A 57671-nucleotide genomic window follows, 5' to 3' on the forward strand; every position below is an offset into this window, starting at 1 on the left:
AGTGATAAGGACATCCCCGAATAGTTTTTATTTATTGGATCGTGCTGCAGGGGACATAAGAACCATAACCTATAAATTTAAATATAGCCTAGAGGGAACTCCACCAGAAGGAAGCGAAGGAACAACAAATCTGGCATTTAAATTGAATGATGGGTTTGGAGAGGAAGTTACCTATCAAATCCCTTTGAATGTAGCTGCTCCTGATAACCCTAAAGTTACTGGCTTTCCACAAAATTTTAGTTATATAGAAGATGCAACACCATTTCCTCTCGACCCTATTACCATCGAATCACAAGATGAGAGCAAAGAATTTAAAGTTAGGATTGATCTAGGAGGAGAACGGTTTGGCTCTCTCATTTCAAACAGTTTTGATTTATTAAACTCATTGCACTCTGGTGTTTATGAAATTAAGGGTAATGCGGCAGAGTTGAATGAAATTCTGAGCACCATTAATTATCAACCAGGTTTAAACAATGACTTAAACTCTTCTATTGATTTTAATTTCATCCAAATTGGAGGGAACCTGTCATCTGATTTTAAGATTCCTTTAAGCGTTACTGGGGTAAACGATGCTCCCCAAATTAGAGGTCTCTCAGATACGGTAGCCTTTGTGGGCGATAGCCTCAACATATTACTCGATATCTTTGATATTGAAGATGGGAAAGATGTTAGTTTAACGAATATTGTTAAGCCTGACTGGCTGAAAATACAGAAGGCCGAAATACAAAGCGAAATCATTGCAGGAACACTGGGTACAAAAGGATTAAAACTTGGGAATGCCCAATCCTCAATTCTTACACAGCCTCAATATGTTGCTGAAGATGGCCAGAAGAATTTATACATTTCAGATAGAGGTCTGAATTCCATTTTCAAATTAGATCAGAATGGACAGCTTACACTTTATGCAGGCTCACTCCGGTCAGGTAATGTCGATGGGCCTCGTGATAAAGCTCAGTTTTATAACCCCTCAGGTTTGGCGGTTGATTCGGATGGGATAATGTATGTTGCCGATACTTATAATAATTTAATAAAGAAGATTTCGTCTGATGGAGAAGTCTCTACGATTGCAGGCTCAGGTAGAAAAGAAACATGGGATGGAGTAGCTCAATATGCCGCATTTAACAACCCTACAAAGTTAGCATTGTCAGAAGAGAAAGGGCTCTTGTATATAGGAGAAGGAAGGAGTATTAGGGTTTTAGATTTGCAGTCTAAGGTGGTTTCTACTTTACCTATTCAATTGGAGGAAGATGCACTTCGTTCATTGAGCTTGGCTAAAAATGGAGATATCCTCATTGGTAGCTTTAATTATGTTGCTCGATATACTTTTGACGGTCAATTGATTTATATAATTGGTAGTGGAAATTATGGTAATCAGGATGGAGATCATACCATAGCCTCGTTTTCTTATGTTCAAGGCATAGTTGAGGATGATAAAGGAAATATCTTTATCGCTGATCAACTTGGAACAGTCTTGAGAAAAATTTCAAAAGACCTAAATGTTTCAACGCTTAGGGGAATAGACAATTCACTAATTTTTAATACGCAAGGGAATTTACTAGTAAGAGGCAATGAATTGATTTTTGCAGAATCATATCCTAGCGTAATCAAAAGAGTCAAGCTCGATCAATACTTTATTTCTGGCAGGCCTTCGATTTCCGATATTGGTGAGAATATTATTCAAGCAACCATCAAGGATACTGAGGACTTGGAGACAAACTTTGACTTTAAAATACTTGTAAAAGCAAATGACAGGCCTAACGTTCTGGGGCAAGACACTCTCCTTCTATTTGGGGAAAAGGATGGCGCAGTAGAGTTGCCAAAGTATGAGATTGTCGATTCCAATGATAATTCCTTTGAAGTATTTATTTCTGCTATGAATTCGTCTTCAATTTCAATTGGCACTACTTCAACAGAATTGATTCCTTTCGATAATGAAAAGAAAGGATGGGTATTACAGGGGCAGGCTGCTGACTTGAACAGTCAACTCGGTATGCTCAATGCTTTTTCTGATTCGTTTGAAGACGAAACTTTGAAGTTTAAGTTTAGCAAAATAGGTGGAGAGCTGTATATGGTTAAAACGGTAATTCTTGTTCCGAAACCTGTAAATGACCTCCCAGTGTTGACGACTCAAAAGGTAATTGAAGTAGTGGCTGGAGAAGAGTTCAATCTGAATTTTGAGGGGGCTGATCCTGATAAGGATGTACTGACCTATACTTCGTCAACCTGGCCTACATGGGTACAAGCCGATTCGGTAAGGATGTTACAGTCGTTTATTGATTTGGCTTATTCTAAAAACCTACCTGATTCTATTAAAAATAAAGTCAGTATCTCTGCAATGGCAATAAATCAAAGTGGTGATATTTATACTGTTAGCTCTTCTAGAAATAAAGTGCATAAACTTTTATCGAATGGTGAGTTTGAACTCTATGCCGGAAAAGGGAACAATGGCTATAAAGACGGTAACAGACTGGAAGCTGAATTTTATAGGCCTCGTTCGATACTTTTTGATAAAGATGATAACCTTATCGTTGGTGATTTATATAACACTGCACTTAGGAAAATAACCTCAGATGGAATAGTTTCTACATTGGTAGGTGGAGACCGATTAATTAATACAATTAATTTCGTGGGAAGAAATGGCTATAAGGATGTGGCAAAACCTTTCTGGATTGGACGTTTAGCCCAGGATGAAGTTGGCAATATTTATACTAGTGAATACTATTCTGTAGGTAAGTATGATGTTTCTGGCTATTACAAAACTATAGCGGGTAAACCTGGCAGTAACTATGGGGGCTACTGGGATGGGAATGCTTTAGATGCTGGAATCCATTATGCAACCTCTATTGTCCCTCTTAAAGAAGATTCTTTATTGATTTTTGATCATTATGCTGGTACGGTACGAAGACTCTCTAATGGGTACGTTGAAACCATTTCAGGAGTTGATGGCTTTGGTTACCATGATGGAAATATTGAAAACGCTAGGTATGGTGGGTTTTCGGCCTCTATCTTATTAAATTCAGGTAAAATCCTGGTAATGGATAATGATAATTATGCATTGAGGGTACTAGATTTTAAAGAAGATAAAGTATCTACGATTGCTGGAAAGGGATATTTTGGTAATGATTTCGGTATTGCTAAGGAGGCTGCCTTAGGTGATGTTTTGGATTTACTTGAATTAGAAAACGGTGATATTTTACTGAGTGAATCAAGCAAAATCAAACGCCTTGCTTACTCCACTCCAAAAATCTCAGGAACACCTCAACTGTCAGATGTTGGAGAGCACAAGTTCACTCTTCGTATTTCTGATGGTAAGAATGGAATTATAGAAGAGGAGATTACGATTAAAGTAATTGCACCAAACACACTACCTACAGTAACTACCATACCAAATGTTGAAGAAACCTTTGCGGTAGGTAAAACCAAGGATATTGCTTTGTTCGATTACTTCTCTGATGCGGAAAATTCAGATTCAGAGCTGACTTATGAAGTGGTTACTAACTCGGATAATTCTGTTGTAACTACTTCAGTTATCAATTCAGCAGATGGCCTTCTTAAACTATCTGTGGTTAATGCAGGAACTACCACTTTAACTTTAAAAGCAACGGACACAAGAGGAGGGACGGTTACTACAAGTTTCGAGGTGAATATCGCCAAGGCAGAAGCAACCATCGAGTTCGGAACATTGAGTTTCATTAACACCGGAGAAGCAAAACCTGTCACGGTTACTACAGTGCCATCAGGTCTTAATTTTGCGCTTACCTATGCGGGACAAACGAGTGCGCCATCTGCCGTAGGAACTTATGCTTTAGAGGCTACCATCGATGAGCGTAACTATGCCAAAGTAGCTACTGCTGAACTGGCCATTATAAATATTGCTCCAGAGGCAATGGCGCTTTCCGCCAATACAGTTTTTGAAAATTCAGCCGAAGCTACTTTGATTGGTGAGCTATCAGTAACCGACCAAAACCCAACGGATACACATCAGTATAGTTTGCCAACAGGCACCACAGACAATGATTCGTTTACCATTACAGATGCTAAACTATATGCCAGCAGTAGCTTCAACTTTGAGGAAAAGGCCAGCTATACGGTTACTGTACTTGTTACTGATAACTATAATGCGACCTATCAAAAGGAGTTTATGGTTACTGTAACAGATGTAAACGAAGCGCCAACAATTGATGATTATGCTGAAATACAGGTGGTGAAAAACTTGGGAAGCCTGACTATTACCCTCACAGGCTTGAGCGCAGGGGGGGACGCAAATCAAACCATCTCCATTACATCTGCAAAGTCTGGTGTAATCAAGTCAAATAGCGTGACTTTAAGTGCTGATAAAACCACAGCTCTATTGACTTTTGAAACAGAGACAGATCAGGAGGGTTTTGGAGCAATTCAGGTAACGGTTAAAGATGACGGAGGTACAGCCAATGGAGGAGTAGATACCAAAACGATTGACATTCCAATCAAGGTGTTGGCGCCAAATGTTACTGTCACTAGTGGAAGTAATTGTGGGCCTGGTTCTGTGAGCGTATCAGCAACAGGAGCCGATAGTTATAAATGGTATGTCGCACCACTGGGTGGAAGTTCTCTTTCTAGCGAAGCAACTTATACAGTTGATCTTCAAACATCATCAATGTTTTATGTAGCAGGAGTGGTTAGCGGGACAGAATCGAAACTCAGAGTGCCAGTCAGTGCAACGGTATTTGATGCCTTGACTGCGCCAGTAATTACAAACACAGACAATGTACTTTCTGTAACCGCTGTTACTGGGCTTAGCTACCAATGGATGAAAGATGGGGTGAGTATTGATGGAGCAACTGCCAATAGCTTTAGCCCGACAGAATCGGGTAACTATAGCGTTGTCATAAACAATACGAACAACTGTTCAGCCACCTCAGTAGCAGAAGAGGTGATCATTACAGGCATCGAAGACAAATTGTACACTTTGGCGGTGAATGTTTATCCAGTTCCAAGTTCAGACTACGTCTATTTAGAATTTGACGAAACCTTGAGAAAAGGAACAAAAGTTCAAATGGTAGATAATTCTGGAAAACAACTGGTATCACAAGTTTTGACAGAAGCTACAAATAAACTAACAATTGATGTGCGAAAAATGCCAGAAGGTGTGCATACCATCGTTGTTCAGGATGGAGCCAAACTTGCCCGCAAGAAAATCCTGATTCAACGATAAGTTGAATAGAAATCAAAAAGTCAATCCCCAGTCTAGCAATAGGCTGGGGATTTTTTGTGTTAATGGGGAACAATGATTATTTAGGTGTTGCTTTATTGGCCAGAGCCCTTAGAGCAAAATAAATAAGCAAAGACAAAGTGTAGATCATCAATCCGTAAGTAGGTGTGATAAATGTGATTTTTAAACCTGCAGCCAATAAGCTAGGAGAAATATCTCCTGCTGCTTCAATAGCCTGAAGTGCACCCATCAAGTCCAAGGCGCTGGCCAATAACCCGATGATAAAGGCAAACAGGCCTACCTCTTTTATTAGGCTTATCTTTCGTTGTGAATTCTCATTCACCTGATTGGCTAAAACAGCTTTAGCACTAAAAACCGACAAAACGATCATGATTACGGCAATGATAGTTTGAATGCCCATGAACAACTTACTTCCTAAAAAAAATAACTCTAGCATAATTTGAATATTTAAGGGTTAGAACTTGCTTTCAAAGCTATTAAGGAAGCTTTGCAATGTGTAAGTCATATCCATCTGTATACCTGTCGTTAGTCGATATTCGGGTTAAAATAGTAAGAAAGGAGCGGAATTAGTTAACGTTTTACTTAATCTTGAATAATGATCAAGCATTCTCGTCAAGTCATATTTTGGGCAATAGTCTTCATTTTTTTAAACCTGTTATTCGGTTTGAAATGGAGTAATTATCTCGATTCTTTTTACTTTGCCTCCATGCTTATGCCCGTGGCGGTGGCCACTTCATACTTCTTCAATCTTTTTCTGGTTCCACAATATCTAGAAGCAAAAAGACACTTCTGGTTTGTGCTTTATACTTTTTACACCGTGGTGGTTTCGGTTTTTTTATCTGGGCTAATCGCCATGGCAGCATTTGTTTTTCTCACCGACTTCAATTGGAATCGGATGAGCCCTGTGGCTGGCGATATACTGCAATTAGGGGTCATCATCTATTTTGTAGCGATTTTATTCTCTTTCATTCGGGTATACCGATCGAACCTTGAACGAGATGCTAGGATTGCTGCTTTGGAGGAAGCAAATCAGAAAAACCTATTACAAACTATCACAGTAAGGTCTAATCGTGAGGCCGTTTCAATTTCAGTTGATGATATTCTTTATATAGAAAGCCTTGCTGATTATGTAAAAATCAACACGCTTACTGGGGTCGTCATTACCAAAGAAAAAATAAGTGGTTTAGAGAAAATGCTTCCAGAATGGTTTATTCGTATTCATCGGTCTTACCTAGTGAACAAAAATAAAGTGGAAGCCTTCGGACATGATTATGTTAAAGTTCAAGCCCAACAACTTCCTGTGGGTAGAAAGTATAAAAAGGAGGCTTTGGAAAGAATAAATAATAACAAGGAATTGACGTCTTAAACGTTTCAGGTTTTCAAAACCATACACGTTTTTTAGCAGTACTAAAGTTTACTCTTCAACTTTCACTCCTCTCCAAAAAGCTACATAGTTTTTGATGCCTTTGGCCATTTCTTTGGTTTCGGGGTAGAACCAAGCGGCATCTGGGTTTTCGCTACCGTTTACTTCAATGGTATAATAACTGGCTACGCCTTTCCATGGGCAGGTGGTGTGCGTGTCTGTTTTTGTGAAGTATTCTTTTTTGATCGAATCGTGAGGGAAATAGTGGTTTCCTTCAATCACAATAGTGTCGTTACTTTCTGCAATTACTTCTTCGTTCCAAATGGCTTTCATGGCTTAAAATTAAAATTGAGGTAAGCTATTCCTGTTTTAGGAAGCTTACCTCAATTTAACCGAGCATACTGCCTGCTGGTTCAAAGTTTATTTATCAAATGTCGGGGAGTGAACAATTGGATAATTAGACTACATAAATTTAGCCTTTCAGTTTGGCCTCTTCTCTTTCTATTTCTGCTTCTAATTCTCTTTCATGATATACCGCTTGTTCTACTGCATTAGCTACAATGTCAGCCAAAGAGGTATCTAATGCCGAAGGAATCACCTGATCTTTGGTAGGGTGCTCAACGCTCTTTGCAATAGCAAAGGCAGCGGCTAGTTTCATTTCCGTACTGATGGTTTTTGCACGGGCTTTCAGAGCACCTTTGAAAATACCAGGGAAGGCCAAAACATTATTGATCTGATTAGGGTAATCGCTTCTACCAGTGCCTACAATCGCAGCTCCTCCTTCAAAAGCTTCTTCTGGGTGAATTTCAGGCTCTGGGTTGGCCATTGCAAAAATGATAGGGTCTTTGGCCATATTCTGAATATCTGCCTTGGTAAGTACATCTCCCTTGCTCACACCAATAAACACATCGGCTCCTTTGATGATCTCATGAATATCGCCTTCTACATCTTGGAAGTTTGAGTACTTTAAAAGCTCAGTTTTAGCTGAGTTCAAGTCGTATCTTCTTCTATGAATAGCGCCTTGGCTATCGGCAACGATCAATTGTTTAATTGAAACACAAAGTTCAGATTCTACATTGTAGCAACGCAAAAGCTTGGCAATGGCAATTCCAGCAGCACCAGCCCCATTGATTACTACTTTCATGTCTTCTACTTTTTTGCCTACTACTTTGGCTGCATTAATCAAAGCCGCAAGGGTTACAATGGCGGTTCCGTGTTGATCATCATGAAAAACAGGAATACCAAGGTCTTGTAGCTTTTCTTCGATAATAAAGCTTTCAGGCGCCTTAATATCTTCAAGGTTAATACCTCCAAAAACTGGAGCAATTCTTCTAATAGTATCTATGATATCGTCAGTATCATCGCAATCCAAACAAATAGGAAAGGCATTAACCCCTGCAAATTTTTTAAAGAGCATGGCTTTTCCTTCCATTACGGGTAGAGATGCTAAAGCCCCAATATTGCCTAAACCTAAAACGGCTGTTCCATTTGTAATCACGGCAATAGTATTGCCCTTAATGGTCATGTCGTAAGCCAGCTCTGGATTTTTCTCTATTTCTAAACAAGGTTGGGCAACCCCCGGAGAATACAGCAAAGAAAGGTCTTCCTTGCTGTTTACATCCATTTTATTGGTGATTTCGATTTTCCCTTTAAGGTTGTTATGTAGGTCGATAGACTTTTTATATACTTCTTTCATATTCGTAGTTCCGCTTTTCAATTCTTTACCCCCATTGGGTAAACGGTCGTAAAGTTAGGGATATCATCGCTATTAGCAGCCAAATATTCTTTCTCAAATAACTAAATGTTGGCGATTGACGATTGTCTGGGTGTCTATTCTAGCCAATATATTTGGAGGACTAAACTTTCTTTTTAAAGCTGGTAGCTTAAAAAACATGACGTACATCATTAAAATTATCTAACCATTTTCGGTAATTCATGGTTGAAAATATGAAATCACTAAAAAGCTAAAACCATGAAAACCATCCTCGTACCCATAGATTTTTCTGAGCAGTCTAAATATGCTTTGAATTTTGCTGCTCAATTGGCCGAAAAAGGCAAACTTCAAATTCAAGCTATTCATATTATTGAAGGCCCCCAAAACCATACTTTCAATACTATGGGTGATGGTATTGCCAATGAATCGGAGGACTATTTTTTCTTAAAGCAACTGCTTGAGAAGACCAAAGAAAACATGCGCAACCTTGTGGAAAGTAAGGCTTATGCAGGAATTAATATTACAGGTTCTGTAGAGATAGGGAATCCGTATCAGAGTATCTCAAAGGCCATTGCCGATCATCAGGCTGATTTGGTTGTGATGGGTTCTAAAGGTGTAAGTGGGATTGATGAAGTGTTAATTGGCTCGAATACTGAAAAAGTTGTGCGTCATGCCAAATGTCCTGTAATTACTATCAAGTCAGAAGTAAAATTGAATACCATTCAGAATATAGTGTTGGCCACCAATTTACGTGAAGAACAATCGAGACTTTTTGTAGAGCTTAAAAAATTACAAGCATTAACTGGAGCTAAATTGCATTTGGTGAAAATTAATACCACCAACGATTTCCATACCCAGCGTCAAATGCAAGATGAGTTTGTAAGGTATATCAACGACCATCAATTGGCCAATGTGCATACTGCAATTTATAATGAGACTTCTGAGGAAGAAGGAATTTTGGCTTATGCCGAAGATGTTAATGCAGATATGATTGCCATTGGAACACACGGTCGAACCGGCTTGCTGCATTTATTGAGTGGAAGTATTGCTGAAGATTTGGTGAATCATTCTCAAATTCCAGTTTGGACACTCTCTAGGAAGAAATAAGGATCGATAGATCCAAAATCAGAATTTTAATACAGAAAGCCCGAAATTGCTCGGGCTTTCTTATTTTTGAAAATGGTCAAGAAAAGTAATCGAGATAAGGGACGTTCTGGTGTGGTTTATTCTACCAGCGATGATTTTCAATACAAATATGAAAACGATTTCACCCAAGAAACGCTAGTGCCTAGTGCTCAAAAGTTGAAGGTGATGTTGGATAAAAAAAGCCGTGGAGGTAAGCAAGTAACCCTTGTGGAAGGTTTTGTCGGAACGGATGACGATTTGAAAGAATTGGGTAAACTACTCAAGCAGAAATGTGGTGTAGGTGGGTCGGCTAAAGACGGAGAGATTCTAATTCAAGGTGATTTTAGAGATAAAATACTTCAGTTGCTCCAATCGGAAGGTTACAATGTCAAAAGGGTAGGAGGTTAGCTGAGAACTGTATTATTAATTGACCAAGGAACTCCTAGCTTAAATATTATTCAGGAAGTTTGCGCTCACCGTTTTTCATCCTGAGGAACGAAGGATATAGAAACGAGAAGTTTTTAATCAACATTAGAACTTATGAGAACCCTACTTTTACTCACCATTTGTTCCGTATTGCTTGGTTGCCAGTTCAGTGAAAAGGAAATTCCGACCACCTCAGGTTTTCTAGAAATCAACGGTTCTCAAGTGTATTATAAAACCATGGGGCAGGGCGATCCTCTGGTGATTGTCCATGGCGGCCCTGTGATGGAGCATTCCTATTTTCTCCCTCATTTTGACGAACTCGCCAAAGACTACCAGCTTATCTTTTACGATCAAAGGGCTTGCGGACAATCTTCCGTAGAGGTACAAGTCGAGACCATGAACTTAGCAGGTTTCGTAGACGACATAGAGCAAATCAGACAAACACTGAAGCTAGAGAAGATTAATTTGTTCGGTCATTCTTGGGGTGGATTGCTGGCCATGAAATACGGAATCAAGTATCCTGAAAATTTAAATCACCTCATACTTTCCAACTCCATTGCACCAAGTGTAGCCGATTGGCAATTAGAAGGAGGTCGTGTGTCAGAAAGGGCTACGAATAAAGATCGCGAAGACCGCCAAGCCATTATGGAGTCTGGGGCATTGCAAACTTTAAACCCCTCTAAAGCAATTGAAAAACTACTGCGCATATCATTCCGACCTCAAATGTACGATACCACGAACTTGAGTAAGCTCAAGCTCTTTGTGCCACAAGATTATATGCAGCGCAGTCAGGTTTTTGGCTTATTGGGACCCGATTTAGCGGATTTCGACCTTTATTCTGACTTGAAGAAAATCACCTGCCCTACGTTGATTATCTATGGCAGTGAAGAACCTGCCGCAAGCCTTCATGCCGAAAGAATGACGGATAGCTTCCCTAACGGTCAACTGTCCATCATTCAAAAATCTGGTCACTTTCCTTTTGTAGAAAATGAAAAGCAGTTTTTCGCAACCATTCAATCCTTTTTAGAAAAATAATATCAAGCGGCCCTCCAAAAGTTGGTAGTTCTATTTTATTTCGAACCCAAACTGTTGATTTTCTTTAGCGCAAAACTGGGGGCTATTCTGAAAAGCGCATAAAGAATTTTCACTCCTGCTACCTTAATTTCAGTTTGACCTTTTCTCAATCCTTTGAGCATTCCTTCTACCGCTTTTTCTACCGTAATGGCAATTTTAGGTGGATTTCCTTTGTGCCATGGCGTATTTACTACTGGCAATAATATTTCAATTATTTCAAGGTTTCGTTTCGAAGACTGAATTCTGAGCACTTGAGTAAATGAATGTAAAGCAGCTTTAGTCGCACCATAAAACGGGTAAACAGCTCGGGGCGAATAGATCAAACCAGATGTAATGTTAATCACTGCGGGATTTGGATTTTGTTCTAACAGCGGAGAGAAAAGTTTTGTCAGTGCAATTGGAGCCATTAGATTGACCTGAATTTCCTTTTTCGCTACTTCTAGAATATCGGGCGTATCATGAAAATTGAGGGTATGAGTAATGGCTGCATTGTTCACCAAAACATTACAGGTAGGGTGTTTTTCCTTGACCCAATCAAAGAGTTTTGTAGGGCCTTCTTCTTCAGATAAATCGCAAGCCAAATAATCGATAGAAGGCATTTGAGCTTTTGTGCGCTTTAATTTTTCTAGTGAGCTGCCACAGATCAATACTTTATTGTTGAGTTGGATTAACCTTTGGGCAAGTTCCAGTCCAACGCCTGAACTTCCTCCGGTAATTAATACGGTGTTGTTTTCAAGTTTCATTTTTTTTGACAAAACTAGACTCCGTGAAAACTCAAAACATTGACCTAGGTTAAGATGGCTCTTTTTTTCTTACGCGGCTTAAAGATTCTGGGGCTATTCCTAAATAGGATGCAATCATATGCTGCTTCAATCTGTGTTCTAGATTTGGGAAACGCTCTAGAAAAATTTGGTAACGGCTTTCTGCATCCAAGAACAAAAATTCCCGTTCGCGAGCTTCTTTCATAATGAATGCCTTTTCCAATACTTTAATCAATAACTCATTCCAGCAGGGGTGGCTTTCTTTCAATCGGAGCCAGCTTACATAACTGATGGTCAGTACTTCCGAATCTTCCAGTGCCTCGATAGAAAAGTACGAAGCTTGGTTCAATACCATGGCCGAATAAGCACTTACAAAGCTATGTTCGGGCACAAAAACTTTGGTGTATTCTTTTCCCTCTTGGTCGGTATAAAGAAAACGGAACAGGCCTTTTGTAACAAAGCCAAAAATCTTGGGTGTTTCTCCGGCTTCAATATAACGATCGCCTTTCTTCAATTGAACCAGTTTTGTCAAAGCTAAGAATCGCTGAGTTTCAGAAGATGGCACTCCACTAAACCATGGACTTTGGATTACTTTTTCTGTAGCGGGGTTAATAGTCATTGGCTTATACTGGTATTTAAGAAGGAGTACAAGGGTCTAATTTACTCTTTTCAAGAGAAAAATACTGAATCAGAGGAACCATCTAGGCATGAAAACTCTTCCTTAACTCTGGTTCTGAAAAATAATGTTGAAATTTTTCAACAACGCGGGAACTAATCAATCGTTATACTGATTGAACGTTCATTCAGTTTAAGTAAATCCATTATGGAACCCATAGCAGAAAAGAAAAAACTCATTTTAGAAAGTGCCTTAGCGCTTATTAAAGATCATGGTTTTCATGGTTGCCCAATGAGCATGATGGCGAAAAATGCAGGAGTGGCAGCAGGCACCATTTATACCTATTTCGATAGCAAAGATGACTTGATTGGTGAGCTATTCTTTTACGCAAAGAGTATAATTTTTAACCATGTAAGCGGAAGCGATGATCCTTCGTTGGATTTTAAAACACGATTTTTTAACTACTGGAATAACTTAAGTGAGCTCTATTTAGACCGCCCAGAAATACAGAGCTTCTTTGAACAATTTATGATTTCACCTTTCAATACCCGTGAAATTCAGAATGCAGATTCTCCATGGCATGATTGGAATAGTAACTTCTTTCAAGAAGGAATTGACAAGGGGATTTTAAGAAATCTTTCGCCCGACATTCTCTTTATCATGGTGATCGGAAGTGTCAATTCCATGTCGAAAGTCAGGCAGAATTTTAGTGAAAAAGTTGCAGAAAGAGGAATCGATCTTAATCAACTCGCAGAAATGACCTGGGACGCGATTAGGAAACAGTAAGATTTTCCCCACAAAAGAATAAACATAAACCTTTAAAACAGATAGATTATTATGAGAGGAATTAAGCAATTCTTGCTTTATGGCCTATTGGTTTTTCTAGTGCCCAAACTAACAATTGGACAAGAAAATCAACCAATGAATACCAAACTCAGCTTAGACCAGATTTTGGATTACGCCTTAGAAAATAGCCCCATGATTCAGCAATCGTTGCTGGATGAAGAAATTGGGGAACATGAAATTAAATCAAGTTTATCGGGTTGGTTGCCTCAAGTGACAGCCGATTTTGGTGCTTCGCATAATATTAAGCGCCAAACTCAGGTCATTGGAGATCAGCTAATCACTTTTGGGCAGAATTATAATTCAAACCTGCTTTTTCAGGTAAATCAGACATTATTTAATCGCGACCAGTTTTTTGCTTTACAAACAAAAGACTTGGTGCGTTCGCAACTCGATCAGAGCACTGAAGGAAATAAGGTGAATACGGTGGTGATGGTAAGCAAAGCATACTACGATATTCTGTTGACCTACGAGCAACTCGAAATTTTAGATGAAAACCTGAACCGTTTGCAAAAACAGTATCAGGATGCCAAAAGCCGTTACGAATCTGGCTTGGTAGATAAAACGGACTATCAAAGGGCTGGTATATCACTTTCTAATCTTAAAAGCGATAGAAACCGAGTAGCTACTTCTTTGGATGCTAAGTTTGCTTATTTAAAACAGTTAATGGGTTTTCCATTGCCCAATGATTTGAATCTAGATTTTGATTATGCGGCCATGGAAAAGGAAACCGTGATGGATACTACTGAGGAATTAATGGTGCAAAACCGAATTGAGCATCAACAAATGGAAACGCAACTCTCCTTATTTGGATTGCAAACCAAGTATCAAAAGTGGTCATTCATCCCTAAGGTTTCCGCCTATTATAATTATAATATGTTGTTTTTTAATAATGAATTTTCCGATCTGTACCGAAAAAATTACCCTACTTCTGTAGTGGGTGTTTCTGTGGGCATACCAATCTTTCAAGGTGGAAAAAGAACTCAACAGATTAAGATTGCCGAACTCAATGAAGAGCGTCTTCAGTTAAGCAAAATCAATTTAGAAGGCCAAATCAATACCGAATACGAAACGGCTTTGGCTGCTTACAAAAGCAATCTATATGAGTGGGAGTCGGTAAAGGAAAACATGGAATTGGCTGAAGAGGTGTACAACATTATCAAGTTACAATATGATGAAGGTATCAAAGCCTACGTGGATCTTATTGTGGCAGAAACCGAACTAAGAACTTCACAACTCAACCACTACAATGCACTTTATAAGGTTTTAGCCAGCAAGCTCGACCTGAAAAAGGCTTTAGGGAACATAGAAATCAATTGATCAAGCAAATAACTATTTCAAAATAATGAGAACACAAGCTACAATATTGACCTTGGCTGTAATGCTATTTGGCATTTCATCATGCAGCAAATCAGAGGCCACTGTACAACAAGCTGCACCTCCGGCTGTGGCGGTAAAAGCTATTACGGTAGAACAAAAACAGGTAACTGCGATAGATGAATACCCTTCTACAGTAGTACCTAAAAACGAGGTAGAATTAAGACCTCAAATTAGTGGTACAATTACCAATATTTTTATTCAGGATGGGCAAACTGTTAAGAAGGGGCAGAAGCTCTATGAGATCGATCGAAGTAAATATGAAGCAGCAAAACAGCAAGCAGAAGCGGCTGTTGCTATTGCGGAATCTAATTTGGCTCGAATCACAAAAGATGTAGAGCGTTATGAACGATTGATTGAAAAAGATGCTATTGCAAAGCAGCAAGTAGATTATGCTAAAGCGGATTTGCTTACAGCACAGTCGCAGCTTACTGCGGCCAAAGCACAATTAGAAAGCTCAAAAACCGATTTGAGCTACACTTTAGTAACAGCTCCGTTCGATGGTACCATCGGTATTTCGCAAGTACGTTTAGGGGCTCAAGTTTCACCGGGTCAGCCATTGCTGAACACCTTGTCGTCAGACAACCCAATTTTGGTGAACTTCTCGATCAGTGAGCGCGAAATTCCTAGGTTCAATCGCTTGATGAAAGGAAACGATAATCCAGATTCACTTTTCACTATCTCTTTTCACGATGGATCAGTTTACCCGTTTGTGGGTGAATTAGTAACAATAGATCGCGCTGTTGGAAGACAAACAGGAACGATCAGTTTGAGAGTGAAATTCGACAATCCTAATCGTGATCTTATTTCTGGAATGACGGTTTCTATGCGCGTAATCAACCAAGATTATGGTCAGCAAGTAATCATACCTTACAAAGCCGTAACCGAGCAAATGGGAGAATATTTTGTCTATGTAATCGACAATGAAAATACGGTGAGTCAGCGCAAGCTAGAATTGGGGAGTTTACTAGGCGCAAACATAGCGGTGCGCAGTGGTTTAAAGCCAGGGGAGAAAATTGTTTTTGAAGGAATTCAGAAACTTAGACAGGGCGCGAAAGTAGCACCTGAAATGCTTCCTTCTCAATTGTAATATCAATTCCATCTTCAAAAATTAAAAAGAATGATATCACAAACTTTTATAAAACGGCCAGTCATGGCAATGGTAATTTCCATTGTGATTGTGCTGGTAGGGGCTTTGGCAGCACTCAATTTGCCGGTTACCCAATATCCAGATATTACACCACCAGTGGTTTCTGTTTCGGCCAATTATACTGGCGCAGATGCTAAAACGGTGGAGCAAACGGTAGCTACACCTATCGAAACGCAGATTAACGGTACTCCGGGCATGGCTTACATTAGCTCGAACAACACAAGCACTGGCCAGATGCAAATGAACGTAACCTTTGAAGTAGGTACCGACATTAATATAGCCACTTTGGACGTGCAAAACCGTGTGAGTATTGCTGAACCTACTTTGCCAGAGGCTGTTCAGCGTTTGGGTGTAACAGTAAGAAAACGTAACCCAAGTATCATGATGGTAATTGGCTTGTATTCGCCAGAAGGTTCTCACGATACTAAGTTTCTTTCCAATTACGCCAACATTTATGTACGCGATGCGCTATTGAGGGTAAAAGGGGTAGGAGACATTGTTTCCATAGGTCAAGATTTCAGTATGAGGGTTTGGTTGAAACCAGACAAACTTGCTCAGTATGGAATTTCTTCTGCAGAAGTAACGGCTGCCATTAGAGAGCAAAACTTACAAGTAGCTGCCGGAACTGTGGGCGGAATGCCTCAGTATCAATCACAGGCTTTTGAATACCCAATTACCGTGAATGGTAGATTGGAAAATGAGGCTGAGTTCGAAGACATTGTTCTGAGAACTGATGTTGATGGTTCTTTAGTGTATTTGAAAGATGTAGCCAGGGTAGAATTGGGTCAGTTCAGTTATGGTCGTCAGTCGATTATCAACCAGAAAGACGCTACTATATTGTTGGTGTACCAAGCACCGGGCAGTAACGCTATAGATACTGCCGAAGGAATTTATGAGGCGATGGATGAGCTGAAAGCGGCTTTTCCTGCCGATATGGATTATATCGTGCCGTTCGAGGCGGTTTCAGTGGTGCAGGTTTCCATCAATGAAGTACTGACCACTTTTGCTGAAGCATTGCTTTTGGTAATTATCGTTGTGTTCCTCTTCCTGCAAAGTTGGAGGGCTACTTTAGTACCAATTTTGGCGATTCCAGTTTCTATTATTGGAACCTTTATTTTCTTTGTGCCGCTTGGTTTTACCATCAACACATTAACCATGTTTGGTTTCGTATTGGCCATTGGTATTGTGGTAGATGATGCCATTGTGGTGGTAGAAGCTGCTCAGCATTACATCGATCGCTATAAGCTTTCAGCCAAAGAGGCAACCATGCGGGCTATGAAAGACATTACAGCTCCAGTAATTGCTATCGCTTTAATTTTGGCTGCGGTATTTATACCAGTTGGTTTTATTCCGGGTATTGTAGGTAGAATGTACCAGCAATTTGCCATCACTATTGCTATTTCAGTATTGATTTCGGCCTTTGTGGCTTTAACACTTACTCCGGCATTGTGTAGCTTATTGTTGCGTCCGTCTAAAGTGAATGAAAATGGAAAAGGCATTAATAAGTTCTTCTTCAAATTCAATAATTGGTTCGAAAGAGTAACTTCTTCTTACTCAAATGGAGTGAAAAGAAGTATTAAAGGAGCTCCACTGGTATTGATTCTATTGGCCTGTATTTTCGCAGGAACTATCGGTTTATTCCAGTCAAAACCAACAGGTTTTATTCCTACTGAAGACGAAGGTCGTTTGTTCATTTCATTAGAGTTGCCAGAAGGTGCGTCTAGCGCCAGAACAAGAGCGGTAATGGATGAAATGGCGCAAATCATAAATGACACAGAAGGAATAAACAATGCCACAGGTATTGGTGGATTGAATGCGATTAACTTCTCGTTTAAGCCAAACTCAGGTACTTTCTTCCTTCAAATGGATCCTTGGGAACAAAGAAAAGAACCTTCACAGCAGTTATTTGGCCTTATCGGTCAGTTAACTCAGAAATTTGGAGTGATTAAAGAAGCCAATATTGTGGTAATTCCACCGCCAGCCATTCCTGGTTTAGGTCAAACAGGTGGATTTAGTTTTATGCTAGAACAAAAAGCTGGTGGCGACATCAAAGAATTGGAACAAGTGATGGGACAATTCTTAATGGCAGCCAATCAGAGGCCTGAAATTGCCATGGCCTATAGTTTCTTTACCGTAAAAACTCCAGGCTATAATGTTGAAGTAGATCGTGAAAAAGCGAAGAAACTTGGGGTGAATATTTCGGATGTATTTGCCACCATGTCGAATTACATGGGAAGTAGCTACATCAACGATTTCACCCGCTACGGAAGAAACTTTAGGGTAGTAGCCCAAGCAGATACTTCGTATCGAACTAGAATTGAGGATTTAAATCAGTTTTATGTGCAAAGCCGACAAGGTGGAGCGGTACCGTTGAGTGCTTTAATCAGTTACAAAGTGGTAGAAAACGCACCAGTGATTTCTCACTACAACCTTTTCCGTTCTTTAGAAATTAATGGTAATGCTGCCCCAGGCTATAGTTCTGGTCAAGCTTTAGCAGCTTTAGAAGAAGTGGCTGCGGAAGTACTACCTGCAGGCTATGGTTACGATTTCTCCGGCTTGAGTAAGGAAGAATTGGCCTCAGGCAATAGCACCATTATGATTTTCGCTTTGGCGATTGTCTTGGTGTCATTGTTATTGGCTGCTCTTTACGAAAGCTGGTCGGTTCCTTTTTCTGTGCTTTTGGCTTTGCCATTGGGAGCTTTTGGAGCTATTGTAGCCCTTACTTTCTTGCCAAAATTGGATAATAACGTTTATGCTCAAATTGGTTTGATTACCCTGATTGGTTTGGCCGCCAAAAACGCCATTCTAATTGTGGAATTTGCCAAAGAGCGTGTGGATAGAGGAGTGCCATTAGTGGCGGCTACTTTAGATGCAGTGAAGCTGAGATTGCGTCCAATTATAATGACATCGCTGGCCTTTATTTTGGGTGTTGTGCCTTTGGCTATGGCGCATGGTGCAGGAGCGGTAGCGCGTCAAACCATTGGCTGGACAGTAATTGGAGGTATGCTTGCTGCTACATTCTTGGCCATTTTCTTTGTGCCAGTATTGTATGTAGTGATCACAAGAATTGCGTACGGTAAAAAAGAATTGGCAGCATTAGAAGCCAGTTATGTTCCTGAAGAGGAATAGAAAATAGTTGTAAGTTGTTGATGTATGGAAACCGGCTTGATTTATTTCGAGTCGGTTTTTTTATGGGAAGTTGAATTATTTCAAATGAAATTAGTTCTTGGAATTCGTAGTAAGAGGTATGTCTTTCGGAGCTATTTCAATTACTTTTCCGTTGCGAGAAACGATTAAAGGACTATTGTTCCTTTTCTTGAACTCAACCATTTTTCTGTAAGCCTCCTTAAGTCCCAAGCTTACTTTTTGCTCTAATTCTTTTAATTCGTCTTTAATGTCCATTATACTTTCTGTTTAAATCAGACCAAATTTTTTCATTTTTTATAACCACTTCAGAACCCGATCCTTGAGCAATAAACTCAAAATTTTCAGACGAGTTGTCCACCAAAATCCATTTATCCACAATGGATTTATAGATTTTAAAGAAGTTTACTAAACCGTTAAAGTATCTTCTTTCAATTGTTGTAACTGGAATGTTATGCCCTCCTTCTTTAACTCTTGTATCAACTCTATGAATTGCCAAGTCAACGGAGTCAAGTGCTAAGAAAAGCAGTATAACTTCGTAACCACGTACTCTTGTCATTTTAACAAACCCTTGATAAGACTTTGTTGATAACGTTGTTTCAAACGCAAATGATTCTTCATTGTTTACCAGTTCTTTGATCCTTAGAAGCATTAATCTGCCAGCTCTGATGCCAGCTTTCTCTGGGTTTAAAGGAGAAATCCCTTTCGCTATTTCATCTGCGTTTACGAATTCGTCACAGTCAAATATTTCTGGAAGAATTGTGTAGGAAAGAGTTGTTTTTCCAGCTCCATTCGGCCCTGCTATGATGTACATTTTCTTCACATCACAAATATAGGATTTCTTATCCTAGTTATTGTAGAAGCCCTTTCAACAAGTTAAGCCTTCCATTTAGTGACTTTCTTTAATTATGATTTAAGCTTACTTCAAAACACTAATCGAGTAAATCTTAACCTTCTCTACTAGGTATTGATTTTTGTCTTCTCGTTGCTGAATTTTCTTCACGATATCCATGCCTTTGGTCACCTTACCGAAGGTGGCGAAACCTTGCCCATCAGGGTTTCTCTTTCCTCCGAAATCTAAAGAGGGTTGGTCTCCGATACAGATGAAAAATTCAGCAGTAGCCGTGCCCGGCCCAACCCGCGCCATAGATAAAACACCGTCTTTGTGTAAAATTCCAGTTTTCTCGGTGGTTTCATGTTCAATAGGCGGATAAGAAGTCACCGAACGGTTATAGGAAATGCCACCTTGAATCACTTCAATCTTCACATCGTTATTCGGCTGATTGTCCATTCTTACTGTACGGTAAAAACTGGCGCTATCAAACTTATGGTTCTCAATGTACTTAATGAAATTTGCTACAGTAATAGGCGCCTCATCTGGGTAAAGTTCGGCCATAATGGAACCCAATTCGGTTTTTATTTCAATATTTACCACTTGGGCTTTAAGGCCGAAAAATGAAGTCAGCAGCAGCAATGTGAAGAGGAATGTTCTTTTCATAGCAAATCGTTTGATAGTATGAAAGATATGTTTTTTAATAATTAACCTGCCTAAGAATTTGGTCAACTACTCACTCGGCCATTTGAATGGCGAAGAAACTTAAATACAACCCGCCAAAACATCAGCAGCCTTTGGGTTCAACCTAAACCAAAGTTCTGGTTCAATCATTTCTAACTCGATAATGGCCAGTTCATCATTGTTATCGCGAATAATATCTACTCGAGCCAAAGAAGGACTTGGGCTGCAAACCGACACTGCTTTTTCAGCGAAATCCATTTCTGCTTGAGTAGGTTGATAGTCGTGGACGCTTCCACCAAAATCATCCTGCACACGGAAATCACCCGGTTTGGCCACTTTTAACACCGCATGAGTAAATTGGCCTCCCATCACCATTAAGGAAATTTCACCTTTAAAAATATTCTTCTGAAAAGGCTGAAGCATAAAGGCTTCGTTCTGAATTAATTTTTGAAAAATGGCCTCGTGTGCTTCAATATTATCTGCATTTAACTTGTAAGTGTGGCGCGATGCCCCCGATACGCAAGGCTTTAAAATGGTTTCTTCCCAACCTGTTAGTGTATGTAGTTCTTTCAAAGAAGTGGTAGTGCCTTTTTCTATATAATGGGTTTCGGGAATGTTAATGCCGCGCTTTTCTAGATCACCCAAATAATGCTTGTCCATATTCCAGCGCACCAAGTCTATGGCGTTAATCAGGGTGCTTTTCTCTGAAACCAAATCTAGCCACAACTGCCATTCTTCAAAGCGCTCAAAGTAATCCCAAGTAGTTCTGATTAGTACTTTATCTGTGCTACTCCAATCAAAATCAGGGTCTGACCATGATTTACGAACTGCTTTAAGCCCTTTCTTTTCCAAAGCAGAAAGTATGATTTGATCTTCTGTGAGAACATTCTGCACATAAGGAGTGATCTTTTCTGGAGCTACATACTTATCGCAGGTTGCGATTACTATATCGAATTGAACCATAGTGACTATTTGAGGCAAATATAATTTCATTCCTTACACACAAAAGTTTTTTCTACTGTAAATTGTAGACCTATGTTGCCAGAAAAAGTACGCCTTCCATTTCATTTTGATAAATCCTTATTGGTTAATGATCTTAACAAAATATATGGAGATTGGACCGAACATTTTGTGAAGGATAACTATTCTGGAGATTGGAGTGTGATTCCACTCAGAGGGCCAAAAGGAGCAACTCATCCTATCCTCATGATTTTTTCTGCTCCTGGTGTTACAGAATTTGAAGACACACCTTTTTTAGCGAACTGTGAGTATTTTAGACAAGTAATTGGAACATTTAAAACCAAAATAACAAGTGTTAGACTAATGAAGCTTGGTGCAGGCTCGGAAATTAAGGAGCATCGGGATTATGATTTGGATGAAGAAAATGGAATTGTAAGGCTCCATGTTCCTGTAGTGACGAATGACAACGTAGAGTTCTATCTAAACAAAAAACGAGTAATTATGAAGGCAGGTGAATGTTGGTATTGTCGACTCTCTGACCCTCATTCGGTTCATAATCGTGGCACTGAAGATCGCGTTCATATGGTGTTGGATATGGAGCTGAATGACTGGCTTAAAAACCTGTTATTGCCAGAGGCTATTTCTGAATAATGTAGTTTTCAATGGCTAAAACATCTAATGCGGATTCGTTGAAAAGCTCGATGGCCTGCTGAGGCGTTTCAACTATGGGCTGGCCTTTTTTATTAAAAGAGGTGTTAAGCACCATTCCATGTCCACTTATGTTTTTTAACTCTAGTAGTAGTTTATAGAAAGGTTTGTTCCAACTACCATCTACGGTTTGTACTCTGGCGGAACCGTTAACATGGGAAACGGCTTTTAATTTATTGATCCATTCTTCTTTAACTTCATCAACTAAAATCATGTAGGGGCTTTCAAAACCGTGTTTGAAATAAAGGTGAACATCTTTTGCAAGCACAGCAGGAGCAAAAGGTCTAAAGTCTTCACGAAATTTGATGTTTTGATTGATATGGAGCTGCATTCTTTCATTAAATGGACTGGCCAATATTGATCTACTTCCCAATGCCCTAGGGCCAAACTCACATCTATCCTGAAACCAACCAATTGTTTTTCCTTCAGAAATAAGTTTTGCTGTAGAGCTTAGAAACTCACTACGGTTTTGATAATGCGTTACGTTTAAGTTTGGGAATGAATCTTTTAGTGTTTGAGCTACATCTTGGTCGGAATAAGAAATACCAAAGCAAGTGCTTCCGTTGTGCTGCTTTCTTTTTTCTTTTAATAATTCTAACCAACCGTAGTAAGCACAACCCAAAGCCAGTCCATTATCTGCTGCTGCAGGTTCAATGTAAAGTTGGTTAACAAGTCCCTTTTGAATCATTTTGGCATTTGCTACAGCATTTAAAGCTACGCCTCCAGAGTAACTTAAAGGCTGGTTACCGTTTAATACAGTTCTACTTTCGACTATATAAATGATGGCTTTTTCCACTTCCTTTTGTGCCCAAAAAGCAACATCTGCATAATATTGAAAACTCTTCTGGAAAGTAGGGTAATCTAAGGCTGGGGTTTTTAGGCTTGTTTTCCATTCTTCACGAACAAACACTCTTCCATTTTCAAAACTAAAAGCTTCTTGCGTATACACGTTCTTATTTCCGAAAGGAGCCAAGCCCATCAATTTACCAGCATCGCTCATGTTTCCGAAGCAATATTGGCTTATGTAAGCATAAAATCCACCAATTGAATGTTTGGTAGTGGGCATCTGAACTGCATTCCCTTTTGGAATGTCCATTTCGCTAAAATCCTTGAACAGAACTTTGAGGTTTTCACCATCATAATGGTAGAAGCTATCTTTTTCACATATGAGGCCACTAAGTCCGTTTTCAGAAAACCCCAATTCTTCCAGTGAAGGGTGTAAATCTTCGGTACATTGTTGATAGGGACTGCCACAACCATCAATCACCAAGATATTGAATGCCGAAAAAGGGCTTGTGCCAATAGTGCTGTACGCATGTGCCAAATGGTGAGAAATAGAGTGAAGGGGTGTTTTGGGATAACTTTTGAATATTCTTTCTCCCTGAAATCGGTTGCGTTCTGGAACTACAAAATTCTCACATTGTACAGTAAGTGCAATGTCATCCATTGTAATTCTGAGTGCATCTAGGCAATATTGAATAGCAAGGTTATCATTGCCTCCATCATGTTTGATTCGGCTTAGCCTTTCCTTTTCTATGGCAATGGCTACTTCACCATTTTTTAGAATTACAGCAGAACCATCATGCGATAAGCCAGTACCCAAAACGTAAATGTCTTTAAGCATAGTCCATTATTGCCTTAGCCAGTATTTCATTTTTGGAAAACTATCTGAATCCGTTAGCCCCATCCATTCCAATAGGGGAAGGCCTATGTATTGACCGTTTTCAAAGTTTTCGATCAACCATTCTGAATCGTTTTTGTAGCCTTCAGGATGAAACACAATTTGAGGGGCTAGATTTAAATGCTTTAGTGCAGCATACGACCATAAAATAGCCGCCATTTCATCACTTTCTCCCTCGGGTTTGTGCTCCTCAATATTACCAGAAATACTAGCTCGTTCTTTAGGCGTCATTACGGCAATATGACCCGCCTCGTGAAGTAAGTCACCAGGGTATTTCAGCTTACCTTGGTCAATAAAAAGCACTCCTTTATCTATATTAATACCAGGTAAAAAAGTTGATTCCTTAATAGATGTGTACTGAATAGGAATACCAATTTGTTCTAAAAATTTGGTAATCGTGTTAATTAGATGAGTATTGTCAAGCATAATGTTTTTTTGCTTGGCAAAATATAAGAATTATAGGAGTTTTGTTGACGCTTTTAAAGCTTATTCTTCCTTGTCGGGGTTTACGAAAGTAAAACCTCTTGCATCTGCTCCTTCATAAAAATCGACTTCTAAGCCCAATAAATACATGGTTTGCCGCTTTTCAACGTGCACATTTACTCCGTCTACTTGATAAGTGATGTCGCCTTCTTTGGGTTTGTCGAAACCCAGTAAGTAGCCCATTCCACCGCAGCCAGAACCACCTTTTACGCCAATTCTTAAACCATATCCTTCAGGAATACTTTTGTTGGACATAATGCTTTTCACCTCTTCCAAGGCTTTTGGTGTAATGGTTACTGGTTCTAACACTTGCGACATATCACTACTTTGTTTGAGTTGTAAACTTAGTCAGAATTGAGAATGTTCCATTCCTTCCGCTTAAGTTGTTGAATATCTTTTAAACTTATGGCTTCTCTATTGATTGGGTTCGGAATATGTGAATATTAATGCTTTTGCCCCTTTATTTCGGTAATTTCAAATTTCTTGAATTCGGCACTTATAAAACCCGCTGAAAATTAACATGCATTCTATGAACTCAAATAGTTCTGGCGCATCGCCATTGGTGTCCATTATTATGGCCGCAAAAGATACTGCACCTTATTTGCACGAATGCATAGATTCTATTATTGCTCAGTCTTACCCCCACTGGGAATTGATTGCCGTGAATGACCATTCTACAGATGAGACCCCTGAGATTTTGAAGGCCTATACTCAAAAAGATAAACGCATTAAGCTGTATCATAGCGAACGCAATTTCCTGATTCCTACTTTAAAACATGGTTATGCTTATGCCCAAGGTGAATTAATCAATAGAATGGATTCGGATGATATAATGCCGCCAGATAAACTACAAGTGCTGGTGGAGGAATGGCAGAAGTATGGAAAGGGAACGGTAGTGGCAGGAGGCACAGCCCATTTTGTAGATGAAGGCGAAGTGGGTGAAGGTTTTTTACGTTACGACCGCTGGCTAAACGAAATAGCCACCGATGATAATCACTATGAAGAAATTTATAAAGAGTGTTCTATTCCTTCTCAGTGCTGGTTAATGCACAAAGACGATTTTGATGCTGTTGGGGCTTTCAACCCTGAGGTTTATCCAGAAGATTACGATCTCTGTTTTCGGGTTTATAAGCATGGGTTAAAAATCGTGGGCTTAAATAAAGTGCTTAATCATTGGCGCGATAGGCCAGATAGGATTTCAAGAACGCTTAAAGTGTATAAAGACAATCGCTACTTCGATTTGAAATTGGGCTATTTTTTCGAGCTCGATCGTGATGAATCAAGACCTTTGGTGCTTTGGGGAGCTGGCACTAATGGAAAGGAAATGGCCAAACTTCTTCAGGAAAGAAGTCAGTCGTTTTACTGGGTTTGTAACAATCAAAAGAAAATTGGTTTAGAAGTGTACAATGTGCTAATGAGGCATGTAAGCTTTATACAAGAATTGGAAAACCCACAAATTATGGTGGTTGTGGCATCGCCAAAGGGGAAAGAGCAGATAAGAAAGCGATTAGCAGACTATAAAAAGCAGCCAGTAATCGACTTCTGGTTTTTTCTATGACATGATTGACCTTCTTTTCAAACAATGAAAAAATGAAAATCTAGTTAGATCAATGGCTTTGGCCAATAATCTCATTATTTTCACTCACAATTTCCGATAGTCTAGCAGAATGTCGTATTAAAAATGAACATGGAATACCTTACCGATTTAATTCAAATTTTAATTCCAGCGGGGCTAGTGCTTTATGCTGTGTATTTAGTTGTCAGAAATTTTTTGCAAAAGCAGTTCGATGCTCAATTGATTGGGCTCAAAATGAAAACTACTGACACTGTTTTGCCCATTCGACTTCAAGCCTACGAGCGCACCTGTTTGTTGCTGGAGCGCATTTCGCCCAATAATATGCTGCTTCGGTTGAGTAACCCTAGTATAAACGCTTTCGAATTTCAACACTTGTTATTGAACGAAATTGGTGAAGAACTAAACCATAACCTTTCGCAGCAGGTTTATATGAGCGATGAGGCATGGCAGCGAGTTCGAGATACGGTGAACATAATTATTGCCGTTATTCAAGATGCCTCTCAAGAAATGAAGGCCGAAAATAATGCTATAGATTTATCTCAGACAATTTTTGATAAGATGATGAAGCTCGAGAGTGACCCCATTGGTGATACGCTCTCTTTTGTAAAAAATGAAATTAGACAAGTTTTTTAATCGTGTATGAGTAAGGAGAAGGATTTAAACGAAAGAGAAGAGCGATTTTTTGGCAAAATGAAAGCCAAGGCGGGTAAAATTGTGAATGACCGCGTAAAGCTCAAAGAGCTATTGGCCGATACACAAAAAAAGATGGAAGCCAGTAGTAGTGATGACTCTCTTAAAGCAAAAATCGTTGAGTTTCTATCCTTGATTATGCGCATGATTTCAAGTTATTTGAAAGGTGTTTATACTGAAACGCCTTGGCAAACCATTATCATGTTTGTGGCAGGCTTAATCTATTTTGTTACTCCAATCGATGCCATTCCTGACTTTATTCCCGTTGCCGGACTTATAGATGATGCTACCGTTCTGGTTTGGTTGGGAAAAAGCTTCAGAAGCGATGTGGATCGCTTCAAAAAATGGGAAGAATCGAACGATTCTGAATAGCCTTTGGTTTCCATATTGTCATCCAAAAATCATGACTTATGGAAGCTGTTATTACCAAAGAATTACTTGAAAACGCTATGAGCTATGAGCAATATTTAAGCTTGCTTAGTGGCTTATTAATGGAGGAAAAAACGACTGGAGAGAATCAGTCGGAGGCCATGCTTAATTATGCGCGAATGAACGACAAGCGCATGAAAAAGTGGACTAAAATTGGAAAGTTAACTCCCGAAACTCAAGAGCGTTTACTCAACATTACATCTCCGCTCACATTATTAGTAATAACCGAAGGCTGGTGTGGTGATGCCGCTCAAAACCTGCCCTTCATTTATAAAATGACGCAGCTGAATCCGCTTTTAGAAATGAAAATGATTTTGCGCGATGAACACCCAGAAGTGATCGATCAATTTCTAACCAATGGCGGACGTTCTATTCCAAAAATTATTGGCCTAGATCCTGAAAGTTTAACTGTTTTAGGCGATTGGGGGCCAAGGCCTACCGAAATTCAAAACGAGTTTTTAGAAAATAAAAAGACGCAAGAGCGCACCGCAACCGAGTTTGCAGTGTATTTACACTTGTGGTACGCTCAAGATAAAGGCATAACTCTACAGAATGAATTTTTGGCTAAATTAGAGTTATGGAACAAAAAACAGCAATCGTTGCCGGTGCAAGCGGACTGATTGGCCGGTCACTCACTCAAAATTTATTGAACAGCAACCAGTATGCTAAGGTCATAGCACTGGTTAGAAAACCCTTGGGTATTTCGCATCAGAAATATGCCGAACTCAACATTGATTTCGATCAGCTAGAAAGTATGAAAGATTTCCCAAAAGCAGATGATATTTTCTGCTGCTTGGGAACAACTATTAAAAAGGCAGGGTCGAAGGAAGCATTTTATAAAGTGGATTTTACCTACTGCTACAATTTGGCAGAAAGGGCTTTGAGTTCTGGAGCCGAAAGGTATTTCTTGGTGTCAGCCATGGGCTCAGATAAAAACTCAAGGTATTTTTATAACAGGGTGAAAGGGGAGCTGGAAGATAAAATCTCTTTTCTGGCTTACCGAACCATTTATATTTTCAAACCGAGTTTGTTGCGTGGCAACCGTAGTGAGAGTCGGCCCGGTGAAAAGTTTGCGCAAATCATTACCCGTATTATTCCGTTTATTGGTCCATTGAAAAAGTACCGACCTATCCATGCCGATAAAGTGGCAGACGCCATGATGAAAGTAGCCAAGCAAGACGATAAAGGTTGCTATTATTACCAGTCAGAAATTATGCAGAAGATGTGAAATGAAGGATTTACTTAAATCGAAACTCTGGCTTTCTGAATTGCTTTGGTTGTTGCTGAGCGCAATTTTCTCATTATTGCTTGTTTTTACTTTCTTTAAAGTAACATCGGTGTTTGGTGATACCTCTTTCGGAATTGGCGACACTTATTTTATTGCAGAAACCTCAGTCTTCTTTTTTCTGGTTTATGCGGCCATTGGCAGTTGGACTTTTATTATGCGTGCATTTGTCAGTAAATTCAAAAATGCAGTCCAAGTTATTTTCCTTGCACTCTTTATCGGACTTTCAATTTATTTGCTTCATCAAGCTTTACCAGCTGACGGAGTGAATAAAGGTTTTGAGAATGACGGAGAATGGATTCTTTACGCCCCTTTTTCGAGTCTGAGTTTTCAAGATAAACTGGGTGTTTTGGGTGATATGTTCCTTCAAGGGGTTTGGACGGTTTGGCTTTATTTCGGACTGATTATGAGCTTCATTGGACTTTTGGGGAGACTGTTTTGGCTTTCTCGTAGGGATATGGAGTGAGAACAGGTCGCCCCTCTGGGGCTTTGTATATCTTTTCACTATTGTCTACAAACAGGACACCCCTCTGGGGTTTGTCGGATTGAATCTCGTTATAATCATGAGTTTGAAAGCTGTCTTGAGTCTAACTACATCTGCAAGAGTCCCAGCGGGACGACCTGTTTGTAGAAAGATTTAAATATTAGTTTTAGAGCTCCGTAGGAGCGGCCTGTGTTTGGTCGTAAATATGGTGTAAAGACATTCGCCCCGCTGGGGCTTATGTTTTTAATCCTCTGTTTGCCTACCAACAGGGCACGCCTCTGGGGTTATTGGGTTGAGCTATTGAATAGTAAACTTAAGTGCCGTATTGATTTCTACTGTATTGCGAGAAGTCCCATCGGGACGCCCTGTTTGTAGACTAATAAATTTAAATATTAGTTTTTGAGCTCCGTAGGAGCGGCCTGATTAAAACGATAGCCAATGAATGCAGCAATAACCCCATAACACAAATACATTAGTACAATGCTGGTATTGGCAAACTCAGGATACCAACTTTTCCATAGTTCCATTTGAAAAGCAGGGTCAGGAAGGTGCTGGTGCAGCATCATAAGCGGAAGTGACAAAAGCCCAAGAATAAATAAGGGCTTGGTTCTCATTTCGCGCAGCTCATACATTATCCAAGTGGCAATGAAGGGGAAACCGAGATAGATAATGCGTGTCATATCGCCACCCGCCAAAATACCGAAAGCCAGATAGGTAAGCGTAAAAATCAGAAGCACATTTCGTGTGTTGTCATAACGATTTGTCAATACGTATTTTCTTCCAGCCAAAAACAAAGCAGGCCCAAAAGCCACAAACATGGCTACCAACCAGCGCACAATTTCAAAAGGGTGGAGGATGGTTTCTTTTGCGTGGTAGAGTAAGGTGATGATGGCTCCTTTTCCTTCTTCTATAGGAGAAAAATAGTGGGCTATAGAGAATTTCGTAATGAGTGAAAGCGTAACTGCCGAAACTAACAATGGAATTGGATAATAGCTTTCTTCGGTTTTACGATTGTGCCAAATGCCATAAACAGTAAGAATGATGACTAAGGCTAAAAATGACTCTTTTTGAGCGGTGGCCAGTGGAGCTAGAATCAGTAACCATACGAATTTTCTTTTCAGAATAATGAGTAATAGTAAGGTCTGAAAAAGGTAGAGTGGAAGATCAACCGTAACCGGATCGAAGGCATTTAGGCGAATGATGCCTGTCCAATGAAAGAGCAGCCAGAAAAAGCCAGCCATAAACCATTTCAGTTCAAAACCCATTTGCCGCCAAAGCACAAATAGAGCGATTATAGAGGTTAAGGTGAAAAACAGGTTCACCCATTGAAAATCCTGAATCATATTCCCCGAGTCGATTTGAGCAGCCAGCCAAGGCACTAAAATTCGTCCGTTAAAAGGAAAAGGAACTTGATAATTTTCTTCTAAACCCACAAAATAGTGGTAAATATGCGTGTAGTCATTTCCGTCAAAAGCAGGCGCTAAACCATAAGTAATAGGCGCTTGTGTGTTTTTATAGAAAAGGAAGGCAGCCACAGTGATGCTTAAAAAAATGGCCAGCCAAAATAACCTAATTCGCATAGTTTGAAATTTAGCTAAATTACTTGAATCCTATTTTATTAATGGGGTTTTTTGCATTGATATGATCGCAGTGATACAACATGTTTCCGAGTCATCGGTAACCATAGACGGCCAAGTGAAGGCTGCTATTGGCAGAGGTTTAATGATTTTAATTGGCATAGAAGAAGCCGATAATCATGAAGATATTGAGTGGCTGAGCCGTAAAATAGTGAATATGCGTATTTTCGAAGACGAAGAGGGCGTAATGAATAAAAGCGTGATTGATGTAGATGGCGAAGTTTTGGTGATTAGCCAGTTCACACTACACGCCAGCACTAAAAAGGGCAATCGACCTTCATACATTAAAGCAGCTAAACCCGATGTAGCCATTCCTCTATACGAAGCGTTTAAAGAGCAATTGGCAATGGATTTGGGGAAAGCCATTGGCTCAGGCGAGTTTGGTGCAGACATGAAAGTGGCCTTGGTAAATGATGGGCCAGTAACCATAATAATTGATACTAAAGACAAAAAATAATGACTGAGCAATCGAAAGGAATTACTGCCGTTCAAAAGGAAGTGGACAATTGGATAAAGGAGTTTGGCGTTCGCTATTTCAATGAGCTTACCAACATGGCACAGTTGACAGAAGAAGTGGGGGAAGTTGCTCGTATTATTGCGCGTAGGTATGGTGAACAGTCTGAAAAAGAATCAGATAAAAATAAAGATTTGGGTGAAGAGCTGGCCGATGTAATGTTTGTGGTGGTTTGCTTGGCCAATCAAACAGGGACGGATTTACAAGCTGCTTGGGACATGAAGATGGCTAAAAAAACACAAAGAGATAAGGAAAGACATAAGAATAATGAGAAGTTAAATCCGTAATTCGAAGCTTAAACAATTTTAGGAGAAATTAGGTTGAACTTTTTGTGTTCTATGAATGTCAATAGATTAAATTTTTGGCAACTTTAAACACCTTTTTTAATTAAAATCACCGCACTGTTATGATCATTTTAGAGATTTTAGGTGTAATTCTCCTAGCTTTTATTTTGCTGAATGTGATTCTCTACTTTGTTGAGCCAAGTCTAATAGCAATTACTTTTTCTCTGGTATTACGAATCTTCAAGAAGAATCCCCCTATTGTAGATGTGGACGAATTTTTTCCTCAGCATAAAATACTAAAAGATAATTGGAAGGTTATTCAAGAAGAGTTGATTGAAGTTCTGAAAAATGAGAATGATATTCCTAAATTCCATGAGGTAGATAAGATTCAACGATTTATTTCAGATAAGGATAAATCGGCTTGGCGTGTTTTTATGTTCAAAGCTTACGACAATTGGCAGGATGCTAATTGTGCAAAGGCGCCAAAAACCACCGCACTTTTAAAGCAAGTTCCGGGTATTACTACTGCCATGTTTTCAATTATTGGACCTAGAAAACATATCCCTCCTCACAATGGTTTTTACAAGGGCGTTTGGCGGTACCATTTAGGTTTAATTATTCCTAAAGAAGGTGAGTGCTATATTATTGATGGTGGCCAGCGCTATGATTGGAAAGAGGGAGAGGACGTACTTTTCGATGATACTTTCCAACACGCAGTTTGGAATAAAACCAATGAAACGAGAGTGGTGTTGTTTTGCGATGTATTCAGAACTGACCTACCAAAGATTTTTCAGCCCATGAACCGTTGGGTATATGGTTTAAGAGAAAAGAGTAAAAGGCTAAAAAATGTACTCAAGAATGCCGAAGTTCAAGTTGATCTTGATCCTGAGGAAATTGAGAAGCCTTTAGCTAAGCAGGCTTAAATAACATTAAACTGTAAGTTCTGAACCCACTAATTTAGGAACTACATTAAACTCATTCAGTCGTGCACAATATTCAATGTCTTCTTTTACATTGAATTTAGAAAGTCTTGCTGCGTGATTACTCCTATTGATGTAATAGGCCAGATCGCTAGCCATTGATTGATATAAGAAAAAAGCACATAATGCTGAATCACTTTCTAATTCAGCATTTTGCTTTAGCGCATTACAAACTGCCCCGGCAAAAAGGCTATCCTCTAAATTATACTTTCCTTTCCAGCCTGCACAGAATAGCAACACATCGTTTTCTGACTTCATCAGATGATTTACTACTGCACTTAGATTAAGAAAAGCGCCTATAATCACTTCTTTTGCATTTTTCGAAAGCTCAATGGCTTGTGTACCATTGGTGGTGGTGGTGGCTACTTTTTTACCTTTCATTTCAGGTTTCATGTAGTCGAATGGAGAGTTACCAATATGGAACTGCTCTACCTTTTCCCCACCTCGTTCACCCGCCATGATGAAACCTTGTGCGCCAAGTGCCTCACATTCTTCAACGGTGGCTACTGGTGTAATAGATTGTATACCCGAACCCAATCCGGCAACCATACACGAAGTAGCCCTGAGAATATCAATCACTACTACGGTTTTATTTTCAACCTCAAACTGATGGATAAGTTCGGGGGTATAACAAACGTCTATTTTCATGTATTGGCGCTATATGGTGCTTTAATTAAGCTTTATAAAAAGGAAGTTTAACCACTTCGGCTTTAAGCTTTCTATTTCTTACAGCCACATAGATTTCAGTTCCTATTTTAGCGTTTTCAATAGTTACATAGCCTAAACCTATTCCATAACCCAGTGAAGGTGACATGGTACCAGAGGTTACTTCACCTATAGTGTTTTCGCTGGCATCTTCTAATGCATAATGGCTTCTTGGAATACCCTTGTCAATCATTTTAAAGGCAACAAGTTTACGTTTTACACCCGCTTCTTTTTCCGCTTGAAGGTTTTTAGAATTAGTGAATTCTTTGGTGAATTTAGTTACCCAACCTAAGCCTGCCTCTAATGGCGAAGTTTCGTCAGTAATATCATTTCCGTAAAGGCAGTACCCCATTTCTAAACGCAAAGTATCTCTAGCTCCAAGGCCGATTGGCTTAATATCAAAGGCCGCACCTGCTTCGAAAATGGCATTCCAAACTTGTTCAGCATGCTCGTTGCTTACGTAAATTTCAAAACCACCAGCACCAGTATAACCCGTGGCTGAAATGATTACGTATTCTACGCCTGCAAAAGGCCCTACTACGAAGTTGTAGAATTTAATGTCAGATAGATTTACAGAAGTAAGTGATTGAAGTGCTTCTACAGCTTTAGGGCCTTGAACAGCAAAAAGAGAATGGCTGTCCGAAACGTTTTTCATAATGGCGCCTTTCGTATTGTACTTGCTAATCCAGTTCCAATCTTTTTCAATATTGGAAGCATTCACTACAAGCATATACTTCTCTTCTTTGAATTTGTATACCAGCAAATCGTCTACTACACCGCCATCTTCATTTGGTAGGTAAGAATATTGCGCTTGGCCATCTACTAGCTTTGAGGCATCGTTACTTGTTACTCGCTGAATAAGGTCAAGGGCTTCGGGCCCTTCTATAACAAATTCACCCATATGCGAAACGTCAAAAACTCCAACGCCATTTCTTACCGTGTTGTGTTCTTCTAAATCAGATGAATAGCGAACAGGCATGTTATAACCTGCAAAGGGTACCATTTTAGCTCCAAGTTTTTCGTGGAGGTCATTAAGGGCTACTTTTTTCAATTCCATTTCCATAGGGTGATTTAATTTGTTGGCAAAAGTAACAATTAGATCATAAAAACAACGCCTTGGTGTGAAGGTATCGGCACCTAAAGATGATGTGGGGATTCTGTAACCTAAAACTAAAAAATCAGTTATATTTATGTAATCACTAACGTAAATAAAAATTATGAAAAAGGGTCATTACATACTAGTCATTTTTTGCCTATTGGGGTTTTCTTCTTTTGTTTTTATTCATCATGAAGCAAAGAACAAGGCTGAAGAAGAGGCTATTAAAGATTTAGTATTAAAATCTTATGTGCATGGGGCGTTCAATGAACTGGACGCAGAAGCCATGAAAAAGGGTTTTCACGAAGACTTTGCCATCTATTCTGCCAAAGGCGAAAGTATTAGCAAATACCCCATTGCTGTTTGGGCAGATGGTGTTGCAAAAAGAAAAGCTAATAATTATGATACTAAGGACCCGAAGAACAAATGGGAACATAAGTTTGCTTCGGTGGATGTTACAGGCGGTGCTGCCCAAGTGAAAATAGAACTTTTCAACCAAGGTAAGCAAGTGTATACAGATTACCTGAGTTTATTGAAATTTGAGAGTGGCTGGCGTATTGTTGCCAAAGTCTATAACCAACATTAGGAGATGTAAATCCCGAATCTGTATAGGTTCGGGATTTTTACTACTTTTCTGGCCCAGCAATACAAGTATAAAAACTCTCAGGTTGAAAGTGAGTATTTGCCATTTGAATGATGTCTTCGCTGGTGACTTGGTATACAGCACTTAAGTACTGCTCGTAAAAGCTCATATCCATTCCCTGAAAATACACCGCTTTGAATTTCTCCATGATGGCAAAAGGCGAATTTACCGAGCCAGCAAATGAACCCGCCATGTAGTTTTTTACGGTTTCTAACTCATTTTCTCCAACAGATTCTTGTTGAAGTTTAGTAATTTCTTTAAAAATCTCGTCAATAGTGGCTTGTTCGTTTTCGCTATTCACATCAGTACCAATGCTGAAGTATCCTTCCTGATTAAGGGAATAGAGATGTGAATGAATTCCATAGGTAAAACCTTTGTCCTCACGAATGTTTTTCATTAAGCGCGAGCCAAAAAAACCACCTAAAAGCTCATTTGTCACGGTGAATTTCATGTAATCAGGGTGAGCACGATTGAAGAGTACTTTACCTATTTTTATAGACGACTGAACAAATGTAGGCTTACGGATTTCGTTTAAGTGAGCTACTGTTTTTGCAATTTCGTATTCTGGCAAGCTTACTTTTTTTACTTGGCTTTTGCCGAAATTCAACTCAAGGCTATCAACAAAGTTGTCTGGTAATTTCCCAGAAACCATAATATCGAAGTAACTAAAGTTTGAAGCAAAAAAGGTTTTTACTTCTGAAAGTTGAACGGCCTGTATTTTTTCTACGCTATTACTTTTTCCATAAGGGTGATCGAGTCCGAAAAGAGAGCTCCTTAAGGCCACAGAAGATAAATAGCTGCTTTTTTCTAGATTTAGCTTTAACCGCTGAACCTCTTTTTTCTTTAAGGTTTCAAACTGTTGTTCGTCAAAACTAGGGTTGCTTATTACTTCGGAAAGCAGGGCTAAATTCTTATCGAAAAACCTAGAAAGACCGTAGAATGAAATTGTACTCTGATCGAAACCTGGTGAGAATTCGGCAAAACTTCCAATAAAATCAATGGCTTCGGCCAACTGATGAGCATTACGATTAGTGGTGCCTTCATTCAACATTTTTAGCGCGAATGAAATCAGGTTATAGTTCTCAGTAAACCAACTTCCACAAGGAATTACCAAATCAATTTTAAATACCTCTACCGCTGGATCATTCAAAAAGAAAACTTTCCTTCCGTTTGAAAGTACTGTTGAATGAACTTGAGGAATAGTAACTTTTTTGATGGGTTTAAACCCAGGGGCGATTGTTCTATCGAGCATTCGTTTTACTTGGCTTTTTTGTCAAGGTTGTAAGTAAGTCCAAAACGTAAAGTTTCGGCCAGTGGATGTTCTTGAAGTGTAGGAACCAGATATGCGAAATCAATTCCTAATTTTTTAACTTTAAAGCCTACACCAGCTGTAAAGTATTTTCTGTTTCCTTTGTTTTGGTGTTCCGAAAAATACCCAGCTCTAATCGCAAAGGTCTCTTTGTATTCATATTCGGTTCCAAAAGAAATCATGATTTCTTGAAGCTCTTCATTAAAGCCGTTTGGTGCATCGGCAAAGGAACCAAAAATACCGCCTATTAAAGATTTGTCTCTGTGGCTACCGTCTTCTTGAGGGGTCGGAACCATCAATTTATTGAAATCTAAGGCGAAGGTAATTTTGTTGTACGGGTCGAGGAAACTGGCCAAAGCAGCTCCTAACCTTAAATTCGTTGGAATAAAGTCTTCTTCATCGGCAGTATTGTATGAGATTTTAGCACCGATGTTCGAAATAATACCTCCAAATGAAAGCTGACTTTGTTTGTCCAATACATTCATTTCTGTTTTATAATACACTCCAATGTCGGCCGCAATACTAGTGCCTGGCTTAGGATCCATTACAGGACTAGTGGTGATGTTTCCTGAAAGGTTGGAATGAACAAATTTACCTGTTACACCAATACTCAAATCATTGCTCAGTTTTCGTGAGTAGGTTCCCGCAATTGAGAATTCACGAGGATTAATCATCTGAAGGTTATTACCTACTCCATCCGTAAGTTGAATATCTCCTAAATCAAAGTAAGTCATGGCCAATCCAAAAGCCTGACTGTCATCAATTTTTTTATAGCCTGATAAATAAGAGATCGACATGTCGTCTACAAACTTGCTTAGCCATGGTGTGTAAGAAAATGCGAAGCCATAATCGTTGTTTAGGTAAGCGAGTTTTGCAGGGTTCCAGTGAATACTGTTGGCATTAGGCGCTGTGGCTGCTCCTACATCACCCATGGCTCCTGAGATTGGGTCTGGCGCAATAGTCAGGAAGGGAACAGCAGTAGTGATTACGTTCTTGTCGGTATCCTGTCCTGAGATTGTACCAGAATTCTGGGCCACGGAAGGAAACGAAAAAATGACGGCTAAAACCAGGATTGCTACGATCCTAATATTAATTTTCATGTAATTTTTTTTCAAAGATACTATTATAAAACTAATATGAAATAATAAGTTTATCGCGCTTGGTGTGCGTTTTTCCGTTGTTTTTAGACATCAAGATCACATTGTAAACATAAATTCCTTTGCCCAACTTAACTCCTGAACTGTCTAAACCGTTCCATGTAATGCTTTCAGTATTCGAACCTCTTTCAATTTCTGAATGTAACGAAACTACATTTTCACCTTGTGCATTTATGATTTCAATCGTCAACTCTAAAGGCTCTCCTGCGCTATTATGCGAAATATTAAAAGTAGTATGCTCTACCAACGGATTAGGATAGCTGTTTATTTTTGTGATAACCATAGAATTTTCATCGGTAACCTCAAAATCAAAACTGCTCTTTGCTAAGTTGTTGAAATTATCCCAAGCTCTAATTTCTAAAGTGTTGATTCCCAGAGGTAAATTGCGCAAAGGAAACAATGCTTCCCCTTTTCTGAAATTATCTTTTTTAGCATTATAAAAACCATTTAAATTATAAGTAATAGAGTCGTTTAACGTGGCCGATAGGTTTTGGCCGATTCCATTTTCTGAAATATTGATTCCACTTTCATCGAATAATTTGAGTATGAGTGTAGCATCAGGTTTTACCACAGGGGTAGCTACTCGGGTAGAATCATTAATAAAAATGCTAATGTTTGGTGGAGTTCTATCCTCAGAAATGTTTTGAGCCGTGCCCCCGAGAATAAAATCTATTTTGGCTCCGAATGCGTCTTCTAAGCTTTTATTCAAGGCGTACATGCTCATTTTACCACTTCCAAATTGATAGTTGATGTTTTTAGGCACTACAAAATCTATCATAAACACACCATCTGTTACAGATGCTTTACCATTAAAAAGCTGACTGTTGCGCTCTAAGTACTCAAACTTTTCGCTTTCTGTTCCGATAGTTTGCCGCACACTACGTTTGTCAAAAAGACTAAATGTGACTTCGCCATTAAAGTTTTCTATGCGTTGGCCGTTGGATTCAATTTGACCTATGATGTTCACTTTTTCTAACGCACTCAAGGTATCTGCTTGAGCCAATGGTGATTTACCGTTGATACTGCTGATTGTGATTTCATTTTTGGGGTAAGCCAAGCGCATACTTGGATCTCCTAAAAGGATGAAATTTCTGTTGTTAGCGCCATTCAGCGCATTGTTTTTGGTATAGCGAATGATGTCGCCAAGCCGCTGGAAATTACCATTAGGCTGCTCTAGAATGGTTTTGTAGAGCGCTTGGTTTAAGGCATAATTGGAAGAGGAAAATACGGGACGCGCGGTGGCCACTAAAGCAATTGCGCCTCCATCTGGTTTGAACATTATTTTTTCGGCACCAGAAAAAATTGTGGGGTCATCGTTTCTGGCAAACTCACAGGTGGCGGTAACTAATAGTGGGAGTCGGTTTATGTTTTTCCAATCTTCAATAGATTCGGTAGTGAGAATTCGCTCTTGCATCCAGCCGGTTTCTGCACCATGGCCTGTGAAGTTCATAATCAAAACGCCTTGTTCAACAGCGTCAAGCAAAGCTTGTTCTGCTTCTGGAGAAGATTCACCATTGGGGGATCGGATTTGCTCGTACGCATCGAGGTAAATTTTTCTCACGTTAAAGCCCGAATATGTAGTGTCGACCAGAGTAGCTAACTGATCAGCATCGCGCTGATGCAAGTTGTTATCACCATCATCGGCTACAAAAACCAATCTTCGTCTCCAGTCTCCAATGCTTTCTGGGCTAGTTTGGTAATTGATGATTTTGTCGACTGTGCTCTTGGCTTGCCCCAAAGTTGTACTTGGAATACGCCCAATGCCAATATCCAAAGTGTGGTCGCCAGCTGTATTTTCTTCCCATTCGCCTTCATCATCTTCTAAAAAACCAAAATAATCATCAGATGAATAGGAGGTCAATGGATGAATTGAGCTTCTGGACTCATAGGTAGGAACAAAGTTGGTGTTGTTTTCAACTCTGTTTTTGTAATCATATGACCCCTTGCCGAAAAGCAGTAAATACTTTAGCTGATCACTTTTTAGTTTCAAGTGACGAATGAAATCACGAATGGCTGTTACATCTTGTCTTCCAGCAGAAAATTCATTGTACACTTGTTGAGGAGTAACTACCAATACAGAAAGCTGATCTTCGTTTCTTCTGAAAGCAGCTAATCTTTCGGCTTCGGTTAAAAATTCTGGTGCAGAAATAATAACCATGTCTGGTGTTACACTTCCTTTTAAATCCTGATTGGTCAAGGATTCAAATTTTGTAGGAAGAGGCTGAAGTGCAGCTTCAAAAACAACGTATTCGTGAAGTTCATCTGAAAAAGCACCAAAGCGTAACTCTGATCCACTTAAATTATAGGTTTGATTTTTCGCATTTAACGGATTAGTGATGTCCCAAACCATTAGGTTTTGGTTGGCCTCTGTTAATTTAAATGTGCTTATCGGTTGATCAAGTGATTTTATACTTCGGAAGTGAATTGAACCGCCTCCGTATTGAAGTTTGGTGGGTATGTCCAAAAGAAAACCATCAAGATAGGCCACCGCATTATTGGAGCCACCTTGGTCGAAAGTTAATTTTAGATTGAGCTGATTTGCAATAGAAAAGGTGGTTGAGTTTACTTGGAATAAGCCCGAGGATTCGTTTCCCTTAACGCCATATCGTGTATCTGGAATGGCAGAAAAATCTAGCTGACCAATGGATTGACCATTGAGGCTTGCGGTAAGTGATGTATTATTGAATGCCTGACTTAAAGCATGAAGCCGAAATTTGATTGCTTCGTTGGTGGCTAGGTTGGTAAGCGGAAAATCGAAGCTCAATTCATTATTAATATTGAAACTTTCTCCAAACCACTTTCTTCCAGAACCAAGAATATTTTTCACGTCCTTTTCGTGCCGAATAATTTTGTTGAAAGTATTGACCTCAGGTAAGTTGGTGCCTAAATTTTGTAGATTTTCAATACGTAATCCTTTATTGTTTTTTACTGTAATGAAGTAATGAACCTCATCTGCATAGAGGTTTTGAATAGACTCAAAAGTATTAGTCAAAGGGTCGAATTCTAGTTCATTCACTCTATCTACATAAAATAGAATGTAATCCTCAGAGTTGAAAGTAGCATCAGATTCTCCAGAAACGAATATGGCGGTTTCTCGAAGCACATCTCTAGATGTTGAAATGGCTTGTGGAAGCATTCCTCCCTTACTTCCGTAAATGGCAATGTTCTGCGGATTAATGGAGCCGATATCAAACCCCATTTGGCTTAGGGTGTTTTGGTTAATCCGATAAACCCCTTCTTTGTCGAGGCTCATTTTTACCCATTTGCCAGTAGCTAAAACACTTGAGTTTTGGGCAGTAGCAACGCCAATAAATACCTGAATAAAGAAGGCGATGAGCAAGATATGTTTTGATCGTAATCGACTGGCCATGTCTTGAAGCTCAACGTTATTTAAACAACTTTCTTATGTGCTGGCTGGGTGAGCAGCGAAAGCAAAAGATAAACAACAATGATTAAAGGAACTGCGGCAGTTTTGAAAATCACAATTAAAATGATGCTTACCAGAATCAGTAAAAAACGCTGCCAGTTATCTTTTGCAGTAAAGTTTGAAAACTTAAATGACAGCAAAGTGACAGGCGCAACCATCAACAGTGAAAATACTATAACACAAGTAAAAAGCACCCATTCGTTGGCTAGAAAGTCGCTCATAAATGTATCTCCAACAATAATTAAAGGAAGTGTACTGGTAAAAATTCCATTTGCTGTGGTGGTCAAACCCGTGAAACTTGTGGTTTGATTTTCGTCAATGTTGAATTTTGCCAAGCGTAAGGCAGAAAAAACCGCAATGAGTACTCCGGCATACTCAAGTGGCGAATCTATTTTACCCACAAGCATATGATAATAAAGAATAGCGGGTAGCAAACCGAAAGTGATCAAATCAGCTAATGAATCCAGTTGCTTACCGATTTCGGATTGTGCTTTGAGGATTCTCGCTAAAAAACCATCGAGGAAATCGAAACCAGCCGCCAACCAAATAAGGTAGCATGCTGTTGCTATTTCCCCCTGAAAAGAAAGAATTATACCGACTGTTCCACAGCTTAAATTCGCTAAGGTAAACAGGTTTGGGATGGCTTTTTTGATGGGTTCCAAAGGTTATTTTTTAAGAGCACAAAATGGGTTAGTGGCTTTTTCGTCTCCAATAGTTGTAGGGCCGCCATGCCCGGGGTAAACTATCATCTCATCATCAAACTTAAAGAGTTTATTATGAATACTTTTAATTAAAGTATCAAAATCGCCACCGGGTAAATCTGTTCTTCCAATACTGCCTTCAAAGAGTACATCGCCTCCAATGCAAACGTTTTCTTCTTCGTTTACAAAAACAATATGGCCCGGTGCATGGCCTGGGGTGAAATAAACTTTTAGTGCGCTGTTGCCAAATTTTACAGTGTCGCCTTCCTTTAAAAATTTGTTAGGTTGAGCAGGCGTATAATTCTGAAAACCATAATTGGCTGCATAAGCGCCTACAGATCGAAGTGTTTCTTCATCGTGTTCACCAATAACTAGGTCAACGTTGAACTTTCGCTTCACAAAATCATTACCCAAAACATGGTCGATATGACCGTGAGTGTTTAGGAGCGATTTCACCATAAGACTTTCACTTTCAATAAATTTAACCAGTTCATCTTGTTCTTCCTTCTCATAACATCCAGGGTCTATGATTACCGCTTCTTTTGTTTCGTCAAACAAAATATAGGTGTTTTCCATAAAAGGGTTAAAAGTGAAAGGCTTAATCTTGATCATAAATTACTGTTTTGCTCAAATTTCATTTAATAATAGCCATTATTCAAAAAATGTTGGTTTAAATTCGGCCAATGTTAGTGGATTATATTCTAGTGGGGCAAGGGTTGGCAGGAAGTATCTTGGCCAATCACTTGATAAATGCGGGTTGTAGTGTAATGGTTTTTGATGATCCGTTGCTTTCCAATTCCTCAAAAATTGCGGGTGGTCTCTATAATCCTGTGACTGGTCGTAAAATGGTCAAAACTTGGAATGCAGATAACTTATTTGGTTACCTAACGGATTATTATCCTAAACTTCAACAACAGTTAGAGGCCGATTTTGTCAATGATATTCCTATTTATCGACCGTTTATTTCTCCAGAAGAACTAAATGAATGGATGGGGAAAAGTGCCGATATCGATTACTCTAGGTATGTACAGGCCGTACATAATAGTTCGGCTTATGGAAGTCAAGTGAGTGATGATTTTGGTGGAATTCTGTTAAATCAATCTGGTTTTGTAGATACCGGTAAGCTTTTGGAGGTTTCTGCAAAGTTTCTAGTCGAGAGAAAAAGTTTGACAAAGGGGTATTTTAATCCGGCTCACTTAAAATTAGAAGAGGGTTTTGCCAGTTATCAGGGTATAAAATGTAAGTCGGTAGTTTTTTGCAACGGTCATAAATCGCTAGAGGAACAATATTTCGGTTGGATTCCGTTAAGGCCTGTAAAGGGTGAACTCTTGATAATCAAGACAAAAGAGAACTTAAGGGTAATCCACAACAGAGGTGTTTTTGTAATTCCTTTAGGAAACGGACTTTGCAAAGTTGGCTCTACTTATGATCATCAAAATTTGGATGAAAAGCCAACCATTGAAGCAAAAAACGTGTTAGTACATAAATTAAACGAGCTGGTTAAATTTCCGTATGAAATTGAATATCAGTTGGCTGGTGTAAGGCCCGCAACAAAAGATAGAAAACCCATTATTGGGCAGCATCCAAAATTTAAAAGTCTTATTTCTTTTAATGGATTTGGCACCAAGGGAGTTTCTCTCGTTCCTTATTACGCTAAGCAGTTAACAGAGTTTTTAACAAACGAAAACGGCATAGATAGTGAGGTCAATATTGAGCGATTTTTTTCGTTATATTAAAAGTCTTTTCTGTAAAGAAGATATATGTTTAAATCTCTACGTTACCCATTCATAATAGCCATTGCAGCCATTGGTTTTTTATCTATCCCTTTTTCTTCTGAGGCGCAGGTATATCGTGAAGAATACGGTCAGAATAGAATTCAGTACAAATACTTTAATTGGAAATACTTAAAATCGAACAATTTTGAAGTTTACTATTATGACGGTGGAGAAGATTTGGCAAAGAAATCAATTGGTTATTTAGAATCTGAATTTAGCAGGGTAACCGAAACAATTGGATTCTTTCCATATTCTAAAACTAGAATATTTTTATACAACTCTATAGCCGAAAAGCAGCAGAGTAATGTAGGTGTTAAAGGAGATGACTTTACAATCGGAGGTCAAACCGACTTCGTTAAATCTCAAGTTGAAGTGGCTTTTTCTGGAGATTATGCTTCGTTTAAAGAGGAACTCGTTTTCAATTTCACCAAAATGTTGGTTGAGGAAATGTGGTTTGGTGGAAACATAGCTGAAATGTTTCAGTCAACCTTTTCATCGCCAATCCCCAATTGGTTTATCGATGGTGTTTCTGCTTATGTAGCCTATGGATGGAACAAAGAGATGGATGATATGGCAAGAGATTATGTGTTGCAAGAACAGCCTGCCAAATTTTCGAAACTAAGCAAAGAAGCTAATCTTCTATTAGGTCAGTCAATTTGGAATTACATTGCCCAAACCTACGGAAAGAGAGATATTTCAAATATTCTGAACTTAGCTAGAATTGTTAAAGATGAGGAGAGCAGTATTTCCAAAACGCTGGGAGTTCCTTATAAAGACTTCATGGAGGGATGGAAAGCCTTTTACTCCCAAATGAACCTCCGTATAATGGAGAGTTATAAGAGACTTCCTGAATCACAGATAATTTCTGGAAGTAGATCAAAAACATCTACAATCGGCCATTTAAAATTTAATGCAGAAGGCTCTTTGCTAGCCTACACTGTGTTTGACAATGGGAAGTACGAAGTGAGAGTAATTAACATGGACTCTCGAGAAGAGATGGTGCTTTACAAAGGTGGAATTAAGTTATTGGCACAGGAAGTGAATAGTAATTACCCCCTTTTAAGCTGGGTAGATGAATTTACTTTGGGAATTGTTGCCTATTCTGAAGGAAGAAACACAGTAACCATTAAGAGAGTTGGAGCAAAAGGAGAGCAGGTATTGGCCATTCCTACCATAAGCCAGGTTCAGAGTTTTGAGTTTAAGCAAGGTGGTAGGTTAGCAGCATTAACAGGCGTTGTAAACGGAAAAAGCGATGCTTATTTGTTCTTAGTAAATAGAGGAACGATCAGAAGGATTTCAAATGATAGTTATGATGATCGAGATATTAGCTTTTTACCAGAGTCCAATGTCGTTTTATTTTCTTCTAACCGACCAACAGACAGTGTTTATGTAGAAGGGCCAATTGATTTAAAAGATGTAAGTTCTAACCAGTTTAATCTTTATACCTACGATTTAGACTTAGTCGATAGCGTATACGGAAAACTAACAAACTCTCTTTCAGTAGAATCTAATCCCATTGCAAAAAATCTGAATGAAATTTATTACTTGAGCGACCAACAGGGCGTGAATAACCTTTATCTACATACTGTAAATGACTCAATCAGTAAGCAAATGAGTAATTACAGTTTTGGAATCAAAGAGTTTACTATCGACCAGAACAATAATCGAATAGCTTTTATATCTACACTCGACTCTAAGGATGTTATTTACCTCGAGAATTTGGGGAATATTCAACACATATTTACGACAGCTACACCACGAAGGGAGCTTGAAAGTATCAGAATACTAAGTGAAATTAGAAGAAAGAGATTGTTGGATACTGAAAACACAGATAGTCTAAACAAAGCCAAAAAAATAACTGAAGTACCAAAACAGCCAAAGATTGATTCTTTAAAATTAGGTGCTATTGATACTGAGAATTATGTGTTTAAGAATGAATCGAAGGTAAACTCTAAAGACTATAAGTTTGAAGCACCAGTTTCTGATGAAGGGACCAATAGGTCATTCTTAAGCCTTTATCAAAATAGAGGTCTAAAAAATACAATAGAAGGGCCGAATGCATACGAACCTCGTTTCCAGACCAATAATGTAGTAACATCATTCGTAATAGACGAACTGAGATCTTTTTCGCAGTTGTTGGAAATTCAGATGAATGATTATTTGGAAAACCATAGACTGCATGGAGGCGCTTTAGTGCCCTATAATTTCAATAGTGGTTTTGATGTTTTTTTGGAGTACGAATATCTTAAAGAAGCTATCGACATAAAAGCGAAGTACTTTCGTAAGTCAATTTTATTAAGAGATAATACAACAACACAATCCCAACGATATAACCTGAATCGATTTGAGTTGGGGGCGGCCTTCCCATTTAGTCCTTACCTAAGGCTTGAGGTGAGTCCCTTCTTCGAGCAAACCCGATATATTGATTTAGATTACTTGTTACTACTTAATGCACCCTCGGGAATAGTGGCAGAAAAAACGGCTAATTATTTAGGCCTGAATACAAGTGTTGTTTTTGATAACAGCTTGACTGGCGGAACCAATATTCATGAAGGAACTAGAGCTAAATTGACCTTTGAGTCACATTCAAAGTTGAATAAAAATGCGGTCGGATTTAATAAAATTGAAGCAGATATTAGGCATTACCAAAGGGTTACCAAAGGTGTTTACTTAGCAGGCAGAGTGTTTTTTGGGCATTATGGAGGAAAAGCACCAAAATCCTATTTATTAGGGGGGGTGGATAATTGGGCCTTTAATAAGAGGGAGGCCGTAGAAGGTTCTGAACCTGATCCTTTCCTGTTACAAACCTTAAATGATAACAGTGATATTTTATTCAATCAGTTCACTAACCTTAGAGGTTATTCATATAATACTTTTCAGGGAAGTACGGTACTGACCTTGTCTGGTGAACTTAGGTTACCAGTAAATCAGTTTTTGGCTACTGCCGATACTAAGTCTAGCTTTATTAGAAATCTTCAGTTCCTTGGGTTTTACGATATAGGTTCTGCTTGGTATGAGATTTCTGCTTTTCAAGCTCGAAATGATGTGAATACAGAGGAAATTGTAGTCCCTGGCTCTCCTTTTTCTGGTGTAATTAATGATTTTAGTAATCCATGGCTACAGAGCGCTGGAGTAGGAATGAGAACCATGCTCTTTGGTTTTTTCTCTAGGCTCGACTTAGCTTGGCCTATACAAGATTTCAATGTTGGAAATCCAAAACTTCAAATATCAATTGGGTACGATTTTTAATTACTTTTTGAGATTGGCTGAATAGGCTTAACTTCGCAAGTTGTTTAAAACCAATTTACATGCTTAAATCAATGACGGGCTACGGCCTATCTAAAGCGCAGAAAGGCGCAATGCAAGTTTCTGTTGAAATTCGCTCTCTCAATTCTAAATTTCTTGACGCTCAAATTCGTCTGCCAAGACACCTACAAGACAAAGAACTTGAGATCAGAAATATATTGAACTCTGAGTTGGTGAGAGGTAAAGTAGCGGTAAGTATCGAGATGAGCTCAGACGATGCCGAAGCTTCAAAACAGGAAGTGAATCATGCATTATTCAAGTCGTATTATAATGAGTATGATCAACTTGCTACTGAGGTGGGGGCCGAAAAAAGAGACCTTTTTAGGTTGGCTCTACACAGCCCAGAAGTAATGTCGGGATCGGGTATAAATGAGGAGGTAATTACCCAACAATGGGAATTCACCAAAGAAAATTTAATTGCCGCTATCGCTCACTGTAATGAGTTTAGAGAGCAAGAAGGAGCAAAACTTCAATCTGAGCTTGAATCCTATATTCAAAATATTGGGAATTATCTAAATGATATTAAGGCAGTAGAAGGAGAGAGGTTAGTATCTATAAGAGAACGAATAGAAGGTCATCAAAAAGATTTAGTAGGATCTGATCAGTTTGATGTGAATAGATTCGAACAGGAAATGATCTACTTTATTGAGAAGCTAGATGTAAGTGAAGAGTTCGTTCGTTTGAGTGCTCACCTTGATTACTTCTTAGAAATTTTGAAAGAGACAAACTCGCAAGGAAAGAAACTGAATTTCATTTCTCAAGAAATAGGAAGGGAAATAAATACAATTGGTTCTAAAGCTAATTACGCGCCTATGCAGCGTTTTGTAGTGTGTATGAAGGACGAGTTAGAAAAGATTAAAGAGCAGCTTTTAAATGTGATTTAAGCTTGGTTGAATTCGATCTACACGAAATAAATAAGAGGCCTGCCTTTAAAGCAGGCTTCTTGCGTTGTATGAATTAATTGAGTTTAAAATGAATAGTCACTTGTCTTGGCGATTTCACTGGAATTCCCCGCTGCTCACCTGGATTCCACCTCGGAGATTTACTAAGTACTCGAATGGCTTCTGCATCGCAATCTTTACTAATACCTCTTACGACTTTCAAATCTGAAATTTCGCCATTGGCAGCAACATTGAAAGTGAGAATTACCTTACCTTCAATCCCCATTTTCTGGGCATTTCTTGGATACCTAAAGTTTTTATTTAGAAATTTAGCCCAAGCTTCATTGCCTCCGGGAAAGGAAGCCTCTTTTTCCAAAACGATGAATGGGTCTTCAGCTTTTTCGGCTTTTTCTGTAATGATTTCATCCAATACCAAATTTTCAATGTTATTGGGTTCTATTTCAAAGGTAAAATCAACGATTTCATTAAGCTCTTCTACATTAGGAACTTCTATAAGTACAGGCTGTTGAATAGGCTTTGGTGGCTCGTGGATTGTAATAGGAGGCTCGTCAAAGCTTCTGTGATCTTGTGAATCATAGGGTAATACAAATGGTTCTACTGGTAGAGTTTTGTATTCAAAAGCTGCTAGACTTATGCCTAAACTAACGGTTAAACCAATGACGAGAAAAAGAGGTCTTTTCCCTTCAATATCTACTTGAGTGTTCTTTTTAGTTTCCATGATTTTGTATTTAAACTAATTAATTAGTTATAAAGGTGCCAAAAAAGCCCAACAGGGTTGGGCATTCTTCTATTTAAGTCTAAATTTAATTCTGATGGCCATTCTTGATTTTACAGCAACACCTCGTTGTTTTCCTGGAATCCATTTTGGCGAAGATTTAAGCACACGAATCGCTTCTTCATCGCAACCGCCTCCAATGCCTCGGGTTACTTCAATATCTGAAATTATACCATTAGCGTCTACCACAAAGGAAAGGTCTACTGCACCATCAATCCCCATCCGTTGAGCCTGGCGCGGATACTTTAAGTTATCGTTTAGGAACTTATTCCAGCCATCTCCAGGAAATTTAGCCATCTCTTCTACAATCAGGAATGGTTCATCTGATACCACTTCATCTGGCTCATCTTCAAAAACAAGATCGGCTATTTCTGTATCTTCCGATATATCCACATCAATATTGATTTCTATATCCGTATCAATTTCCTCATCATCTGGTATTGATATAATTTTTGGTTGTTGAATAGGAGGGGCTTTTGGAGGTGGCTGCTCTGTTGGCGGGATTTCTATTAAATCATCAAAATCGTTGAGTGCCATACCTAAGTCCATTAGGTCACCTCTTTCATGTTGCTTCCATTCAAAAGCAGCAAAAGTGATACTTAGACTTGCTAATAAGCCGATGGCTAAAAACAGACTTGACTTTCTGTTTATATCAGCCGCTGGAGATTTCTTAGCTTCCATAGTTTTATCATTTAAGGTTAGAAATATGATTATTGATTCTTTCTTTTTTTTTCGTTTGTAGAATCATTAACTAAATATACTCAATATAAAACTAAAAAACTAGTTTATGTAGTACTAAAAAAAGCCCAACTTAATTGGGCTTTCTAAAATTACTTAAGTTTGAAAAGAATTCGGATGGCCATTCTTGACTTAACGGCTCTACCTCTTTGCTTTCCTGGGGTCCATCTTGGAGATGACTCCAAAACTCTAACTGCTTCATCATCGCAGCCGCCTCCAATTCCTCTAGTTACAGTGATGTCAGAAATTTTACCTTCTTTATCAACTACAAAAGATAAAAATACAGCACCTTCAATTCCCATTCTTTGAGCTGAACGAGGGTATTTTAGGTTCTTTTGTAAGAATTTGTTCCACTCAGCATCACCTCCAGGGAATTCAGCGTTTTCCTCAACAATAAGGAATATCTCATCTCCTACTTCCTCTTCAGGTTCTTCTTCAAAAACAATTTCCTCAACCTCTTGCTCTTCAGTGATTTCCACATCCAAATTGATCTCGATTTCCTCTTCGATCTCCTCTTCATCAGGAATCTCAATAATTTGAGGCTGCTGTTTTACAGGCGGTGGTGGTGGTGGTTGCTCGGTTGGTGGGATTTCAATTAAATCTTCAAAATCGTCAGTTGCCATACCTAGGTCCATTAGCTCACCCTTTTCAGTTTTCTTCCATTCAAAGGCAGCGAATGTAATACCAAGGCTCACTAGCAGACCTATTGCTAAGAATAGGCTAGACTTTTTGTTCAAGTCTGCTGACGGAGTCTTTTTAGCTTCCATAATCTCTTTTAGTTACACTTTTAAAACTATGCTATTAGTTTGGTATTCGCAAACTAATATTTTATAAAAGTAGAAAAAACTACGACACCTGCAATAGCTCCAATTGTATTTGAGAGCAAATCATAAATATCTGTCATTCTACCAGGTACAACGGACTGCAATGATTCCAAAACCAGTCCGTAAACTATGCATATAGTTAACGTCCTTATTAAGGATTTGTTTTCAAGCCGTACTTTGTCTTCTTTATTTCTTTTACCTAGGAGCACTAAAAAACTCAGAATTCCAAAAACACCCAAGTGGGCTAGTTTGTCATAAGAAAGTAATTTAGACTCTGGAAAAGAATCTTGAGGCAATAGCATTAATACTGCCAATACTATGGCCCATAATACGCTGGCCCAATATTGTTTAATAAACGAGCGCAATGGGTAAACTGGATCTACTGACCGATCAATGCTTTGTAAGCAGCAGCATCCATAAGGCCATCTACTTCTGAAGGATCACTCATTGTGATTTTGATCATCCAACCTTCTCCATAAGGGTCAGAATTCACTGTCTCTGGTGCATCTTCAAGCTGGCTGTTAAATTCTTTTACTTCACCCGAAAGGGGCATAAATAGATCCGAAACGGTTTTTACAGCTTCAACGGTGCCGAATACCTCTTCTTTGTCAAGCGAATCTCCTTCTGTTTCAATTTCAACATATACGATATCGCCAAGCTCGCTTTGAGCAAAATCAGTAATTCCAACTGTTGCCTCTTCGCCTTCAACCTTAATCCACTCGTGATCTTTGGTATACAATAAGTTTTCTGGTATGTTCATTTCTTTAAAATAAATTCGACCAAAAATAAACGGATTTTTGCGAAAAATAAGTGTTTATTGAGACAAACTGAACCTAATTCTTCCACCAAAGGCAGTTCTGGCATTTAAGAAGCTTGTGGTCACTCTTGGCTCGTTTATATTCTTCTCAAAATAGAATGCTACCTGAAGGGCATCGCTTATATTATACTCTACTGTTGGATTCAATTGGAAAATTTTAATCCCTTCTGTAACAATGCTCGATTCGTCAATTCTTCGCTGAACGGTTTTGTTATCTCTTAGGCTAAAAGTCATGTTAAAGCGTAATTCATTTGGTAGGGTTTCTTTTCTGCCTCTTATCCTAAACGGAATTTTAACTCCTGCTTTGGTATAGCCTAAAGTCATGCTAATATCGTTTGCTGACCGTTCAGTTACTTGGATATTAGACAAGTTGAGGGCTATGTTTCTTTCCTTAGAATAGTTGAGATCAAGGTTCCAACTACTGGTTGTTTTCAGGTTTATGCCTACTAGTGGAGAAAATTTCTCTGAAAGAACTACTTGCTGAGAAGTAAATATTGGCACCAAATTGCCGTCTTCATTAAACTGATCTGCCAAACCATAATCATTAAGTTGATTATCTAAAGTGAGGTTTGAGGTATATAAAGCCGAGTTGATATAATTACTTACACTGTACTGACTGCTGTAAGCATGGCTGATACTCACCGTACTAAATAACTCTTTAACGGCATCAATCTTTGTTAATCCTCGATAATTTAAGGACCAGCCCGGTATAGGAAGACGTGGGAATGCTGAGGTCTTAATCTCATCTGGGCTTTGGCCTGAATAGGCTGCCAAAAATGCTGGGATCACTACATCTTGAGAGTTAAGGTCATAAGTTCCTGCATCATTCGACTGATCTAATCTAGATTTTAAGATATTTCTGTAGGTTTCAAAATTGGCAAATAGAGGAGAGTTGTCATTGCTATCGTCCTTTTCGAAAGCGGTTTTTATCATGTTGAATGATACTATATAAGTACCGGTTCGGGTAGGGTTAATGCTTAAGTAATCGCCAGCAACATCATCTCGTCTGAATATTTCTTGATAATTCTCAGAGTGCGTTTTTCTTCCTGTTAGGGTTACTCTAAAATCGCCAAACGGTTCTAACACTGTTGAGTAATTAAAGCTCATGTTTTTGTCTTGTGTAAACGGGGCGGTTAGGAAGGTGCTTTGCGCATAAAGCCCATCATAGGCCAGTTGCCTGCGTATTGCCGCATTTTGGCTACCGACAATAAAGCCCAAGCTTGGGTTTTTCATATCTTCATCGAGCCCAAAAAGGAAAACATCGGGCATATAACCTGGCAGTACGGTTCCTTGTGCAATAGAGTAATCGAAAGTAGCGCTTCTTACCATCATAACGGCTCTTAACAAGGCCTTTAAGGCTGGCATTTGATCAATGGTTTTTCGTTGTTTGGTTGTGTCGTTTGCTGCTATTCCTGTTGGTCGAGTCCTACTACGGGTGGGCGAATTGATTTTCTTTAGTAATCCAATATTGTTATAGATCTTTTGCATATCAATCTTACCATTGACCTTTACTATGCGTGTATTGCCTGCGTAATTTCCTAAACTATCGGCTTGGCCGATAGCGCCTGCTTTCCAGTTGTAAGTGGAGGCATAACTTACCGTAGAATTTAGCCAATTCGTAACAGGAATTTTTTCAAAGGGTAGGGTGTAGCTAGAATTAATGGTGTGGGTGTAATTCTTTATTCGGCCAAAGTTTTTAAAGTTGGTCCAAACCGAATCTCTTTTTATATCGGTATTGATATCCCCTTCGGGTTCGTCAATAATAGCATTTACGTTTGCGAAGTAATCTAGTGTTAGTGCTTTGGTCAGGTTCCAATTTACTGCATAGCTTCTGTCGAAGGTGAACGACTTTTCATAGTAGGGGTCTATTCCTTCGGTGCCAAGGTCTGAATTTCTTAATTGAGTTTTTAAGAAACTTCGGTTTACATTACCGTTAATAGTAATTGAGTTAGGTACTAAGTTGAAGTTGATGTCTTTGATAATTTGAAGCCATTTTGAACCTAAGAAACCTATGTTTTTGAAAGGTTCAATAAACCATTCTTTAGGTTGGTAACTATAAGTTATTGCCCCTCTGTAATTTTTGTAATCATAAGAGGCGGTGTTAATGTTGCTTCTGGTGATTTCGTTATAGGCATAAGTAAAGCTCAAGTTTTCTATGTCGTAAATGCGTTTTGGAGCATCTGCGTTAACTCTTCTTTTTCGCACATTAGAAAAGTTGAAACTTCTGCGTTTCGATTGATCTACAACTTTATCATAGTAGGCTTTACGTTCTTCCTTTGTTTCGAATGAGTTAAGTACATCTTCCAATGGTAAATCGGGATCGAGTGGATCGTACTGAGGGATTGATCGGGAATTTTCTAAGCTAAAATAAGCGGGGAGTTCAATGCCCCAATTTTCTGGGAAAAACTTGCCCAATTTTAAGCTGGTAGAAATATCATACTGTGTAGTTTTTTCTCTGTTTCTATCAGAAATTTTGTCGGCAATTCCTCCAAAACCAATACCTGAATGCCTTAAAGAAGCCGATACGTTTCCTAAATCTGCTAATTGGGCATCGAGCCTAGCGTTGGCAGCAATTCCAGAGTTTGAATCGAAATCGGTTACGCGAAGTTCGTTGGCCCAAATACAGAAACTTTTTGGCTCTAAATCTGGTGAGCTTGGGTTTCTCACCCCAATCATAAGGGTTTGAACAGTACTTAGGTCTGGTCTTCCAACCACCGTGATATTATAGCGATCAACGGTTTCGGTATAAGGTAAACTGAGGTTGGCATTACTCGCATTTCGTCTAGATTTAACTTCGTACAAACTACTGAAAGCTAGGTCGATTTCATTTTCTTCTGGCCAAATGTCTTCTGGAGATAATAATCCCGATGGAGTCATGGTCAATGGTACTTCAATTTCGTAATAGTTTTCAGTGAAATCTGTACCAAGCCTTAGAAAAGCAGTTACTTCTCCTGGAGCGAGATTATCTTGACTATCGGCATGAAGAAACATCTTTATTCTTCCGTAGTTCACCATGTCCTGACTTACATTTTTGAATACAGCACGGGCATCTTTATCTCTCAAGTCGTCTACACAAAGTTGTAGCGATTGCTCATTGCGTCTTCTTTCTACGGCCGAAGTATTATCTCTATCACGTTCTATTCCTGGAGGCAAAACATATGGTGGTCTGCCTTGGCTACCTTGGCTGTTTTCTTCGATACTAACTACAGAAACTGTAAAGTTCGGGTCTGTAGGTTCTGGAATTTCGTTCAAACCTTTTTCGAACAGGCTTTCTTGGAATGTTCTCCACTGGCTTCCAACTAATCTGAAATTTACAAGCCTAAGCACCACTGGTTCTTCAAAGTCAGTGAAATAAGTACGCATGTAGCGAATAGATTTGAAGCCATTGATATTTCCTTGAACACGATCGGGTTTTCTTACAGGAATACGGAATAGATACCAGTTCACAATGTCTCCACTGTCGCCAATAGGGTTTGAAACCTGATCGACAATGTTGTTTTTACCTACTTCGAGTTGACCTGGTTTTAAATTCAATTCGTATTCATAGTATTCCTCGAGGTCGTTCAGTGTGTTATCTCGGTTTAAATCCTCATTGTCTGGTAAGTTGGTAGATGAAGGCGTGTAAAGTTGGTTGCCATTATTTATTGGGCTGTTCCCTTCTAAACCATTGAAGTTTTTGTATCGCTCTAAAACTTTAGCATCTTTTATATCTAAATCGTCTCCCAAATAGTATTGAAAATTATCTCCTGAAGGGTCGGCTTCAATTTGTTGTCTGGCAGTGGCATTTACGTTAAGCGAACTCAAATAATTAGCGAAAAAGGTAAGCTCATCAGAAGATTTTAATCCATCAAGCCCAACATCTTGATTAGCCCGAGCATCTCCAGAGTTATCAAATGCAGGATTTAGATATGGTTGACGAGTTACCCGACCCCATTCGTTTTCTACTACATTTTCAATACTTGGGTCGCCATCGGCAGGTAGCCCTTGCTCGAAAGCATGCCTTTCATCTTTCATTAAATCTTCAGAAATACTACCAAGGTTCAGAATAAACTTTCCCCCTGTGGTGTTTGCTTTTGGGGTATTAATACCATCATCTATGAGCCCCCTTGGGTTGTTGGGCGTTCCGTTGGTTGTATTAATAAATGGATCCATCATCCAAAATTCGATGTACTCAATATTGGTTTTGTCAAAATCGACTTCATTTGAAATGGCACGAGTAATGGCTCCGAAATTAGATTTCGGATTAGGTAAAAATCCTTCTGGCGTTAGGTTTGGGTTATAGTTGTAAATACCTCTTTCTGATGGGTAATAAGCCAAGTCGAACGAAGGCTCGTTTACAATTATTTGCTGGGCATCTCTTTTAATTACTTCGTTTTGGCCAACAGAACGAACGTAATGGTTTTCTAAATCAGTTGCTGTAATATTTTCTGGTCTCGATCTTCCTGTGTTTCTATAAATAACGTTGTCGATGGTGTACCAAGCTAGTTTGGCTCTTTTGTAGTTTGCTCCAAGCCTGTCGGTTGTTTCATTACTTTTATCGAATTTGTTATCGTCAGTTTTTGGAGTGGCTCCAAACTTCCAACTGATTGGGTTGTTTAAGCTAAAGGGAGTAACTGTTGATTCAAAGTCATCTATATAAGAGGTGCCTACTCCATCTACTTTGTTAGAAGTGCCCGGAATAAGATGTGCCATTTCTCCACTAAAAGTAACAGTAGAAGGCGCCTTGGTATCAATAAATGGAAGTGCGTCTACCATTTTAGTAATAAAGCGAGATTCATCACTATAGTTTACATCGAGCCCCCAAACCGTATTGTTTACTGGTTCATTACCAATGCCTACACGAGTGAGTTGCGGACGTTCGTTTAGGTTCAAAAATGTGAATCCGAAATTTGTTTTAGGGTTTAACACATAGTCTAAGCGTGTTCCAACTAATGTGCGCGATTGGAAATTAAATAGGTCGGCTTTTTCATAGTTTACCCTGATTTTTTTTCCTGAATTTAGAATCGATGGATTAATGATATTCACTTTGCCCAAAGAGTAATCTACCGTGTAGTCGGTGCCTTCAATAAGAGGAGTGTTTCCTGCTAATACTTGCACACTACCTGGCGATATTTGATAGGCATTAAGGTTGATTTCATTAGAAGAGCCTGATTGTAAACTTCCTTTGATATAAAATTTATTGAGCCGTGACACCAATTCGGCATCGGCTTTTGTTGTACGGTAGAGTGTGTCGAAAACGTATTTATCGACTAAAAACTGTTCTCCAGCAGCAAATTTATTCTCTAGGGTTTGCCCAAAGGGTTCTAATACGGGAAAAAGCATGTAGCCACGCTCGGTGTTAATGGTTACGTCTTCAACAAAATCGAAGTTAGCATCGGGTTGTGGGTCTCCACTTTGGTTTAATTTGTCCAACCCAAAAATTCTAATAAGTGGAACATCTTTGGTGTTTTCTCCTTCATGCAAACTTGGGTTGTCTATCCCAGTTTTGTCATCTCTGTAAATTACTCTCAGCTGAAAGGCTTCTTTGCTAATGTTTGAAGCATTTAGGTTGTAAATGTTTTTCATCATCAAATCCCAAGTAGGTACTTGGGTATTGATTTTACTTGGCCGAAGTAATTTCAGGAAAATGGCTTCACTTTCAGTTCTGTTTTGATAATCTTCTGTAAGCTCTCCTACTTTAAACCGTCTTCCTTGGTAGCTATATTCGTATGATACGGCTAACACTTCATCGCTTTGTAATTGCCTACTTAATGAGATAAATCCGAGTTGGCTGTTGAAGTAATATTCCGATGGGTCAAGTTTTCGAGCGCCTGTTACTTTTTCAAAATCGAGGGCTTTTTCTAAGCCTTTTTCATCTTCTAAAATAGAACTCAGTTGGTCTGCTTGTCGTAAGCGCGGATCGTTGACTAAGTTTTGATAGAGGCTATTTGCATTGTTAGCAGTAGGTGAATTGGGTGTGCCATTTCCTATAAAGGCATTGTTTTCTCTATAAATTTTGTCGCCTTCACCTAAATCCATAAAGGCCGCAAAATTTCTAAGTGTTTGGGTATTGTTGGTTCTGTTAAGTACATAAACTTCTACCCTTGTTACTTGTAAACCTGAAATAACTGAAGGAATACTTCTGAGCCAGTTTTCATAATTGTCTCTGAAAAACTGACCTAGGAAAAAGTGTCTGTTTTCGTCATAATCAGAGGCTCTGATTTCGAATTCGTTTCTTTGAATTCCTCCTTCAACTTCAATAGATTGAGATTGCCCACGCTGAGTGGCTGCCAAGGCAGTAACGTAAAGTCTCCCAAATTGTAATTGAGTTTTAAAGCCAAAAAGGTTTTGAGCACCACTGATCAGACTATTAGCTACTGGTAAGCTCACGTCTCCTAGTTCAATCGTTTTTATAATGTCTGATTCTAAGCCACCGAATTCTACTTTAAGTTGGTTTTCAAAATCGAAAGAGTTGCTGTTATCAAAGTTGGCTCCGATTTTTAATTTGGATCCAATGCTACCTTGCAAACTCATTTGAATATTCTGGTCAAATTCAAAACCACCCGTTCGCTGTTGTCTAATGGGGATTGCAGGATTATCTACACGTTGAAATTGCCCACCAAAATCTAATTGAACAAAGCCGCTGGTTTGGATATTGATTTCATCACCACCAAAGAGTCTATCAAAAAATGGGCTTAAAGCAATAGGAGGGATAAGTTGCCCCCGGTTACTTACAGCGCTTTCTCCATCTTGTGCTTTGGCTTTTTCGGCCAGAAACTCTCGGTTGCCTTGCTCTTCTCTTTGTTGAAGGGCTGCATTAAAGGGGATTCTGGTAGGAGGGCCGAGAAATTGACTTCCAAATTTTTCGCTATACACCAAAGATTTACTTGTATCCAATCTATATTCTTGATTAAAGAAGTTTAGGTTATTGAAAAGTAAAGGTGATTTTAACCGTCTGTTTGTGAGAGGGTCGCCAACGCGGTACCTCAGTCCAAAGTTGGGGTAGGTGGTTTTTATATATTCAGTAGTGTCTGAGCTAATTCTAGTAGAATCCTGTTGCTGTTCATAGGCATAGGCTTTAGTAGCTCCACCAAAAAAGGTGAACCCTATGCAAATCAGGAGTAATATTTTGATGGTTTGGTTGATCAAGTCTTCCTAAAAATCAGGCCGCTTTTAGTGCCAATTTGATCAATTCTTCTAGTGAAATTTGCCCTTCAGAATTTTTCAAAATTTTGTCAATACTTTTTTGTGCAGCTGCCTTGTTGATGCCTAGAGTTACTAACGCAGCTAAGGCTTCGTTTCTTATAGTATTAATGGAGGAAGAGGTAATATTTCCTCCTGCCATATCAGCAGACTCTTTTCCAACTTTATCTTTAAGTTCTAAAATGACTCTTTGAGCAGTTTTTGCACCTACGCCTTTCACTCCTTGAATGATGGCTACATTTTCAGTGGCAATGGCGTTTATAATTTCAGAAGGACTTAGCG

Annotated in this window: 50 protein-coding genes (2 of these 50 running past the window's edge); 23 read left to right on the forward strand and 27 right to left on the reverse strand. The window is 39.0% G+C overall.

Translation table 11 applies throughout. The features are described 5' to 3' along the window. Window positions 1–5194: the end of an NHL domain-containing protein gene (locus OB69_RS11050; protein ID WP_053223783.1), read on the forward strand. 6971 nt of this gene lie to the left of the window's left edge; 5194 of the gene's 12165 nt are visible here — the last part of the coding sequence; its start codon lies off the left edge, out of view; the stop codon is at window positions 5192–5194. A gap of 76 nt (window positions 5195–5270) precedes the next feature. Here the strand turns inward: OB69_RS11050 and OB69_RS11055 are convergent, their stop codons facing one another. Then, window positions 5271–5648 (reverse strand): MotA/TolQ/ExbB proton channel family protein, encoded by a 378-nt coding sequence (locus OB69_RS11055; RefSeq protein WP_053223784.1) that lies wholly within the window; start codon window positions 5646–5648, stop codon window positions 5271–5273. 159 nt (window positions 5649–5807) lie between these two features. Between OB69_RS11055 and OB69_RS11060 the strand changes: the two genes are divergently transcribed. After that, window positions 5808–6578, forward strand: a complete 771-nt coding sequence (locus OB69_RS11060) for a LytR/AlgR family response regulator transcription factor (RefSeq protein ID WP_082338155.1) — start codon at window positions 5808–5810, stop codon at window positions 6576–6578. Between the two features lie 48 nt (window positions 6579–6626). Here the strand turns inward: OB69_RS11060 and OB69_RS11065 are convergent, their stop codons facing one another. Continuing rightward, window positions 6627–6908: a DUF427 domain-containing protein gene (locus OB69_RS11065; RefSeq protein ID WP_053223786.1), complete on the reverse strand. Its 282-nt coding sequence runs from the start codon at window positions 6906–6908 to the stop codon at window positions 6627–6629. 139 nt (window positions 6909–7047) lie between these two features. Further along, window positions 7048–8271, reverse strand: coding sequence for an NAD(P)-dependent malic enzyme (locus tag OB69_RS11070; RefSeq protein WP_053223787.1), 1224 nt, complete (start codon window positions 8269–8271; stop codon window positions 7048–7050). A 276-nt stretch (window positions 8272–8547) separates the two neighbouring features. On the opposite strand from OB69_RS11070, the gene OB69_RS11075 reads away from it, so the two are divergent. The 3 genes from OB69_RS11075 to OB69_RS11085 all read left to right on the forward strand — a co-directional run bounded on the left by OB69_RS11075 (window position 8548) and on the right by OB69_RS11085 (window position 10875). Then, window positions 8548–9396: a universal stress protein gene (locus OB69_RS11075; RefSeq protein ID WP_053223788.1), complete on the forward strand. Its 849-nt coding sequence runs from the start codon at window positions 8548–8550 to the stop codon at window positions 9394–9396. A gap of 72 nt (window positions 9397–9468) precedes the next feature. Then, the gene (locus OB69_RS11080; RefSeq protein ID WP_053223789.1) at window positions 9469–9822 is read left to right on the forward strand and encodes a translation initiation factor; all 354 of its coding nucleotides are present in this window, start codon (window positions 9469–9471) and stop codon (window positions 9820–9822) included. A 132-nt stretch (window positions 9823–9954) separates the two neighbouring features. Next, window positions 9955–10875: a proline iminopeptidase-family hydrolase gene (locus OB69_RS11085; RefSeq protein WP_053223790.1), complete on the forward strand. Its 921-nt coding sequence runs from the start codon at window positions 9955–9957 to the stop codon at window positions 10873–10875. Window positions 10876–10910: 35 nt separating this feature from the next. Here the strand turns inward: OB69_RS11085 and OB69_RS11090 are convergent, their stop codons facing one another. Next, window positions 10911–11657 (reverse strand): SDR family oxidoreductase, encoded by a 747-nt coding sequence (locus OB69_RS11090; protein ID WP_053223791.1) that lies wholly within the window; start codon window positions 11655–11657, stop codon window positions 10911–10913. 49 nt (window positions 11658–11706) lie between these two features. Continuing rightward, on the reverse strand, window positions 11707–12294 hold the full coding sequence (locus OB69_RS11095) for a Crp/Fnr family transcriptional regulator (RefSeq protein ID WP_053223792.1): 588 nt from the start codon (window positions 12292–12294) through the stop codon (window positions 11707–11709). Window positions 12295–12498: 204 nt separating this feature from the next. Here OB69_RS11095 and OB69_RS11100 point away from each other — a divergent pair, with 204 nt between their 5' ends. Genes OB69_RS11100 through OB69_RS11115 form a run of 4 tightly spaced genes read left to right on the forward strand, consistent with a single transcriptional unit; the run spans window position 12499 to window position 18790 of the window. Beyond that, a complete protein-coding gene (locus OB69_RS11100; RefSeq protein WP_053223793.1) occupies window positions 12499–13077 on the forward strand; it encodes a TetR/AcrR family transcriptional regulator in 579 nt (192 codons plus the stop codon). Window positions 13078–13128: 51 nt separating this feature from the next. After that, the gene (locus OB69_RS11105; protein WP_053223794.1) at window positions 13129–14454 is read left to right on the forward strand and encodes a TolC family protein; all 1326 of its coding nucleotides are present in this window, start codon (window positions 13129–13131) and stop codon (window positions 14452–14454) included. Window positions 14455–14479: 25 nt separating this feature from the next. After that, window positions 14480–15601: an efflux RND transporter periplasmic adaptor subunit gene (locus OB69_RS11110; RefSeq protein ID WP_053223795.1), complete on the forward strand. Its 1122-nt coding sequence runs from the start codon at window positions 14480–14482 to the stop codon at window positions 15599–15601. A 30-nt stretch (window positions 15602–15631) separates the two neighbouring features. Beyond that, a complete protein-coding gene (locus tag OB69_RS11115; RefSeq protein WP_053223796.1) occupies window positions 15632–18790 on the forward strand; it encodes an efflux RND transporter permease subunit in 3159 nt (1052 codons plus the stop codon). A 90-nt stretch (window positions 18791–18880) separates the two neighbouring features. Here the strand turns inward: OB69_RS11115 and OB69_RS11120 are convergent, their stop codons facing one another. From OB69_RS11120 to OB69_RS11135, 4 genes are all read right to left on the reverse strand, one after another. Then, on the reverse strand, window positions 18881–19063 hold the full coding sequence (locus OB69_RS11120; RefSeq protein ID WP_053223797.1) for a hypothetical protein: 183 nt from the start codon (window positions 19061–19063) through the stop codon (window positions 18881–18883). Then, entirely contained in the window at window positions 19053–19619 is a 567-nt protein-coding gene (locus OB69_RS11125; protein WP_053223798.1) for a zeta toxin family protein, read from the reverse strand. Before OB69_RS11125 ends, OB69_RS11120 begins: the two co-directional genes overlap by 11 nt. A gap of 105 nt (window positions 19620–19724) precedes the next feature. Further along, a complete protein-coding gene (locus OB69_RS11130) occupies window positions 19725–20303 on the reverse strand; it encodes a peptidylprolyl isomerase (RefSeq protein ID WP_071426765.1) in 579 nt (192 codons plus the stop codon). Window positions 20304–20402: 99 nt separating this feature from the next. Then, window positions 20403–21284, reverse strand: coding sequence for an ATP-grasp domain-containing protein (locus OB69_RS11135; protein ID WP_082338156.1), 882 nt, complete (start codon window positions 21282–21284; stop codon window positions 20403–20405). Window positions 21285–21356: 72 nt separating this feature from the next. Here OB69_RS11135 and OB69_RS11140 point away from each other — a divergent pair, with 72 nt between their 5' ends. Continuing rightward, entirely contained in the window at window positions 21357–21932 is a 576-nt protein-coding gene (locus tag OB69_RS11140; protein ID WP_053223800.1) for an aspartyl/asparaginyl beta-hydroxylase domain-containing protein, read from the forward strand. Here OB69_RS11140 and OB69_RS11145 read toward each other — a convergent pair. Genes OB69_RS11145 through OB69_RS11155 form a run of 3 tightly spaced genes read right to left on the reverse strand, consistent with a single transcriptional unit; the run spans window position 21919 to window position 24462 of the window. Then, window positions 21919–23613, reverse strand: a complete 1695-nt coding sequence (locus OB69_RS11145) for a carbamoyltransferase C-terminal domain-containing protein (protein ID WP_053223801.1) — start codon at window positions 23611–23613, stop codon at window positions 21919–21921. The two genes, OB69_RS11140 and OB69_RS11145, sit on opposite strands and share 14 nt — an antisense overlap. Before the next feature lie 6 nt (window positions 23614–23619). Further along, window positions 23620–24096, reverse strand: coding sequence for a hypothetical protein (locus tag OB69_RS11150; protein ID WP_053223802.1), 477 nt, complete (start codon window positions 24094–24096; stop codon window positions 23620–23622). 60 nt (window positions 24097–24156) lie between these two features. After that, a complete protein-coding gene (locus OB69_RS11155; protein ID WP_157608557.1) occupies window positions 24157–24462 on the reverse strand; it encodes a HesB/IscA family protein in 306 nt (101 codons plus the stop codon). Between the two features lie 220 nt (window positions 24463–24682). Here OB69_RS11155 and OB69_RS11160 point away from each other — a divergent pair, with 220 nt between their 5' ends. From OB69_RS11160 to OB69_RS11185, 6 genes are all read left to right on the forward strand, one after another. Beyond that, the gene (locus OB69_RS11160; protein ID WP_071426772.1) at window positions 24683–25711 is read left to right on the forward strand and encodes a glycosyltransferase family 2 protein; all 1029 of its coding nucleotides are present in this window, start codon (window positions 24683–24685) and stop codon (window positions 25709–25711) included. 129 nt (window positions 25712–25840) lie between these two features. Continuing rightward, on the forward strand, window positions 25841–26362 hold the full coding sequence (locus OB69_RS11165) for a DUF7935 family protein (RefSeq protein ID WP_053223858.1): 522 nt from the start codon (window positions 25841–25843) through the stop codon (window positions 26360–26362). 6 nt (window positions 26363–26368) lie between these two features. Next, window positions 26369–26791: a YkvA family protein gene (locus tag OB69_RS11170; protein ID WP_053223804.1), complete on the forward strand. Its 423-nt coding sequence runs from the start codon at window positions 26369–26371 to the stop codon at window positions 26789–26791. A 38-nt stretch (window positions 26792–26829) separates the two neighbouring features. Beyond that, complete coding sequence (locus OB69_RS11175; protein WP_053223805.1) at window positions 26830–27468, forward strand: thioredoxin family protein; 639 nt, start codon at window positions 26830–26832, stop codon at window positions 27466–27468. Continuing rightward, the gene (locus tag OB69_RS11180) at window positions 27426–28076 is read left to right on the forward strand and encodes an oxidoreductase (protein ID WP_053223806.1); all 651 of its coding nucleotides are present in this window, start codon (window positions 27426–27428) and stop codon (window positions 28074–28076) included. The genes OB69_RS11175 and OB69_RS11180 overlap by 43 nt, the downstream gene beginning before the upstream one ends. 1 nt (window position 28077) lies before the next feature. Further along, window positions 28078–28599 carry a hypothetical protein gene (locus OB69_RS11185; protein ID WP_053223807.1) on the forward strand — a complete coding sequence of 174 codons (522 nt, stop codon included), beginning with the start codon at window positions 28078–28080 and terminating at the stop codon, window positions 28597–28599. Between the two features lie 410 nt (window positions 28600–29009). Here the strand turns inward: OB69_RS11185 and OB69_RS11190 are convergent, their stop codons facing one another. After that, window positions 29010–30197 (reverse strand): hypothetical protein, encoded by a 1188-nt coding sequence (locus tag OB69_RS11190; protein ID WP_053223808.1) that lies wholly within the window; start codon window positions 30195–30197, stop codon window positions 29010–29012. A gap of 61 nt (window positions 30198–30258) precedes the next feature. On the opposite strand from OB69_RS11190, the gene dtd reads away from it, so the two are divergent. The 3 genes from dtd to OB69_RS11205 all read left to right on the forward strand — a co-directional run bounded on the left by dtd (window position 30259) and on the right by OB69_RS11205 (window position 31975). Then, a complete protein-coding gene (dtd, locus tag OB69_RS11195) occupies window positions 30259–30711 on the forward strand; it encodes a D-aminoacyl-tRNA deacylase (protein ID WP_053223809.1) in 453 nt (150 codons plus the stop codon). Continuing rightward, window positions 30711–31055 carry a nucleotide pyrophosphohydrolase gene (locus tag OB69_RS11200; protein WP_053223810.1) on the forward strand — a complete coding sequence of 115 codons (345 nt, stop codon included), beginning with the start codon at window positions 30711–30713 and terminating at the stop codon, window positions 31053–31055. The genes dtd and OB69_RS11200 overlap by 1 nt, the downstream gene beginning before the upstream one ends. Before the next feature lie 119 nt (window positions 31056–31174). Then, window positions 31175–31975, forward strand: a complete 801-nt coding sequence (locus OB69_RS11205) for an aspartyl/asparaginyl beta-hydroxylase domain-containing protein (protein WP_053223811.1) — start codon at window positions 31175–31177, stop codon at window positions 31973–31975. Window positions 31976–31981: 6 nt separating this feature from the next. On the opposite strand, the gene OB69_RS11210 is transcribed toward OB69_RS11205, so the two are convergent. Further along, the gene (locus tag OB69_RS11210; RefSeq protein ID WP_053223812.1) at window positions 31982–32680 is read right to left on the reverse strand and encodes a 2-phosphosulfolactate phosphatase; all 699 of its coding nucleotides are present in this window, start codon (window positions 32678–32680) and stop codon (window positions 31982–31984) included. A gap of 25 nt (window positions 32681–32705) precedes the next feature. Continuing rightward, entirely contained in the window at window positions 32706–33800 is a 1095-nt protein-coding gene (gene gcvT / locus OB69_RS11215; RefSeq protein WP_082338157.1) for a glycine cleavage system aminomethyltransferase GcvT, read from the reverse strand. Between the two features lie 154 nt (window positions 33801–33954). On the opposite strand from gcvT, the gene OB69_RS11220 reads away from it, so the two are divergent. Further along, a complete protein-coding gene (locus OB69_RS11220) occupies window positions 33955–34419 on the forward strand; it encodes a nuclear transport factor 2 family protein (RefSeq protein ID WP_053223813.1) in 465 nt (154 codons plus the stop codon). Between the two features lie 40 nt (window positions 34420–34459). Here the strand turns inward: OB69_RS11220 and OB69_RS11225 are convergent, their stop codons facing one another. The 5 genes from OB69_RS11225 to OB69_RS11245 are packed head-to-tail and all read right to left on the reverse strand — an operon-like array spanning window position 34460 to window position 41682. Then, a complete protein-coding gene (locus tag OB69_RS11225; RefSeq protein WP_053223814.1) occupies window positions 34460–35728 on the reverse strand; it encodes a M16 family metallopeptidase in 1269 nt (422 codons plus the stop codon). 5 nt (window positions 35729–35733) lie between these two features. Further along, entirely contained in the window at window positions 35734–36885 is a 1152-nt protein-coding gene (gene porV / locus OB69_RS11230) for a type IX secretion system outer membrane channel protein PorV (protein WP_053223815.1), read from the reverse strand. Between the two features lie 31 nt (window positions 36886–36916). Beyond that, window positions 36917–40312, reverse strand: coding sequence for a type IX secretion system sortase PorU (gene porU / locus OB69_RS11235; RefSeq protein ID WP_053223816.1), 3396 nt, complete (start codon window positions 40310–40312; stop codon window positions 36917–36919). A gap of 20 nt (window positions 40313–40332) precedes the next feature. Further along, window positions 40333–41031, reverse strand: a complete 699-nt coding sequence (gene pssA, locus OB69_RS11240; RefSeq protein ID WP_245620803.1) for a CDP-diacylglycerol--serine O-phosphatidyltransferase — start codon at window positions 41029–41031, stop codon at window positions 40333–40335. A gap of 3 nt (window positions 41032–41034) precedes the next feature. Beyond that, the gene (locus tag OB69_RS11245) at window positions 41035–41682 is read right to left on the reverse strand and encodes an MBL fold metallo-hydrolase (RefSeq protein WP_053223817.1); all 648 of its coding nucleotides are present in this window, start codon (window positions 41680–41682) and stop codon (window positions 41035–41037) included. A gap of 71 nt (window positions 41683–41753) precedes the next feature. Here OB69_RS11245 and OB69_RS11250 point away from each other — a divergent pair, with 71 nt between their 5' ends. The 3 genes from OB69_RS11250 to OB69_RS11260 are packed head-to-tail and all read left to right on the forward strand — an operon-like array spanning window position 41754 to window position 47035. Continuing rightward, a complete protein-coding gene (locus OB69_RS11250) occupies window positions 41754–42806 on the forward strand; it encodes an NAD(P)/FAD-dependent oxidoreductase (protein WP_053223818.1) in 1053 nt (350 codons plus the stop codon). Window positions 42807–42830: 24 nt separating this feature from the next. Further along, entirely contained in the window at window positions 42831–46094 is a 3264-nt protein-coding gene (locus tag OB69_RS11255; RefSeq protein WP_053223819.1) for a hypothetical protein, read from the forward strand. 59 nt (window positions 46095–46153) lie between these two features. Then, a complete protein-coding gene (locus tag OB69_RS11260) occupies window positions 46154–47035 on the forward strand; it encodes a YicC/YloC family endoribonuclease (protein WP_053223820.1) in 882 nt (293 codons plus the stop codon). 73 nt (window positions 47036–47108) lie between these two features. Here OB69_RS11260 and OB69_RS11265 read toward each other — a convergent pair whose 3' ends face one another. From OB69_RS11265 to ruvA, 7 genes are all read right to left on the reverse strand, one after another. Beyond that, a complete protein-coding gene (locus OB69_RS11265; protein WP_053223821.1) occupies window positions 47109–47771 on the reverse strand; it encodes an energy transducer TonB in 663 nt (220 codons plus the stop codon). Between the two features lie 69 nt (window positions 47772–47840). Then, complete coding sequence (locus OB69_RS11270; protein WP_053223822.1) at window positions 47841–48509, reverse strand: energy transducer TonB; 669 nt, start codon at window positions 48507–48509, stop codon at window positions 47841–47843. 149 nt (window positions 48510–48658) lie between these two features. Next, window positions 48659–49333 carry an energy transducer TonB gene (locus OB69_RS11275; protein ID WP_053223823.1) on the reverse strand — a complete coding sequence of 225 codons (675 nt, stop codon included), beginning with the start codon at window positions 49331–49333 and terminating at the stop codon, window positions 48659–48661. Window positions 49334–49386: 53 nt separating this feature from the next. After that, window positions 49387–49755: a VanZ family protein gene (locus OB69_RS11280; protein ID WP_053223824.1), complete on the reverse strand. Its 369-nt coding sequence runs from the start codon at window positions 49753–49755 to the stop codon at window positions 49387–49389. A 14-nt stretch (window positions 49756–49769) separates the two neighbouring features. Continuing rightward, complete coding sequence (gene gcvH, locus OB69_RS11285; protein WP_053223825.1) at window positions 49770–50150, reverse strand: glycine cleavage system protein GcvH; 381 nt, start codon at window positions 50148–50150, stop codon at window positions 49770–49772. Between the two features lie 54 nt (window positions 50151–50204). Beyond that, window positions 50205–57335 carry a T9SS outer membrane translocon Sov/SprA gene (sov, locus tag OB69_RS11290; protein WP_157608552.1) on the reverse strand — a complete coding sequence of 2377 codons (7131 nt, stop codon included), beginning with the start codon at window positions 57333–57335 and terminating at the stop codon, window positions 50205–50207. A 13-nt stretch (window positions 57336–57348) separates the two neighbouring features. Then, window positions 57349–57671 carry the 3' portion of a Holliday junction branch migration protein RuvA gene (gene ruvA, locus OB69_RS11295; protein ID WP_053223826.1) on the reverse strand. Its footprint extends 271 nt past the window's final position, so 323 of the gene's 594 nt are visible here — the last part of the coding sequence; the start codon falls outside the window, past its right edge; the stop codon is at window positions 57349–57351.

The organism is Roseivirga seohaensis subsp. aquiponti (assembly GCF_001267955.1).
GTDB classification, from domain to species: domain Bacteria; phylum Bacteroidota; class Bacteroidia; order Cytophagales; family Cyclobacteriaceae; genus Roseivirga; species Roseivirga seohaensis.

Bases quoted from the DNA above. Each gene is read 5' to 3' on its own strand.
- OB69_RS11055 (WP_053223784.1), bottom strand. From the start codon at position 5,648: ATGCTAGAGTTATTTTTTTTAGGAAGTAAGTTGTTCATGGGCATTCAA.
- OB69_RS11140 (WP_053223800.1), top strand. From the start codon at position 21,357: ATGTTGCCAGAAAAAGTACGCCTTCCATTTCATTTTGATAAATCCTTA.
- OB69_RS11065 (WP_053223786.1), bottom strand. From the start codon at position 6,908: ATGAAAGCCATTTGGAACGAAGAAGTAATTGCAGAAAGTAACGACACT.
- OB69_RS11190 (WP_053223808.1), bottom strand. From the start codon at position 30,197: ATGCGAATTAGGTTATTTTGGCTGGCCATTTTTTTAAGCATCACTGTG.
- OB69_RS11110 (WP_053223795.1), top strand. From the start codon at position 14,480: ATGAGAACACAAGCTACAATATTGACCTTGGCTGTAATGCTATTTGGC.
- porV (WP_053223815.1), bottom strand. From the start codon at position 36,885: ATGAAAATTAATATTAGGATCGTAGCAATCCTGGTTTTAGCCGTCATT.
- OB69_RS11180 (WP_053223806.1), top strand. From the start codon at position 27,426: ATGGAACAAAAAACAGCAATCGTTGCCGGTGCAAGCGGACTGATTGGC.
- OB69_RS11060 (WP_082338155.1), top strand. From the start codon at position 5,808: ATGATCAAGCATTCTCGTCAAGTCATATTTTGGGCAATAGTCTTCATT.
- OB69_RS11205 (WP_053223811.1), top strand. From the start codon at position 31,175: ATGATCATTTTAGAGATTTTAGGTGTAATTCTCCTAGCTTTTATTTTG.
- OB69_RS11090 (WP_053223791.1), bottom strand. From the start codon at position 11,657: ATGAAACTTGAAAACAACACCGTATTAATTACCGGAGGAAGTTCAGGC.
- OB69_RS11270 (WP_053223822.1), bottom strand. From the start codon at position 48,509: ATGGAAGCTAAGAAATCTCCAGCGGCTGATATAAACAGAAAGTCAAGT.
- OB69_RS11245 (WP_053223817.1), bottom strand. From the start codon at position 41,682: ATGATCAAGATTAAGCCTTTCACTTTTAACCCTTTTATGGAAAACACC.
- OB69_RS11165 (WP_053223858.1), top strand. From the start codon at position 25,841: ATGGAATACCTTACCGATTTAATTCAAATTTTAATTCCAGCGGGGCTA.
- OB69_RS11075 (WP_053223788.1), top strand. From the start codon at position 8,548: ATGAAAACCATCCTCGTACCCATAGATTTTTCTGAGCAGTCTAAATAT.
- OB69_RS11070 (WP_053223787.1), bottom strand. From the start codon at position 8,271: ATGAAAGAAGTATATAAAAAGTCTATCGACCTACATAACAACCTTAAA.
- OB69_RS11095 (WP_053223792.1), bottom strand. From the start codon at position 12,294: ATGACTATTAACCCCGCTACAGAAAAAGTAATCCAAAGTCCATGGTTT.
- OB69_RS11220 (WP_053223813.1), top strand. From the start codon at position 33,955: ATGAAAAAGGGTCATTACATACTAGTCATTTTTTGCCTATTGGGGTTT.
- gcvT (WP_082338157.1), bottom strand. From the start codon at position 33,800: ATGGAAATGGAATTGAAAAAAGTAGCCCTTAATGACCTCCACGAAAAA.
- OB69_RS11225 (WP_053223814.1), bottom strand. From the start codon at position 35,728: ATGCTCGATAGAACAATCGCCCCTGGGTTTAAACCCATCAAAAAAGTT.
- OB69_RS11200 (WP_053223810.1), top strand. From the start codon at position 30,711: ATGACTGAGCAATCGAAAGGAATTACTGCCGTTCAAAAGGAAGTGGAC.
- OB69_RS11115 (WP_053223796.1), top strand. From the start codon at position 15,632: ATGATATCACAAACTTTTATAAAACGGCCAGTCATGGCAATGGTAATT.
- OB69_RS11255 (WP_053223819.1), top strand. From the start codon at position 42,831: ATGTTTAAATCTCTACGTTACCCATTCATAATAGCCATTGCAGCCATT.
- OB69_RS11100 (WP_053223793.1), top strand. From the start codon at position 12,499: ATGGAACCCATAGCAGAAAAGAAAAAACTCATTTTAGAAAGTGCCTTA.
- OB69_RS11085 (WP_053223790.1), top strand. From the start codon at position 9,955: ATGAGAACCCTACTTTTACTCACCATTTGTTCCGTATTGCTTGGTTGC.
- OB69_RS11135 (WP_082338156.1), bottom strand. From the start codon at position 21,284: ATGGTTCAATTCGATATAGTAATCGCAACCTGCGATAAGTATGTAGCT.
- OB69_RS11250 (WP_053223818.1), top strand. From the start codon at position 41,754: ATGTTAGTGGATTATATTCTAGTGGGGCAAGGGTTGGCAGGAAGTATC.
- OB69_RS11145 (WP_053223801.1), bottom strand. From the start codon at position 23,613: ATGCTTAAAGACATTTACGTTTTGGGTACTGGCTTATCGCATGATGGT.
- gcvH (WP_053223825.1), bottom strand. From the start codon at position 50,150: ATGAACATACCAGAAAACTTATTGTATACCAAAGATCACGAGTGGATT.
- OB69_RS11120 (WP_053223797.1), bottom strand. From the start codon at position 19,063: ATGGACATTAAAGACGAATTAAAAGAATTAGAGCAAAAAGTAAGCTTG.
- OB69_RS11125 (WP_053223798.1), bottom strand. From the start codon at position 19,619: ATGTACATCATAGCAGGGCCGAATGGAGCTGGAAAAACAACTCTTTCC.
- OB69_RS11275 (WP_053223823.1), bottom strand. From the start codon at position 49,333: ATGGAAGCTAAAAAGACTCCGTCAGCAGACTTGAACAAAAAGTCTAGC.
- OB69_RS11210 (WP_053223812.1), bottom strand. From the start codon at position 32,680: ATGAAAATAGACGTTTGTTATACCCCCGAACTTATCCATCAGTTTGAG.
- OB69_RS11080 (WP_053223789.1), top strand. From the start codon at position 9,469: ATGGTCAAGAAAAGTAATCGAGATAAGGGACGTTCTGGTGTGGTTTAT.
- OB69_RS11265 (WP_053223821.1), bottom strand. From the start codon at position 47,771: ATGGAAACTAAAAAGAACACTCAAGTAGATATTGAAGGGAAAAGACCT.
- OB69_RS11260 (WP_053223820.1), top strand. From the start codon at position 46,154: ATGCTTAAATCAATGACGGGCTACGGCCTATCTAAAGCGCAGAAAGGC.
- OB69_RS11170 (WP_053223804.1), top strand. From the start codon at position 26,369: ATGAGTAAGGAGAAGGATTTAAACGAAAGAGAAGAGCGATTTTTTGGC.
- OB69_RS11185 (WP_053223807.1), top strand. From the start codon at position 28,078: ATGAAGGATTTACTTAAATCGAAACTCTGGCTTTCTGAATTGCTTTGG.
- OB69_RS11105 (WP_053223794.1), top strand. From the start codon at position 13,129: ATGAGAGGAATTAAGCAATTCTTGCTTTATGGCCTATTGGTTTTTCTA.
- dtd (WP_053223809.1), top strand. From the start codon at position 30,259: ATGATCGCAGTGATACAACATGTTTCCGAGTCATCGGTAACCATAGAC.
- OB69_RS11150 (WP_053223802.1), bottom strand. From the start codon at position 24,096: ATGCTTGACAATACTCATCTAATTAACACGATTACCAAATTTTTAGAA.
- OB69_RS11160 (WP_071426772.1), top strand. From the start codon at position 24,683: ATGAACTCAAATAGTTCTGGCGCATCGCCATTGGTGTCCATTATTATG.
- OB69_RS11175 (WP_053223805.1), top strand. From the start codon at position 26,830: ATGGAAGCTGTTATTACCAAAGAATTACTTGAAAACGCTATGAGCTAT.
- porU (WP_053223816.1), bottom strand. From the start codon at position 40,312: ATGGCCAGTCGATTACGATCAAAACATATCTTGCTCATCGCCTTCTTT.
- OB69_RS11130 (WP_071426765.1), bottom strand. From the start codon at position 20,303: ATGAAAAGAACATTCCTCTTCACATTGCTGCTGCTGACTTCATTTTTC.